This window comes from Mycobacterium lehmannii, assembly GCF_001499925.1.
Classification (GTDB): Bacteria; Actinomycetota; Actinomycetes; order Mycobacteriales; family Mycobacteriaceae; genus Mycobacterium; species Mycobacterium lehmannii.
The window spans coordinates 1-44,677 of record NZ_LQIR01000024.1 but is presented as its reverse complement, the minus strand read 5'-3'; the positions used below and the strand labels follow the sequence as shown (position 1 = coordinate 44,677).

Annotated in this window: 51 protein-coding genes, 4 tRNA genes and 1 pseudogene; 31 read left to right on the top strand and 25 right to left on the bottom strand. The window is 66.8% G+C overall.

All coding sequences use genetic code 11. The features are described 5' to 3' along the window. Positions 1-212: 212 nt before the first annotated feature. The 6 genes from AU192_RS15185 to lmeA all read right to left on the bottom strand — a co-directional run bounded on the left by AU192_RS15185 (position 213) and on the right by lmeA (position 3,327). Positions 213-515: a DUF1416 domain-containing protein gene (locus AU192_RS15185; RefSeq protein WP_059098314.1), complete on the bottom strand. Its 303-nt coding sequence runs from the start codon at positions 513-515 to the stop codon at positions 213-215. Between the two features lies 1 nt (position 516). Further along, entirely contained in the window at positions 517-1,350 is an 834-nt protein-coding gene (locus AU192_RS15180; protein ID WP_064397561.1) for a sulfurtransferase, read from the bottom strand. A 36-nt stretch (positions 1,351-1,386) separates the two neighbouring features. After that, on the bottom strand, positions 1,387-1,878 hold the full coding sequence (locus AU192_RS15175) for a DUF4395 domain-containing protein (RefSeq protein WP_064397559.1): 492 nt from the start codon (positions 1,876-1,878) through the stop codon (positions 1,387-1,389). A 92-nt stretch (positions 1,879-1,970) separates the two neighbouring features. After that, on the bottom strand, positions 1,971-2,063 hold the full coding sequence (locus AU192_RS26285; protein WP_353612127.1) for an Ms5788A family Cys-rich leader peptide: 93 nt from the start codon (positions 2,061-2,063) through the stop codon (positions 1,971-1,973). 29 nt (positions 2,064-2,092) lie between these two features. Next, positions 2,093-2,515, bottom strand: a complete 423-nt coding sequence (locus AU192_RS15170; protein ID WP_064397557.1) for a thioredoxin family protein — start codon at positions 2,513-2,515, stop codon at positions 2,093-2,095. Next, complete coding sequence (gene lmeA / locus AU192_RS15165; RefSeq protein WP_233151448.1) at positions 2,512-3,327, bottom strand: mannan chain length control protein LmeA; 816 nt, start codon at positions 3,325-3,327, stop codon at positions 2,512-2,514. The genes AU192_RS15170 and lmeA overlap by 4 nt, the downstream gene beginning before the upstream one ends. A gap of 160 nt (positions 3,328-3,487) precedes the next feature. On the opposite strand from lmeA, the gene AU192_RS15160 reads away from it, so the two are divergent. The 6 genes from AU192_RS15160 to pstB all read left to right on the top strand — a co-directional run bounded on the left by AU192_RS15160 (position 3,488) and on the right by pstB (position 9,204). Next, entirely contained in the window at positions 3,488-4,267 is a 780-nt protein-coding gene (locus tag AU192_RS15160; RefSeq protein ID WP_064397570.1) for a winged helix-turn-helix transcriptional regulator, read from the top strand. Next, complete coding sequence (gene mshD / locus AU192_RS15155) at positions 4,264-5,157, top strand: mycothiol synthase (protein ID WP_064397555.1); 894 nt, start codon at positions 4,264-4,266, stop codon at positions 5,155-5,157. The genes AU192_RS15160 and mshD overlap by 4 nt, the downstream gene beginning before the upstream one ends. 124 nt (positions 5,158-5,281) lie before the next feature. Beyond that, positions 5,282-6,415: a phosphate ABC transporter substrate-binding protein PstS gene (pstS, locus tag AU192_RS15150; RefSeq protein WP_064397568.1), complete on the top strand. Its 1,134-nt coding sequence runs from the start codon at positions 5,282-5,284 to the stop codon at positions 6,413-6,415. Positions 6,416-6,463: 48 nt separating this feature from the next. Continuing rightward, a complete protein-coding gene (gene pstC / locus AU192_RS15145; RefSeq protein WP_064397553.1) occupies positions 6,464-7,507 on the top strand; it encodes a phosphate ABC transporter permease subunit PstC in 1,044 nt (347 codons plus the stop codon). Continuing rightward, positions 7,504-8,418: a phosphate ABC transporter permease PstA gene (gene pstA / locus AU192_RS25970; protein WP_064397551.1), complete on the top strand. Its 915-nt coding sequence runs from the start codon at positions 7,504-7,506 to the stop codon at positions 8,416-8,418. Before pstC ends, pstA begins: the two co-directional genes overlap by 4 nt. Positions 8,419-8,427: 9 nt before the next feature. After that, the gene (pstB, locus tag AU192_RS25965) at positions 8,428-9,204 is read left to right on the top strand and encodes a phosphate ABC transporter ATP-binding protein PstB (RefSeq protein WP_064397548.1); all 777 of its coding nucleotides are present in this window, start codon (positions 8,428-8,430) and stop codon (positions 9,202-9,204) included. Positions 9,205-9,222: 18 nt separating this feature from the next. Here pstB and phoU read toward each other — a convergent pair whose 3' ends face one another. From phoU to AU192_RS15115, 4 genes are all read right to left on the bottom strand, one after another. Continuing rightward, positions 9,223-9,891 carry a phosphate signaling complex protein PhoU gene (phoU, locus tag AU192_RS15130; RefSeq protein WP_064397546.1) on the bottom strand — a complete coding sequence of 223 codons (669 nt, stop codon included), beginning with the start codon at positions 9,889-9,891 and terminating at the stop codon, positions 9,223-9,225. A gap of 94 nt (positions 9,892-9,985) precedes the next feature. Next, entirely contained in the window at positions 9,986-12,103 is a 2,118-nt protein-coding gene (locus AU192_RS15125) for an LCP family protein (protein ID WP_064397543.1), read from the bottom strand. Positions 12,104-12,288: 185 nt separating this feature from the next. After that, entirely contained in the window at positions 12,289-13,449 is a 1,161-nt protein-coding gene (dusB, locus tag AU192_RS15120; RefSeq protein WP_064397541.1) for a tRNA dihydrouridine synthase DusB, read from the bottom strand. Then, on the bottom strand, positions 13,446-14,444 hold the full coding sequence (locus tag AU192_RS15115) for an acyl-ACP desaturase (RefSeq protein ID WP_064348081.1): 999 nt from the start codon (positions 14,442-14,444) through the stop codon (positions 13,446-13,448). The genes dusB and AU192_RS15115 overlap by 4 nt, the downstream gene beginning before the upstream one ends. Positions 14,445-14,656: 212 nt before the next feature. On the opposite strand from AU192_RS15115, the gene AU192_RS15110 reads away from it, so the two are divergent. Next, positions 14,657-15,115 carry a PASTA domain-containing protein gene (locus tag AU192_RS15110; RefSeq protein WP_233151447.1) on the top strand — a complete coding sequence of 153 codons (459 nt, stop codon included), beginning with the start codon at positions 14,657-14,659 and terminating at the stop codon, positions 15,113-15,115. An 82-nt stretch (positions 15,116-15,197) separates the two neighbouring features. On the opposite strand, the gene AU192_RS25960 is transcribed toward AU192_RS15110, so the two are convergent. Then, positions 15,198-15,344 carry a hypothetical protein gene (locus tag AU192_RS25960; RefSeq protein ID WP_235629640.1) on the bottom strand — a complete coding sequence of 49 codons (147 nt, stop codon included), beginning with the start codon at positions 15,342-15,344 and terminating at the stop codon, positions 15,198-15,200. Here AU192_RS25960 and AU192_RS15105 point away from each other — a divergent pair. Both AU192_RS15105 and AU192_RS15100 read left to right on the top strand, forming a co-directional pair. Further along, positions 15,343-15,660, top strand: coding sequence for a hypothetical protein (locus AU192_RS15105; protein ID WP_332888966.1), 318 nt, complete (start codon positions 15,343-15,345; stop codon positions 15,658-15,660). The genes AU192_RS25960 and AU192_RS15105 overlap by 2 nt on opposite strands. 157 nt (positions 15,661-15,817) lie before the next feature. Then, a complete protein-coding gene (locus tag AU192_RS15100) occupies positions 15,818-16,234 on the top strand; it encodes a hypothetical protein (RefSeq protein ID WP_120275655.1) in 417 nt (138 codons plus the stop codon). 6 nt (positions 16,235-16,240) lie between these two features. On the opposite strand, the gene AU192_RS15095 is transcribed toward AU192_RS15100, so the two are convergent. Further along, entirely contained in the window at positions 16,241-16,825 is a 585-nt protein-coding gene (locus AU192_RS15095; protein ID WP_064397536.1) for a TetR/AcrR family transcriptional regulator, read from the bottom strand. A gap of 70 nt (positions 16,826-16,895) precedes the next feature. Here AU192_RS15095 and AU192_RS15090 point away from each other — a divergent pair, with 70 nt between their 5' ends. Together AU192_RS15090 and AU192_RS15085 are read left to right on the top strand one after the other, a co-directional pair. Next, positions 16,896-17,930, top strand: coding sequence for an oxygenase MpaB family protein (locus AU192_RS15090; RefSeq protein ID WP_064397534.1), 1,035 nt, complete (start codon positions 16,896-16,898; stop codon positions 17,928-17,930). A gap of 46 nt (positions 17,931-17,976) precedes the next feature. After that, positions 17,977-18,237, top strand: coding sequence for a hypothetical protein (locus AU192_RS15085; protein WP_064397532.1), 261 nt, complete (start codon positions 17,977-17,979; stop codon positions 18,235-18,237). A 155-nt stretch (positions 18,238-18,392) separates the two neighbouring features. On the opposite strand, the gene AU192_RS15080 is transcribed toward AU192_RS15085, so the two are convergent. Beyond that, a tRNA-Lys gene (locus AU192_RS15080) sits at positions 18,393-18,465 on the bottom strand. Positions 18,466-18,587: 122 nt separating this feature from the next. On the opposite strand from AU192_RS15080, the gene AU192_RS15075 reads away from it, so the two are divergent. The 4 genes from AU192_RS15075 to AU192_RS15060 all read left to right on the top strand — a co-directional run bounded on the left by AU192_RS15075 (position 18,588) and on the right by AU192_RS15060 (position 20,450). Next, a tRNA-Glu gene (locus tag AU192_RS15075) sits at positions 18,588-18,660 on the top strand. A gap of 33 nt (positions 18,661-18,693) precedes the next feature. Further along, positions 18,694-18,770 (top strand) — tRNA-Asp (locus AU192_RS15070). A gap of 42 nt (positions 18,771-18,812) precedes the next feature. Continuing rightward, positions 18,813-18,886: transfer RNA gene (locus AU192_RS15065), tRNA-Phe, on the top strand. A gap of 724 nt (positions 18,887-19,610) precedes the next feature. Beyond that, entirely contained in the window at positions 19,611-20,450 is an 840-nt protein-coding gene (locus AU192_RS15060) for an SDR family NAD(P)-dependent oxidoreductase (protein ID WP_064397531.1), read from the top strand. Here AU192_RS15060 and AU192_RS15055 read toward each other — a convergent pair whose 3' ends face one another. From AU192_RS15055 to AU192_RS15045, 3 genes are read right to left on the bottom strand one after another with little or no spacing between them, the layout of a single operon-like run. Continuing rightward, positions 20,451-21,239, bottom strand: a complete 789-nt coding sequence (locus AU192_RS15055; protein WP_064397530.1) for an MBL fold metallo-hydrolase — start codon at positions 21,237-21,239, stop codon at positions 20,451-20,453. Further along, a complete protein-coding gene (locus AU192_RS15050; RefSeq protein WP_064397528.1) occupies positions 21,236-21,694 on the bottom strand; it encodes an ester cyclase in 459 nt (152 codons plus the stop codon). The genes AU192_RS15055 and AU192_RS15050 overlap by 4 nt, the downstream gene beginning before the upstream one ends. Before the next feature lie 25 nt (positions 21,695-21,719). Continuing rightward, positions 21,720-22,214, bottom strand: a complete 495-nt coding sequence (locus AU192_RS15045) for a DUF2834 domain-containing protein (protein WP_064397526.1) — start codon at positions 22,212-22,214, stop codon at positions 21,720-21,722. Between the two features lie 71 nt (positions 22,215-22,285). Between AU192_RS15045 and AU192_RS15040 the strand changes: the two genes are divergently transcribed. The 3 genes from AU192_RS15040 to AU192_RS15030 are packed head-to-tail and all read left to right on the top strand — an operon-like array spanning position 22,286 to position 25,519. After that, complete coding sequence (locus AU192_RS15040; protein ID WP_064397524.1) at positions 22,286-22,882, top strand: TetR/AcrR family transcriptional regulator; 597 nt, start codon at positions 22,286-22,288, stop codon at positions 22,880-22,882. A gap of 48 nt (positions 22,883-22,930) precedes the next feature. Continuing rightward, positions 22,931-24,493, top strand: coding sequence for a phytoene desaturase family protein (locus AU192_RS15035; RefSeq protein ID WP_064397521.1), 1,563 nt, complete (start codon positions 22,931-22,933; stop codon positions 24,491-24,493). A 39-nt stretch (positions 24,494-24,532) separates the two neighbouring features. Further along, positions 24,533-25,519 carry an NAD-dependent epimerase/dehydratase family protein gene (locus tag AU192_RS15030; protein ID WP_064397519.1) on the top strand — a complete coding sequence of 329 codons (987 nt, stop codon included), beginning with the start codon at positions 24,533-24,535 and terminating at the stop codon, positions 25,517-25,519. A gap of 1 nt (position 25,520) precedes the next feature. Here the strand turns inward: AU192_RS15030 and AU192_RS15025 are convergent, their stop codons facing one another. Both AU192_RS15025 and AU192_RS15020 read right to left on the bottom strand, forming a co-directional pair. Next, positions 25,521-25,709: a hypothetical protein gene (locus AU192_RS15025; RefSeq protein ID WP_064397517.1), complete on the bottom strand. Its 189-nt coding sequence runs from the start codon at positions 25,707-25,709 to the stop codon at positions 25,521-25,523. A gap of 248 nt (positions 25,710-25,957) precedes the next feature. Beyond that, positions 25,958-26,401 carry a nuclear transport factor 2 family protein gene (locus AU192_RS15020; RefSeq protein WP_064397515.1) on the bottom strand — a complete coding sequence of 148 codons (444 nt, stop codon included), beginning with the start codon at positions 26,399-26,401 and terminating at the stop codon, positions 25,958-25,960. A gap of 32 nt (positions 26,402-26,433) precedes the next feature. Here AU192_RS15020 and AU192_RS15015 point away from each other — a divergent pair, with 32 nt between their 5' ends. From AU192_RS15015 to AU192_RS15000, 4 genes are read left to right on the top strand one after another with little or no spacing between them, the layout of a single operon-like run. After that, positions 26,434-26,874: an SRPBCC family protein gene (locus tag AU192_RS15015; RefSeq protein WP_064397513.1), complete on the top strand. Its 441-nt coding sequence runs from the start codon at positions 26,434-26,436 to the stop codon at positions 26,872-26,874. Positions 26,875-26,912: 38 nt separating this feature from the next. Further along, on the top strand, positions 26,913-27,356 hold the full coding sequence (locus AU192_RS15010) for an SRPBCC family protein (RefSeq protein ID WP_064397511.1): 444 nt from the start codon (positions 26,913-26,915) through the stop codon (positions 27,354-27,356). Positions 27,357-27,366: 10 nt separating this feature from the next. Further along, the gene (locus tag AU192_RS15005) at positions 27,367-28,446 is read left to right on the top strand and encodes a CaiB/BaiF CoA transferase family protein (RefSeq protein WP_082695024.1); all 1,080 of its coding nucleotides are present in this window, start codon (positions 27,367-27,369) and stop codon (positions 28,444-28,446) included. Positions 28,447-28,504: 58 nt separating this feature from the next. Next, positions 28,505-28,945, top strand: coding sequence for an SRPBCC family protein (locus tag AU192_RS15000; RefSeq protein WP_064397507.1), 441 nt, complete (start codon positions 28,505-28,507; stop codon positions 28,943-28,945). Here the strand turns inward: AU192_RS15000 and AU192_RS14995 are convergent. Continuing rightward, positions 28,938-30,134: a pyridoxal phosphate-dependent aminotransferase gene (locus AU192_RS14995; protein ID WP_064397505.1), complete on the bottom strand. Its 1,197-nt coding sequence runs from the start codon at positions 30,132-30,134 to the stop codon at positions 28,938-28,940. The two genes, AU192_RS15000 and AU192_RS14995, sit on opposite strands and share 8 nt — an antisense overlap. Positions 30,135-30,330: 196 nt before the next feature. Between AU192_RS14995 and AU192_RS14990 the strand changes: the two genes are divergently transcribed. From AU192_RS14990 to AU192_RS14980, 3 genes are all read left to right on the top strand, one after another. Further along, positions 30,331-31,542, top strand: a complete 1,212-nt coding sequence (locus AU192_RS14990) for an acetyl-CoA C-acetyltransferase (protein WP_064397504.1) — start codon at positions 30,331-30,333, stop codon at positions 31,540-31,542. Positions 31,543-31,570: 28 nt separating this feature from the next. Then, a complete protein-coding gene (locus AU192_RS14985) occupies positions 31,571-33,715 on the top strand; it encodes a 3-hydroxyacyl-CoA dehydrogenase NAD-binding domain-containing protein (RefSeq protein ID WP_064397501.1) in 2,145 nt (714 codons plus the stop codon). A 101-nt stretch (positions 33,716-33,816) separates the two neighbouring features. Then, positions 33,817-35,298 carry a class I adenylate-forming enzyme family protein gene (locus AU192_RS14980; protein ID WP_082695025.1) on the top strand — a complete coding sequence of 494 codons (1,482 nt, stop codon included), beginning with the start codon at positions 33,817-33,819 and terminating at the stop codon, positions 35,296-35,298. On the opposite strand, the gene AU192_RS14975 is transcribed toward AU192_RS14980, so the two are convergent. After that, the gene (locus tag AU192_RS14975; RefSeq protein ID WP_064397498.1) at positions 35,295-35,720 is read right to left on the bottom strand and encodes a pyridoxamine 5'-phosphate oxidase family protein; all 426 of its coding nucleotides are present in this window, start codon (positions 35,718-35,720) and stop codon (positions 35,295-35,297) included. The two genes, AU192_RS14980 and AU192_RS14975, sit on opposite strands and share 4 nt — an antisense overlap. 45 nt (positions 35,721-35,765) lie before the next feature. Then, positions 35,766-35,975: a hypothetical protein gene (locus tag AU192_RS14970; protein WP_064417948.1), complete on the bottom strand. Its 210-nt coding sequence runs from the start codon at positions 35,973-35,975 to the stop codon at positions 35,766-35,768. A gap of 313 nt (positions 35,976-36,288) precedes the next feature. On the opposite strand from AU192_RS14970, the gene AU192_RS14965 reads away from it, so the two are divergent. After that, positions 36,289-37,281: an LLM class F420-dependent oxidoreductase gene (locus AU192_RS14965; protein ID WP_064397493.1), complete on the top strand. Its 993-nt coding sequence runs from the start codon at positions 36,289-36,291 to the stop codon at positions 37,279-37,281. Between the two features lie 18 nt (positions 37,282-37,299). Here the strand turns inward: AU192_RS14965 and AU192_RS14960 are convergent, their stop codons facing one another. Next, the gene (locus AU192_RS14960; protein ID WP_064397491.1) at positions 37,300-37,896 is read right to left on the bottom strand and encodes a hypothetical protein; all 597 of its coding nucleotides are present in this window, start codon (positions 37,894-37,896) and stop codon (positions 37,300-37,302) included. A 142-nt stretch (positions 37,897-38,038) separates the two neighbouring features. Here AU192_RS14960 and AU192_RS14955 point away from each other — a divergent pair, with 142 nt between their 5' ends. Further along, positions 38,039-38,383, top strand: coding sequence for a cupin domain-containing protein (locus AU192_RS14955; protein WP_064397489.1), 345 nt, complete (start codon positions 38,039-38,041; stop codon positions 38,381-38,383). On the opposite strand, the gene AU192_RS14950 is transcribed toward AU192_RS14955, so the two are convergent. Beyond that, positions 38,380-40,029 carry a DNA repair helicase XPB gene (locus AU192_RS14950; protein ID WP_064397487.1) on the bottom strand — a complete coding sequence of 550 codons (1,650 nt, stop codon included), beginning with the start codon at positions 40,027-40,029 and terminating at the stop codon, positions 38,380-38,382. The genes AU192_RS14955 and AU192_RS14950 overlap by 4 nt on opposite strands. A 99-nt stretch (positions 40,030-40,128) precedes the next feature. Further along, positions 40,129-42,387, bottom strand: coding sequence for a helicase-associated domain-containing protein (locus tag AU192_RS14945; RefSeq protein ID WP_064397485.1), 2,259 nt, complete (start codon positions 42,385-42,387; stop codon positions 40,129-40,131). A 65-nt stretch (positions 42,388-42,452) separates the two neighbouring features. On the opposite strand from AU192_RS14945, the gene AU192_RS14940 reads away from it, so the two are divergent. Genes AU192_RS14940 through AU192_RS14925 form a run of 4 tightly spaced genes read left to right on the top strand, consistent with a single transcriptional unit; the run spans position 42,453 to position 44,028 of the window. Further along, the gene (locus tag AU192_RS14940; protein WP_120275660.1) at positions 42,453-42,644 is read left to right on the top strand and encodes a hypothetical protein; all 192 of its coding nucleotides are present in this window, start codon (positions 42,453-42,455) and stop codon (positions 42,642-42,644) included. Then, positions 42,645-43,127, top strand: coding sequence for a cyclic pyranopterin monophosphate synthase MoaC (gene moaC / locus AU192_RS14935; protein WP_082695023.1), 483 nt, complete (start codon positions 42,645-42,647; stop codon positions 43,125-43,127). Beyond that, positions 43,124-43,603, top strand: a complete 480-nt coding sequence (locus tag AU192_RS14930; protein ID WP_064397482.1) for a MogA/MoaB family molybdenum cofactor biosynthesis protein — start codon at positions 43,124-43,126, stop codon at positions 43,601-43,603. The genes moaC and AU192_RS14930 overlap by 4 nt, the downstream gene beginning before the upstream one ends. Continuing rightward, on the top strand, positions 43,600-44,028 hold the full coding sequence (locus AU192_RS14925; RefSeq protein ID WP_064397480.1) for a molybdenum cofactor biosynthesis protein MoaE: 429 nt from the start codon (positions 43,600-43,602) through the stop codon (positions 44,026-44,028). The genes AU192_RS14930 and AU192_RS14925 overlap by 4 nt, the downstream gene beginning before the upstream one ends. An 86-nt stretch (positions 44,029-44,114) precedes the next feature. Here the strand turns inward: AU192_RS14925 and AU192_RS25720 are convergent. Then, positions 44,115-44,677: pseudogene (locus tag AU192_RS25720) on the bottom strand (transglycosylase family protein); the annotation flags it as partial.

Genomic DNA, 44,677 nt, shown 5'->3' with positions numbered 1-44,677 from the left:
TCCGGCAGAAGCCCTCGACGAACTACTGTCGAACCCGTCCAAACCACCCGCTATTGCATCGATCGCTTGAAACCGCCGCGGATCATCGCACACAAGTTCAGTTTCGAGCTGAATCGCTCAGGCGACGCCCGATTGCCTGACTCCTACTCGGCTCGTCCCTCGCCTCGCTCGTCGTCAGGCGACGCTCGGCTCGTCCCTCGCCTCGCTCGTCGTCAGGCGACCTTGACGTCGACCTCGTGGATGCCCGCGCCGGAGGGCGCGACGACGGCGTCACCGTTGCCGACCTTCGACAGTGCGCGCAGCGTCCACGTGCCGGGCGCGGCGAAGAACCGGAAGTCACCGGTGGCCGACGCAACCACCTCGGCGGTGAACTCGTCAGAGCTGTCCAGCAGGCGCACGAACGCGCCGCCGACGGCCTGTCCGGACCCGTCAACGACGCGGCCGGTGATCACCGTCTCCTTCTCCAAGTCGACGCTGGCGGGCAACGTCAGGCCTTGTTTCGGGGCAGAGCACATATCAATTTCCCAACTCGATCGGGGCCCCCACCAGGGAGCCGTATTCGGTCCAACTGCCGTCGTAGTTCTTGACGTTCTTGTGTCCGAGCAGTTCCTGCAGCACGAACCAGGTGTGCGACGAGCGCTCACCGATTCGGCAGTAAGCGATGGTCTCCTTCTCACCGTCCAGCCCAGCCTCGGCGTACAGCTTCTCCAGCGCCTCATCGGATTTGAAGGTGCCGTCGTCATTGGCCGCCTTGCTCCACGGAACGTTGATGGCGCCGGGGATATGCCCGGGCCGCTGGCTCTGCTCCTGGGGCAGGTGCGCAGGAGCCAGGATCTTGCCGGAGAACTCGTCGGGGGAGCGCACGTCGACGAGGTTCTTGTTGTCGATCGCCGCGATCACCTCGTCGCGGAAGGCCCGGATGCTGTTGTCGGGCGCCTTGGCCGTATAGCTGGTCGCGGGTCGCTTGACCACCTCGGTGGACAGCGGACGTCCGTCGAGCTCCCACTTCTTGCGGCCGCCGTCGAGCAGCTTGACGTCCTGGTGCCCGTACAGCTTGAAGTACCAGTAGGCGTACGCGGCGAACCAATTGTTGTTGCCGCCGTACAGGACCACGGTGTCGTCGTTCGAGATGCCGCGCTCGCTCAGCAGCTTCGAAAACTGTTCCTGGTCAACGAAATCGCGGCGCACCGGGTCTTGGAGGTCGGTCTTCCAGTCGATCTTGACCGCGCCCTCGATGTGGCCGTCGTCGTAGGCGCTGGTGTCTTCGTCGACCTCGACGAACACGATGTTCGGTGCGTTGAGATTGCTCTCGGCCCAGTCAGCCGTGACCAGGACGTCGGAGCGTGCCATAGAGGAGATCCTTTCGGTTGCTTCAGGTTTGAAGTTCTATGCGGGTGACGGTGCGCTCGTGTTCCTTCGAACGCGCGCGACGAGCGGGTAGAGCTGGCAGCCCAGGCAGATGCCGAAGGCCGCATTGACGAACACCGCCACCAGCGCGAGGCCGATGGCGATCAGACCGAGCAGCCCGAAACCGGTCGCGAACCCGGCGACGCCGGCCACCGCGAAGACGAGCCCGACGAACTGCGCGAACTTCAGCGGCGCCACCGACTCCTTCTCGCTGACGGGCCCCAGCCGCGGGGCGATAAGCCGGGCGAAGATCAGGCCGTACGGATGTGAACGCGGCCCGCGCCATGCCCCGAGGGCGAACACGGCCGCTTGCAGGCCCAGCACGATTGCCGACGCCGCCGGGCTCACCGGCCACAGCAGCAGGGTTGCCACGAGCACGACGGTCGTGAGCCACGCGGCGAACCGCGGTCCGCGCACGTCCACCTGGTCAGGTGTCCGGCTTCGCGTTGTCGACATATCTGTCGTTGGCATTCGTGCGCTCCTGTTGCGGTCATGGGCTGGGCTGGGCTGGGAAGGACCACAGGGGTCGCTCCCGAGTGCGGCGCGAAGAAGGGCGCGGCTACTCAGCAGCTGCAACAACAACAGCAAGAACCCGCAACGCGGCACAGATCGACTGCGCGGCGCTTGGTGAGCATCGGCTCGAGGCGGGCGGACACGCCGGACAGCTTACCAATCGACACGGTGATCAAGCCAACAGCGGTTTCAGAGCCGAGCGCAGGTCAGCGGCCTTGGGGACACCATGAGTCCGATAACGGGGCCGACCGTCCCTGTCGAACAGGATGGTGGTGGGAAGCGAGAGCACCGAAAGACGCCGCGCCGCCTCCGGGTTGGCGTCGATGTCGATCTCGAGGTGGGCGACCGCGGGTAGCTCCGCACAGACCTCGTCGACCACCTTGCGCACCGCGGCGCACGGCCCGCACCACTCGGCGGAGAAGTGCACGACGGTCGGCCCGGTCGTCGACAGGCCGAGATCGCTGGTGTCGACGTTGGCCGCGGCCTCGCTCGCCGCGCGCAAGCCCGCTCGAAGCGTGAGCAGCCGCCCGATCACGAAGGCGACACCGAGCGCCGCGATGAGCACAGTGATCGCCAAGACCCAGGAAGAGCTCATGACAGATGGAACTCCGTGAGCGCGACGGATACTCCCTCGGCGATGCCCTCGATGATGATGTCGGAGCCTCGGGCACCCTGCGCGGTCGGCGCCAGCCCGAACGGCAGCTTCTGTCCGGGCAGGCTCGCGGTGAACGCGGCCAGCACGGCGTCCTCCTTGTCGTCGGGCACCTCCTGATCGGCCGTGCCGGGACCGGTCAGCACGCCGGTGGCCGTCATCACCAACGTCGTCTGGTCCGGTCCGGCGACCTCGAGGTCCACTGCGATGCTCACCCTCTCGTGGAAGTCGGCTTTCGTCGGCGTTCCCGTGAACACCACGCCCTTGTTACTGGAGATACCCGATTCGGTGGTGCCGCCCGTGGCGTCGTTGCTCTCTCCCGTCGGCGCCTCGACCAGCAGATCCGGGATGTCCATGAACCGGCCCAGATGCGTCGAGTCGATGATGATGCGGCTCTCGGCCTTGCCGACCCGCAGCGTGGCGTCGGGTTCGACGAGCCACGAATCGCCGGGCAGATCGATGTCGTGCAGCGTCGCCTCCAACGACGCCTTGCCGACCACCCGGTTGCCGACGCCGTTCGCCCTGATCTCGACCTCGTCGTAGTGACGGTCGGCCGCCTGGGTGGTGAACGGGAACCCGAGGATCGCCACCGACGGGTCGTGTTGCAGGTCAGCGGCGGTGCGCACGCTTCTGGCCAGCCGATATTCGGCGTAGATCGCCGCGCCGAAATCGGCTCCGACGGCGCACAGGGCGACCGCCAGCACCGTCGCCAACACCCCGAGCAGCAGCTTGCGCACCCGCACATTCTGGCTCACGGCGGGCTCAACGCTCCGTTCGACGCAGCTGATAAGCGGGTTGCACGCTATCGTTAGAAAACCATCGCCCCGGTAACGGGCGCATGTCGAGCATGAATCTGGGAAGTCACCGACCGACAAAGATGTCCAGGCGAGGTCCCTATGGCTGTTGGAGGGCCAGTTGGATCTACTGCTACTGACAGTTGACCCACACCCTGAGTCTGTGCTGCCGTCGCTGTCGCTTCTCGCTCACACGGTGCGGACCGCGCCGACCGAGGTGTCGTCGCTTCTGGAGGCCGGCAGCGCCGACGTCGCGATCGTCGACGCACGCACCGACCTCGCCGCGGCTCGCGGCTTGTGCAGGCTGCTGGGCACGACCGGCACCTCGGTGCCCGTGGTGGCCGTCGTCAACGAAGGCGGTCTGGTGGCCGTCAACGTCGAATGGGGTCTTGACGAGATCCTGCTGCCCAGCACCGGGCCCGCCGAAATCGACGCGCGGCTGCGGCTGCTCGTCGGACGCCGCGGCGGAGTGGCCAACCAGGAGAACGTCGGCAAGATCAGCCTTGGCGAACTGGTGATCGATGAGGGCACCTACACCGCCCGCCTTCGCGGTCGCCCCCTCGACCTGACCTACAAGGAATTCGAGTTGCTCAAGTACCTGGCCCAGCACGCCGGCCGGGTCTTCACCCGCGCGCAGCTGTTGCAGGAGGTCTGGGGTTACGACTTCTTCGGCGGCACCCGGACGGTGGATGTGCACGTGCGACGGTTGCGCGCCAAGCTCGGCCCCGAATACGAATCGCTGATCGGCACCGTGCGCAACGTCGGCTACAAGGCGGTCCGACCCGCGCGCGGGCGCGCGTCCGCCCCCGAAGCCGCGATCCCCGACGACATCGACGGAGTGGACCTCGAGACGCCGGACGGTATCGCCGAAGCGTTGGCCGACCCGCTGCGAAGCCCGTGACGGAACTTATCTGGCGCACCGAACTCTCCGGCGACGAGCAGCGTCGCATTCATGAACTGATCGAGGCCGCCACCTCAGCGGACGGTGTCGCCCCGGTCGGCGAGCAGGTGCTGCGGGAGCTGCCGCACGATCGGACCCGCCACCTGGTGGCCCGCGACGACGAGGACATCGTCGGCTATCTGAACCTTGCCGCGGACGACGACTCCGCGATGGCAGAGGCGGTCGTGCACCCGCGCTCCCGGCGTCGCGGAATCGGCGCGGCGCTGGTGGGGGCGGGCCTGACCGAGGGCGGACACGACGCCCGCGTGTGGGCGCACGGCAACCTGGAGGCGGCACGCGCGACGGCCGCCTCGCTCGGACTGACCGTGGTCCGCGAACTCCTGCAGATGCGGCGTCCGCTGACCGACCTGCCGCTGACACCGACACCCGGCGGTGTCCGCATCACCACCTACTCGGGCCCGGCAGACGATGCCGCGCTGCTGCGCGTCAACAATGCCGCTTTCGTATGGCATCCCGAGCAGGGTGGATGGACCGAGGCCGACATCGACGAGCGCCGCGGCGAACCGTGGTTCGACCCCGAGGGTTTGTTCCTGGCCGTCGATGAGGACACCGATGAGTTGCTCGGATTTCACTGGACGAAAATCCACGGCGCCGACCTCGGCGAGGTCTATGTCGTCGGCGTCGATCCAGCGGCCCAGGGTCGCGGCCTCGGCGCAGTGCTGACCTTGACCGGTCTCCATCACCTCGCCGAGCGACTGTCGGGGAGTGCGGATTCCGCCGTGATGCTCTACGTGGAAGCAGATAACTCCGCGGCGGTGAACACCTACCGAAAGCTCGGCTTCACGGTGTTCTCCGTCGATGCCGCTTATGCGCAGCGTTCCGACCGCTAGCTGGGAAACCACGGCCAACTAACTGAACGTGTTCACCGCCCGTTCACTTCTCATCCGCGATCCGTCCACCGGCGCCGCATACGTTGCCAGGGAGTTCAAGCCGTCCAATTCGAAAGTGGGATTCGTGAAGCTCAACCTTGGCAAGACCACCTGCAGCCCGCTGCTGACCACCTTCTCGGTGGCCGCGATCGCGGCGTTGACCCTGTCCGCGTGTGGCAGCGACAACAACGCCGGCACCACCGCGACCACAGGCGGTGACGGGGCGGCGTCGTCGGCCGAGTGTGGCGGCAAGAACTCCGTCACGGCCGAGGGTTCGACGGCTCAACAGAACGCGATCGCCGAGTTCAACAAGGTCTGGGGTCAGCACTGCGCGGGTAAGAACCTGTCGTACAACCCCACCGGATCTGGCGCGGGACGCGAGCAGTTCATCGCCGGTCAGGTCGATTTCGCCGGATCGGATTCGGCTCTGTCGGGTCCTCAGGTCCAGCAGGCCGCGCAGCGCTGCGACGGCAACCCGGCATGGAACCTTCCGCTGGTCTTCGGCCCAGTCGCGTTGGCCTACAACATCGAAGGTGTCGACAAGCTGGTTCTCAACGCCGACCTGCTCGCGAAGATCTTCCAGGGACAGATCACCAAGTGGAACGATCCCGCGATCGCTGCGCTCAACGGCGGATCAAACTTGCCGGACACCGACATCACGCCGATCTACCGGTCGGACTCCTCCGGTACCACCGACAACTTCCAGAAGTACCTCGCCGCCGCCGCTCCCCAGAGTTGGACCAGGGGCGAGGGCAGCGAGTTCCAGGGCGGTGCCGGCGAAGGCGCCCAGAAGTCGGCAGGCGTCGTGCAGGCCGTGCAGGCGACCGGCGGATCGATCGGCTACGTGGAGAAGGGCTTCGCCGAACAGGGTGGTGTGCCGTTCGCCCAAATCGACAGTGGCGCAGGCGCAGTCGAGCTGACCGACGAGTCCGCGAGGAAGGCGATCGACGTTGCGACGTTCGCCGCGGAAGGCAACGACCTGACGCTCGACTTGAACTCGTTGTACGGGACGAAGGAGCCCGGCGCCTACCCGTTGGTGCTCGCCACGTACGAGATCGTCTGCTCGAAGGGCTACGACCCCGAAACCGCCGCGGCGGTCAAGTCGTTCCTCACGATCTCCGCCAACGACGGCCAGCAGAACCTCTCGCCCGCGGGCTATGTGCCGCTGCCGGACCGCTTCAAGGAACGACTCCTGACATCCATCGAAGCGATTGCCTAGTTTCGTGGCGCGCTGCCGAGGATACGGTGAGGATGGGTCCTGGGACCGATGACCGATAGGCTCGAGGTGACAATCCCTAATCCGTCCGACGCGGGATCGGGTGAAGCGCTCGCTTCACCCTTTCCCGAGCCGACCCCGATAAGCAGCAACCCGTCGAGGAACGCCAAAGAGCGTGTCGGCGACCGGATCTTCCGCGGGCTGGCGGAGGGCTCGGGCGCCTTCATCGTCGCACTGATCGCGGCCATCGGGGCGTTCCTGCTGTGGCGGGCGATCCCGGCGTTGGCGCGCAACGAGGAGAACTTCTTCCTCTACGGCGGCACCTGGAAGACCACCGACACGTCGGCGATGCATTTCGGCATCCTCGATCTGCTGCAGGTGACGGTATTCGTGTCGGTGTTCGCGCTCGTTCTGGCGATGCCTGTGGCCCTTGGCATCGCGATCTTTCTGACCCAGTACGCGCCGCGTCGGGTCGCGGGTCCGCTGGCGTACATGGTCGACCTGTTGGCCGCGGTGCCGTCGATCATCTACGGCGTGTGGGGGCTTTACGTCTTGGCCCCGGTGCTGAAACCGGTTGCGTTGTGGCTGAACGAGAACCTCGGCTGGCTGTTCCTCTTCAAGACCGGGACGGCGTCGGTGGCAGGCGGCGGGACGATCTTCACGGCGGGAATCGTGCTGGCGGTGATGATCCTTCCGATCATTACCGCGGTCACGCGCGAGGTGTTCATTCAGACGCCGCGGGGTCAGATCGAGGCCGCACTGGCGCTCGGTGCCACCCGCTGGGAAGTGGTGCGCACGACCGTACTGCCGTTCGGCATGTCCGGTTACATCAGCGGTGCCATGCTCGGCCTTGGTCGGGCGCTGGGCGAGACCATCGCGCTGTTGATCATTCTGCGCGGGACGCAGCAGGCGTTCGGGTGGTCGCTGTTCGACGGTGGCTACACCTTTGCGAGCCTGATCGCGGCCACCGCAAGCGAATTCAACGACCAGTACAAGGCGGGCGCCTACATCGCTGCCGGCCTGGTGCTGTTCGTGCTGACGTTCGTGGTGAACTCACTGGCACGTGCGGCGGTCAGCGGGAAGGGTGAAAAGTGACGTCGACGCTGGACCGGCCGGTCAAGGCGACCACCTTCCAAGGGGTCAGCCTTCGCCGCAAGATGACCAACAACGTCGCGACGATTCTGGTCACACTGAGCGTTCTGATCGCCCTGGTTCCCCTGCTGTGGGTGCTGTACTCGGTGGTCGTCAAGGGTTTCAACTCACTGACCTCGCCGCAGTGGTTCTGGCACTCACAAGCGGGTATGACGGCGTTCCAGGCGGGCGGAGGGGCGTACCACGCCATCGTGGGCACGCTGCTGCAGGGTTTGGTGTGTGCAGCCATCTCTATTCCGATCGGTGTGTTTGTCGGGATTTATCTCGTCGAGTACGGCGGCGGAACACGATTCGGCAAAGTGACCACGTTTATGGTCGACATCCTCACCGGCGTACCGTCGATCGTCGCAGCGCTGTTCATCTACGCGCTGTGGGTGGCGACGTTCGGCTTCCCGCGGTCCGGCTTCGCGGTGTCGCTGTCCCTGGTGCTGCTGATGATTCCGGTCATCGTGCGCGCGACCGAGGAGATGCTGCGCATCGTGCCGATGGACCTGCGTGAGGCTAGCTATGCCCTCGGCGTGCCGAAGTGGAAAACCATTGTCCGCATTGTGATTCCAACCGCACTATCGGGAATCGTCACGGGAGTCATGTTGGCGCTGGCGCGTGTCATGGGTGAGACCGCACCGCTGCTGGTTCTCGTCGGCTACTCGCAGGCGATGAACTTCGACATGTTCGACGGCTTCATGGGCTCGCTGCCCGGCATGATGTACGACCAGACCTCGGCGGGTGCGGGCGCGAATCCCGTTCCCACGGATCGGTTGTGGGGCGCCGCCCTGACTTTGATCCTGCTGATCGCCTTACTCAACGTCGGGGCGCGATTCCTCGCGAAGGTCTTCGCCCCCAAAAAGGTTTAGGAGATTTCGATGGCCAAGCGCTTAGATCTCAAGGACGTCAACATCTTCTACGGTGCGTTTCACGCGGTGGCCGATGTCTCGCTGGCGGTCCCGCCCCGCAACGTGACCGCCTTCATCGGCCCGTCGGGCTGCGGTAAATCCACTGTGCTGCGAACACTGAATCGCATGCACGAGGTCATCCCGGGCGCGCGCGTCGAGGGCTCGGTGTTGCTCGACGGTGAGAACATCTACGGCGCGGGAGTCGACCCGGTCGGTGTGCGCAAGACCATCGGCATGGTGTTCCAGCGACCAAACCCCTTCCCCACCATGTCGATTCGCGACAACGTGGTCGCCGGACTCAAGCTTCAAGGGGTGCGCAACAAGAAGACACTGGACGAGGTGGCCGAGCGGTCGCTGCGCGGCGCCAACCTGTGGAACGAGGTCAAGGACCGGTTGGACAAGCCCGGCGGCGGACTGTCCGGTGGGCAGCAGCAGCGGCTGTGTATCGCTCGCGCGATCGCCGTTGAGCCTGATGTGCTGCTGATGGACGAGCCGTGCTCGGCGCTCGACCCGATCTCGACGCTGGCGATCGAGGATCTGATCTCCAACCTCAAACAGGAGTTCACGATCGTCATCGTCACGCACAACATGCAACAGGCGGCACGGGTGAGCGATCAGACCGCGTTCTTCAACCTCGAGGCCACAGGTAAACCCGGCCGGCTCATCGAGATCGACGACACCGAGAAGATCTTCTCGAACCCGTCCCAGAAGGCGACCGAGGACTACATCTCGGGGCGCTTCGGCTGAGCCGCCCGAACGCCCGCTTCACCGCGACGCGGGCATATCCACCTCGGTGGGGTGCTTACCGGTGACCTGGAAGATCACCCGGCGAGCGACCTCGACGGCGTGGTCGGCGAACCGCTCATAGAAGCGGCCGAGCAGGGTCACGTCCACCGCGGCGGCAACACCGTGCTTCCATTCCTTGTCCATCAGCACGGTGAACAAATGCCGATGGAGATCGTCCATCGCGTCGTCGTCTTCGCTGATCCGGGCCGCTTTCTCCGGATCGCGGGTCACTAGCACCTCCTGGGCGCTGTTGCCCAATTCCACAGCGAGACGGCCCATTTCGGCGAAGTATCCGTTCACCTCTTCGGGCAGCGCATGCTGGGGGTGACGGCGACGGGCGATCTTGGCGACGTGCAGCGCGAGCGCACCCATACGGTCCACGTCGGCGACGATCTGGATCGAGCCGACGATGGCCCGAAGGTCGCCCGCCACCGGCGCCTGCAGCGCGAGCAGTACGAACGCCGACTCCTCGGCCCGTGCGCTCATCGCGGCGATCTGTTCGTGGTCGGTGATGACCTGTTCGGCCAGCACGAGATCGGCTTGCAGCAGGGCCTGGGTGGCGCGCTCCATCGCCGCGCCCGCCAGCCCGCACATCTCTCCGAGCTGGGTGGTCAGAGCCTCCAACTGCTCGTGATACGCAGTACGCATGTCTCCACCCTACGGGCATCGCCACCGAAACGGCATGAAGCGAGCGGTGAACGAAAGGTGAACCCCACCTGCTGAAACGCTGTGACCGGCGCGATTACTCGCAGCTGGTGTCGGCTGCGTTCGTGACTGCGAGATCCTCCGGGAGCTGGGTCGGGGTGCTCCTGGATCCGCGCACTACGTGCACCTGGACCGGGGAGCCGCTCGGTGACGGCGGGGTCACGGTGTGGAAGTCGCTGCCCAACACCACACGCACGGTGTCGCCCATCCCCGTCGTTCGCTCCACCTTGGCGTTGGCGAACGAGGACGCCACCGTCGCCGCCGCCTCTTCGTTGCCCGGTGAGAAGAACACCGTCGTCGAATCCAGCGGACCCGGGTAGTCGTCGGGGGAGGTGACGTTGAAACCGTGGGTCTGCAGTTCGCTGGCCGCGGTCGCGGCGAGACCGTTCTCCCCGGTGGAGTTCGATACCTGGACCGTGATGTCGGCCGGATCGGTGGTGATCGCGTCCACGAGCTCACCCGACGGCGCGGCGTCATGGGTCGGCGCGGCCGACTCGGGCTGGGCGATGGTCGACGACTCGGGCGTCTCGGGCACCGGGGTGTTGTCGGCGTTCTTCTCCTCAGGCAGCGGATCGTCGTTGATGATCGCGTCGAAGATCGCCCGGGTGTCTTCCTCGCGCAGGTGCTCGTTGCCGTACTCGTCCATGTAGCCCGTCGTCGGGACGGTCAGGAACGTGATCCGGCCCGCGGCGATGCCCTGGATCGATTGGCCGAGCGTGACGAGATCCTTGGTGTCCATGTTGTCGACATAGCTGTCGTTGATGAACATGTTGACCACGTTGTTGAGCTTGGACAGCGAGAAGAACACCTCTTTGGAGATCATCGAGCGCATCAGCGACGACAAGAACAGCTGCTGGCGTTTGATGCGCCCGTAGTCGCCGTTGGTCTCGGTGGTCACCTGGCGGGCGCGCACGTATTGAAGAGCCGTGTGTCCGTCGACGATCTGCCGGCCGGCGTGGGGGAGCACCGTTCCGAGTTCGTAGTCCTCGAGTGGCGTTGTGCTACACACCTCGACTCCGCCGAGGGCGTCCACCATTTTGGAGAAGCCCGCGAAATCCACTGCCATGAAACGGTTTATCGAGAGGCCGGACATCTTCTGGATGACCTTGACCAGACACTTGGGCCCGCCGACGGCGTACGCCGAGTTCAGCTTGTACTCGGTGTAAACCTCCTCGGCGCCATACATCGGCGAGTCGGGGTCGGTGATCGGACCGTAGTTGCCGGTCTTGGGATCCCACGGCTCGCACTTCATCGGCTCGATCGCGAGGTCCCGCGGAAACGACACCGCCACAACACGTTCCCGGTTCGCCGGAATGTTCACCAGCATGACGGTGTCCGAGCGCGCGCCCGCGGCGTCCTCGGTGGTGCCCGCGCCCATGCCGCTGTTCTCGCCGAGCCGGCTGTCGACGCCGACGATCAGGAAGTTCTCGTCACCGAATTGCGCGTTGGGGTCCAGGATGTCGCGGGAGTCGGGGTCCAGCGCGGAGATCCGGTTCATCATGTTGTTCTTCGCCGACTGCCACTGCCACGCCCCGCCGGTCATCGCGAGTGCGAGCACGGCGATGAGCGCGGCGATCGCGCGTCCGGCGATGAGTGTGCGGCGCCGACGCTTGCGGGGCTTCGCCGGCCTGCTCGCGGTGGCCGCATGCGCCGCGGGCACCCGGCTGGGCCTGCGAATGAGCGCCAGATCGGGCAGCTCGGCATCGGCGCGGATGACCGGCAGGATTTCGGTGTCGCAGTCGTTGTCCTCGCTGGAAGCGGGCGGCTCCGGTTCGTACGGTCCGGCTGGTTCGTCGAGGTCAGCCGGTGAGTCCTGCCCCGCCGGTGCGTCGGGCACCGCCGCGATGATCTCGGTGGGCGGTGCCGGCGGGTCGGGAGGTTCGGGTGCGCGGCGGCGCCGACGCCGCAGTTCGGGGGGCACCGCGCCGTCACCGGACAACTTGGCGATGAGGTCGGCGACGGTCACGCCGTCGGTGTGGTTACCCGTGGACTCGGGTTCGGCGGCTTCGGCCTCCGACGGCTCCTGCCTGCGAGGGAGGTCCGCACGCTCCCAGGGCGCGGCGCCCGGTGCGGGCCGTTGGCTGCGGGTCAGCCACCGGTTGTCCCCGTCGGTGGGGTCGGGAGGGCCAGGAGTGGCGTTATCGCCGTCACTCATGTCCTACCGGCCTCCGACTCTCGACATGTGCAGCTCAGGGGCGAACACGGCACCGCGCGCCATTGCAACGACACCTGGGTGACTCCGCGACGGGAGCGCATTACGAACGAGACTCATATCGTACTGAGACATCCTGAGAGATGTGATGTCAGAGTCGTCTCAGGACGGAGACGACTGGGAGACGGCTACCCACCGGAGTGCATGACCTCGGCACCGGCGGGCACCGTGCAGTCGTCGGGATCGGCCAGCCAGCCCTCGGGCAGTGCCACCGAGGCAGCAGACCCCTGGCGGCCGCGTGGACCGGTCGCGGCGTCGGGGAAGGGCACGTCGGCATCGAGCCTGCTGAGCAGTTCCTCGAGCTCGGAAAGGGATTTGACCAGCGCCAACGCCCGTCGCAGGTCGGCGCCGGCGGGAAAACCGTGCAAATACCAGGCGACATGCTTGCGGATGTCGCGCATGCCCTTGTCCTCACCGAAATGGGCTGCCAACAGTTCGCCGTGACGCACGATGATCGACGCCACCTCGCCGAGCGTGGGCGGTGCGGGCGCGGGACGCCCCGTGAACGCGGCCGACAGTTCGGCGAACAACCAGGGTCTGCCCAGACAGCCGCGACCGATCACCAAACCGTCGCATCCGGTGGCCGTCATCATCGCCAACGCGTCGGAGGCTTCGAAGATGTCCCCGTTGCCCAGCACGGGTACGCCCGTGACGTGCGCTTTGAGCGCCGCGATCTGGTCCCAGTCCGCCTTGCCGGAATAACGCTGAGCCGCGGTCCGCGCGTGCAGAGCCACCGCTGCGGCGCCCTCCTCGGCGGCGATCCTGCCTGCGTCCAGATGGGTGCGGTGCCCGTCGTCGATCCCGATGCGGAACTTCACCGTCACGGGGATCTCGGTGCCCTCGGTCGCGCGGACCGCCGCGGCGACGATCTGCCCGAACAGCCTGCGCTTGTACGGCAGGGCAGCACCCCCGCCGCGCCGGGTGACCTTGGGGACCGGGCAGCCGAAGTTCATGTCGATGTGGTCGGCCAGACCTTCGTCGACGATCATCTTCGCCGCGGCGTAGGTGTTCTGAGGGTCGACCGAGTACAGCTGCAGCGAACGCGGGGTCTCGTCGGGCGCAAACGTCACCATGTGCATGGTCCCGGGATGCCGCTCGACCAGAGCTCGCGCGGTGACCATCTCACACACGTACAAGCCGCTGACCGTGCCCGCTTTGGCCAGCTCGAGTTCGCGGCACAGGGTTCGGAACGCAACGTTGGTCACACCGGCCATCGGCGCCAGTACGACGGGGCTGCGGAGTCGAATCGGGCCGATCAGCAGTTCGCGCTCGTCGGCCAGGACCGTCATGAGGGCGAGGAGGCCAGAACCTTCTTCGCGGAGAGCTTCTCGGCCTTGCGCGCCTCGCGCTCGAGGCGACGCTGCTTGGATTCCTCGAACTTCTGCGAGGCCTCCTCCAGCTCCTCGACGAGCACACCGAGGTCGTCGCGCATGCGCGCGGCCTCACCGGTGAAGTCTTCGCGTTCGAAGATCCGCCACTTCTTGAGCACCGGCATCACCACATCGTCGAGGTGGATACGCGGATCGTAGACACCGCCGACGGCGATGATGACGGCCTTGCGGCGGAACTCGGGAACCGTGTAACCGGGCATCTTGAAGTTGCGCAGCACGCGGTGCAGACAGTGCATCGCCTGGTCGGGCGCGATGTCGAAGCCGGCTTCGCTGACGTCCCGGTAGAAGATCATGTGCAGGTTCTCATCGGCCGACACCCGAGCCAGCAGCTGGTCGGCGACGGTCTCGTTGCACGCCTTGCCGGTGTTGCGGTGCGAGACGCGGGTCGCCAGCTCCTGGAAGGTCACGTAGATGACCGAGTCGAAGAGGCTCTCCGCGAAGAGGTCGCCCTGCTGGTTCTGGCCGGGGGAGAAGCCGCGGGTGACCTGCTCGACGCGCAGCTGTTCCAGCTGCACGGGGTCGACCGAACGGGTGACGACGAGGTAGTCGCGCAGCGCGATGCCGTGCCGGTTCTCCTCGGCGGTCCACCGGTTGACCCACTGGCCCCATGCGCCGTCCATGCCCATGTTCATCGCGATCTCGCGGTGATACGACGGCAGGTTGTCCTCGGTCAGCAGGTTCTGGATCATCGCCACCTGGGCGACTTCCGACAGTTGCGACTGCTCGGGATCCCAATCCTGGCCGCCCAGTGCGTAGTAGTTCTTGCCATCCGACCACGGGATGTAGTCGTGCGGATTCCAGTCCTTGCGCATCGACAAGTGCCGGTTGAGGTACTTCTCGACGACAGGTTCGAGCTCATGCAGCAGATGTAGGTCAGTCAAATTCTCGTGCATTGATCCTTGCTCCTTCTCGCGTGCGAGAGCCCCACCCATTAAATATCTGTACCCGTTGGTTGCACTCAATATATCTGTGTCCCCCGGTGACATCAAGTTCCTGGCAACAGTGTCACAACCGCCTCTCCAGACCCATCCGTCGATGTAGTATCCCCGTCGGGCAAACACTTACGCCCTGAATGCGGCATCACAGGAGACTCGGAGGGCGGGCGTTGCTCAAGTTGCGGCATCTGTGGACAGGCGCGGCCATCGCCGCGGTAGCGGCGGGTACCGCGCTCGTCGGAGCGGGCCAGGCCCACGCGGTTCCCGACGTCGTCGACCGGCCATATAAAGACGCCAAGAAGATCATCCAGCAGTACGGCGGCAACGCCGTGGTCGCGACGCGGGTGGGGAGCAGCGCCGACGAAGGCAACTGCCTGGTGACGAACGCGTGGGATGCCGCTGTCCGCCGCCCGAACTCGCGGGGGCGCCCGGTCTCCAACAGCGATGTCATGGTGGCCCTGAACTGCAATGCCGCGGTCGCCGCGCCCGGCGCGCCGGGCAACTCCGCCATGAGCCCCGTCGGCCGCGACGCCAAGGCCGAGCAGCAACGTCAGCAGGCGAAAGCCGCGCGCGAGGCGGCGAGGCTGGAAGAGCAGGAACTGGCCGCTCCCGTCACGCCGGACAACTGAGTTCTCACCCGTCTGACCTCCACAACCGGCGCTTCGCTCCGGTGGCGGTGTATACCGAACCGCAATAGACTGCCACCAGCGTTTACACGGCGGTCATCGCCCGGACACGGAGGTTGGGGCACGTGAAGAAGATCCTCTCCATCGGCTTCATGTCGGCGATGAGCGTTGCGGCGTCGGCTGTCGTTTTGGGCTCGGGCACCGCCTCGGCCGCTCCCAGCGTCGTGGGCATGAAGTACTCCGACGCTCAGCAACAGATCGAGAACGCCGGCGGGACGGCAGTGGTCGCCTCCCGGGTCGGCGACAAGCTCGACCTCGGCGATTGCATCGTCACCAACATCTGGGACTCGTCGTTCCTGCGGATCAGCCAGGCCGACTCGAACGAGATGTCTGTCGCGTTGAACTGCGCCGGCGAATACGCGACTGCCACCAATCCCGGTGCCTCCGTTGCTAATCCGCTCGGACGCGCGGCCAAGTCCAAGGCCGAGCAGGAAGCTGCCAAGCAGGAACTGAGCGAACTGGAAGCGCCCGTCACGCCTGACGAGTAACGCGGGCTTCACAAAGCTCAACTGTTTTCACCCGCCGTCAACCTCGACGCATCGCGACGTTCACACCGCCCCGTGAGGGTGGCGTGGAATCCACGCCCCGGGGTGGACGGCACCCGTCAGCGCCGCTCCGGAGCACACTCACGGAGGCGAGCAGACGATGCGAATGCGAATGTTGGGGATCAGCGCGGTCGGTGCGGCGGTGTCGGCGATGGCGCTGTTCGGCACGGCGACGGCGGCAGCCGCCCCGGACGTCGTGGGCCAGACCTACTCCGACGCGGTTTCGGCGATCGAGGAGGAGGGCGGCACGGCGGTGGTCGCCGCCCGCGTGGGGGACAAACTCGATCAAGGCGAGTGCATCGTCACCAACGCCTGGGACGCGTCGTTTCTTCGCATCGACGCCTCGGGCAGCCAGGTTCACCTCGCGCTGAACTGCGCGGGTGGTTATGCGACGGCGACGAATCCCGGCGCGTCGGTTGCCAATCCGCTCGGTCGGGAGGCCAAGTCCAAGGCCGAAGAGGAAGCCGCCAACGAGGAGCAGGAAGAGCTGGAAGCGCCAGTCACCCCCGACGAGTAGGCCGGTCTAGTAGCTCGACACCCGGCCGAGCAGCATCTCGACGCAGTAGTCGATGAAGTGCTCTCGCGTGGCGGCCAGCCTGCCGTTGAGGTAGGCGGTGAACAGCGCGGTCAGGGCCCCGATCAGCCCGGTGGCGGTCATCGCCGCCCGTTCGGGATCGGTGATGCGGGTGAGTTTGCGCTGCAGCAGCTCGATGAAGCTGGGCATCCACTCGGCGCCCGACCGCGTCAGCACCGGTTCGCTTGCCGGCGCGAGCAGCAGCACCCGGCCCCGGGTCGGGTCGTCGACCATCAAGGCGACGAACCGCTCGACGGCGTCGCGCGGGGTTTCGGCCGAGGTCAATGTGGACATGGCCTTTGCGCAGACGTCGTCGTACACGGCGCGGACGAATTCGTCGCGGTCGGTGAAACTTTCGTAGAAGTAGCGCTCGGTCAACCCGGCCGCGCGGCATACGGCGCGGACGGTGAGGGACGGGCCCTCGGCGGCACCGAGAAGCTCCACTCCCGCGGCGATGAGTTCGTCGCGGCGAAGCACCTGACGGTCCTGCAAGGGCACGCCCGACCATCGGCCCCGTCTTTGACCCGAAGGCACATCCCTCCTAAGCTCGGTATGACAACGCCCGTAGTCAGAAATCCTGCTACCTCCGGACGGAAGTACACCAGTGACTCAAGATACGTCTGAAACGTGCCCCGTGTCCCGGGAGCGCCGCCCGTCGGGAGGGCAGGAGGGTTCTTCCTCGCTGGCTGCGGGCTGTCCGGTGACCTCCGGCGGCTACGACGCGCCACCGCTGCCACTGGGCCCCGACTCGCTGACGTGGCGGTACTTCGGTCAGTGGACCGGCCTGTTCCAGGGCACCTGGGCGGGCTCTATGCAGAACATGCACCCGCAGTTGGGCGCCGCTGTGCAGGAGCACTCGATCTTCTTCCTTGAGCGGATTCCGCGGCTGCTGCGTTCGATCTACCCCATCGGCGGCGTGGTGTTCGACGGTGATCGCGCACCGAGGACAGGCGCGGAGGTCCGCGACTACCACATCGGCATCAAGGGCACCGACGAGCGCGGCCGAAGGTACAGCGCGCTCAACCCCGACGTCTTCTACTGGGCGCACGCGACGTTCTTCAAGTCGACCCTGCTGGCCGCCGAGAAGTTCGGCGGCGGGCTGACCGAGGCCCAGAAGCGGCAGCTGTTCGACGAACACATCACCTGGTACCGGATGTACGGGATGAGCATGCGGCCCGTGCCCAAGACGTGGGAAGAATTCCAGGAGTACTGGGATCACATGTGCAACAACGTCTTGGAGAACAACTGGGCCGCCCGCGAGGTGATGGATCTCTCGACGATGCCCAAACACCCTTCGCTGGAGTGGGTTCCGGATCCGTTGTGGCGGCTGAACCTCAAAGTGATGCAGCGCTTTCTGACGTTCATGACCGTCGCCCTCTACGATCCGCCGGTTCGGGAGCTGATGGGTTACACCTGGTCACCTCGACAGGAGTGGTTGCACCGGCGCTTCTGCGATGTTGTGACGCTGGCGACCAAGGTGTTGCCCAAGCGGTGGCTGATGCATCCGCGCAAGCGTTCCGCGATGGACCGTGCCACGGGTCGGCTGCCTGCAGACGCGCCGCTGGTCGAGACGCCGGCGCGCAACCTCCCGCCAGTCGAGTACCGGGGTCAGCCGCAGTTCTATTGCCCGCCGGTCTGATTCGGCGATTAGGCGCGAGAAGTGCTGCCGATCAGGCCGGTCGGTTATGTCGACGCCGCGCGGTGATTCGTCGATGGCAATTCGCGCAGCGAACTTCACACTTCGCGATCTCGGCTTGTATGGCGGCCAGGTTCCAGCCGGCGCGCGCCATCGCTCCGACGTCACGGAGCTTGTTTCCTGTCACGTGGTCGAACTCGAGCACCACGACGTCATCTTCACCGCAATCGACGCACGGGTGGGTCAGCAAGTACTGCAGAACGTATGCCTTGGCGCCTGCGATCGCCTTCTGTTTGCCGTCGCGGCGTGACGGATTCTTTTCAGGTGTTCGCCGGTAGTACGCCCGGTTGTACTCGCGTCGGCAGTCGGGACAATACGTGCCATTGAACGCGGGGCGATCCTGGCGGCAGCGCGGACAGCGGCTGGATGTCACGCTACGGTTCTACCTTCAGTACCCGACAACAGTGCCCCCACCAGGGCTCGAACCTGGGACCTGCGGATTAAAAGTCCGTAGCTCTACCAACTGAGCTATAGGGGCGCGATGGACAGGATACTGGGTGACCCGCGTCGGCCTCGTTTGAGGATTCGGGTGCCGATAACCTAAGCTATCGAAGCTCCCAACGTCATCGCGTTGCGAGTACCCCGGAGAGATTCGGCTGGGCCCCCTTCGTCTAGCGGCCTAGGACGCCGCCCTTTCAAGGCGGTAGCGCGGGTTCGAATCCCGTAGGGGGTACACGCAGCGACCCGTACGATGGGACGCAAGCAAGGCCCTGTGGCGCAGTTGGTTAGCGCGCCGCCCTGTCACGGCGGAGGTCGCGGGTTCGAGTCCCGTCAGGGTCGCCATTGCGGCGAGGCATCTGGGTTACGCCCGAGCGGTGCCTTCCGGGCCAGGTAGCTCAGTTGGTACGAGCGTCCGCCTGAAAAGCGGAAGGTCGCCGGTTCGATCCCGGCCCTGGCCACCTCAGAGGTTATTTCTGCCTTCGATCCAATGCCTCGGCTACTTCGGTGAGCACTCGGCCACGATTCACGATCATGGGCTGAAGCCTTTAGTCAGAATCTCGCCCGGTTCCGAGCTGAGGTGTCGGGACGGATGAGAAAACGCCCCTCCCCGAGGGATTTTCTTACCCAGACGGAATCCGACGGGCTGGAACCGGCGATCATCGGCAGAGGGCTGTGTTCTCAACGCCCCGGCTGCGCCGACGACCACCTTGCGACGGGCCCCCGACGCAGCCGATCCCGTACCCGCCACCCTCGGTCGGCTACCCACAAACCCATCCCCGCCACACAAAATCTGACGTCGCCGGCAACACTCCGCTTCGACCTCGGCGCAAGGCACAGATCGAAGGCGACCCCGCGGTTTACTCGAGGCGGGGTGCCCGAGGTCAGTTCTGGCCGTCGAAATACCGCTGCAAATTGGGGTTACTCGGCTCCGGATACGCACCCGGTTGACGATCTTGCGAATGAACGGCTGAGTCGAAGGCGGCAATGTCGGTCGTGAAGCCACAACTTCCTCGCCGTCTCCACGACCTTTACCGTCGCGTCGGGGCCTCCGCGCAGCGCGTGGCCTTCCGCGTACTGCACGCCGCCCAGCATGTAGGCGCGCGGACTGAATAGCCCTTGTCATGCGCGGTACCTACGCGTACCGTATCGGTACCTTCGTGTACCACCAGAGCGGGAGTCGCCATGAGCAAGCAGCGTAGGACGATCAGCGGTCGGACCGCGGTCATCACCGGCGCGGCATCCGGCATAGGACGCGCACTGGCGCAGCGGCTCTCGTCGTACAGCTGCCCGGTGGCCATCGCCGACGTCAACGAACAGGGGCTCAAGGAGACCGAGGCGTCGCTGCGGGGCCCGGCACTGCTGAAGGTCCTGGATGTGAGCGATGCCTCGGCGCAACGCGACTTCGCCGCCGAGGTGCGCGCGTGGGCGCCCCGGCCGATCGGGGCGGTGTTCAACAACGCCGGTGTCGCGCTGGGCTCCACGGTGCTCGACGCCGCCGTCGACGATGATGACTGGTTGTGGAACATCAACTTTCACGGCGTGGTGAACGGCACCAGGGCGTTCCTGCCCATTCTCGTCGAGCAGGACGAGGGTGTGATTGTCAATACCTCGAGCGTCTTCGGCTTGGTCGGCATGCCGGGCCAAAGCGCCTACTGCTCAGCGAAATTCGCGGTCCGCGGGTTCACCGACTCGTTGCGCCAGGAGTTGCGGGGGACCGGCGTGTCCGCCGTCAACGTGCACCCCGGAGGTGTGAACACCAACATCGTGCGCAACGGTCGATTCCGCGACGAGCCGGGCGGACCCACCAAGGACCAGGTGGTCGCGGAGTTCGCGGCGATGACCAGAACCCAGCCGGACAAGGCGGCCGAGATCATCCATCGCGGCGTAGAGGCGGGCAAGTCCCGAATCCTCGTCGGCCCGGACGCTTACATGTTCGACGCCCTGGCCCGGATCGCGCCGACGCGCTACTTCGACGTGCTCGAGCGCATGGAGGCCGCGCTGCGCAGGCGCGCCGCGAAGTAGTTACGCGGTCTCCTTCGCGTACTGCAGCAGCCCCGGATCGTGCGAGCACAGCAGAAGCAGGTCCGGGTCGGCGCGGCGATACAACTCGGCGAGTCGAGCGTGGTTGTCGCGCACCTGTTTACGATCGAACGCGGCAACCTTCTCGAACGCGCCGAGCGCCGGTGGGATCCGCGGCGGGCCGCCGATGGTGTCGGGATGGTAGAAGGCGTCCCCACAGTGCAGAAGCCAGCGATGGCCCGCGTCGACGGCCACGCAGGCATGCCCGCGGGTGTGGCCGGGCAACGACATCAGCACGATGCCCGGCGAGACTTCGGTCAGCTCCTTGGCCGCGGCGAACCCGCGCCATCTCTCGCCGGTGGGAGTGTGCTCGACGATCTTGGGACCGTGCTCCCACTGGGCCGATCGGAACCGGAAGCGTTCACCCCGAGTCGGCGGGTGCATTGCTCCCAGTACTTCCGCGGCGGTGCAGTGGATTTCGGCGTGAGGGAAGTCTGAGATCCCGCCGATGTGGTCGATGTCGAAATGCGTGACCACGATGTGGCGGACGTCTTCGCGGCGAAAGCCCAGCCGTTCGACCTGCCGCACGGCGGTCTCGTCGGGGTCGAAGAACGGCCGGAAGAAGCGGCGGGTGAGGCCGGTGCGCCGCGCCGGCTCCGCACAGTCGGCCAACCCGTATCCACTGTCGACGAGCACCAGCCCGTTGTCGGTCTCAACGAGAAGCACATGGCAGACCAGGACGGGGACGCCCCACGGATGCATCGATCCGCAGTTGAGATGGTGAACCTTCATGGGGCGGCTCCGGTGAGCAACTCGGTGCGGCCGATCTGTGTCACGAGGCTCGCGGAGTCGAAGTAGATCCGCTCGTTGACGATGCGGTCGTCCTCGAAGAAGAACACCGCGGCCACCGGCACGCGGAAGGCCCTACCTGTCGGCGGCAGTCCGTAGAACTCGCCCAGATTCGTTCCCAGCAAGTCGAATTCGACGATCACGGCGTCATCGGCGACGTGGAACCGGACGTTGTCGTGGCGCTGATCGGGGAACGCGGTGCGCGTGCTCCGGTAGTAGGCCATGACCTCGTCGTCGCCGTCGAAGACTTGGCCGGTGGCCATGATCTCGTAGTGGGGCCGTCCCCCGGACTCGTTCTTGAACGTCGCGAGTGTGGCGTCGAACTCCTTGGTGACCTCGGTGTCCATGTGCACACGGATCACCTCGAGTCGGCGTTTGCGCAGCGCGTCGGTGGTCATGAACGCACTGTACGACCGGGCGTTGTCAGGCCGGTGACGTGACCTCCGCGGCGATCGACTGATGCCGGTGCTGCCGCTCGATCGTCGCGAGATAGAACGCCCAGGCGAATGCCGAACTGGCGAACAGGATGAAGCCCAGGTACAGCCAGGCGTGTTTGACGTCGCGCCTGCGGCCGTCGACGAGCAACCACGCGGGGAACAACAGCAAGCTCATGATCGTGTAGTCCTGGCTGGCGGAACTGGCGGCCGGGTTGTCGTAGCCGAGCGCGATGAACTCCGACCAGCTGCCCGGACCCCATACGAAGTTGTGCAGCCCACCTGCCGGCGCGTACTCGGCCACGAACTGGTTGTTGAAGTAGTAGCCGAGGATGACCGAGGCAATTCCGGCGACGTAGTAGAACAACTCGAGCTTCGTGACGCGCGGACCAGAGGCGTAGCGCGCGAAGATCGCAGGATTCGCCTTGACGATGACGGCCAGCGTCGCGAACCCGAGGACAAGGTGAATGATCAACGAAACCATGAACGGAGTTTCTCACCCCAAGGCGAAGTTTTGTCAATATTGACATAACTTGTTTCGGGTACTTTCAGCACATGCCCCGTCCGGCCCAGACCGCGCGCAGCGAGCGCACCCGCGAAGCGCTGCGGAAAGCGGCGGTCGTACGGTTCCTCGCGCAGGGAGTCGAGGACACGTCGGCCGAACAGATCGCGGCCGACGCCGGTGTGTCCTTGCGGACCTTCTATCGCCACTTCGCCTCCAAACACGATCTGCTGTTCGCCGACTACGCCGGACTGGACTGGTTCCGTTCGGCGCTGGCCGCCCGCGATTCCCAGGAGCCGATCGTCGATGCGGTGCACAGCGCGATCATGGCCCGCCCGTACGACGACTGGGCTGTTGCGCAAACCGCCGCGCTGCGCGCGCAGGAGCTCGAACCCGGGCGGGTGGTGCGGCACATGCGTCAGGTGGAGGCCGACTTCGCCGAGGTGATCGCCGAACACCTCGCCGAGGCCCTTCCATCCGATGCCAAGACCGACGAGCGGATGCGGATCACGGTCACCGCCCGGTGCATTGCCGCCGCGGTGTTCGGCGCGATGGAGGTGTGGATGCTCGGTGACGAGCGCTCGCTTCCCGAGCTTTCCCGGCTCACCGGCGAAGCCCTTCGCGCGCTGGCCGAAGGCATCGCCGGATGACGTTTTGTCATTATTGACAAAACTTGGGACAGCTGTCAGCCTCAGCCCATGAGCGACTTCGACGCCATCGTCATCGGTGCGGGACACAACGGATTGACCGCGGCCACCGTGCTTCAGAAGGCCGGTATGCGCACGCTCTGCCTGGACGCGAAGCTCTACGCCGGAGGCATGGCGTCCACGGTCGAGTTGTTCGACGGCTTCAAGTTCGAAATCGCGGGCTCGGTCCAGATCCCGACCTCGGCGGTGGTCAGCCGAGAACTCGGACTCGATGCGCTGCCCACAGTCGACCTCGACGTGATGTCGGTGTCGCTGCGAGGCGTGGGCGATGAACCGTTGGTCTACTACACCGACCCGGTGAAGCTTCTGACACACATCAACGAGGTGCACGGCGCAGAGGCCGTCAACGGCATGGCCGGGTTGATGGCGTGGTGTCAGGCGCCCACTCGGGCGTTGGGCCGGTTCGACGCGGGCCAGCCCCCGAAGTCACTGGACGAGATGTATGCCTGCGCGACAAACGAATTCGAGCGATCGACGATCACCGACCTGCTGTTCGGTTCGGTCACCGACGTACTCGACCGCTACCTGCCGGACAAGGAGAAGAACGGTGCGTTGCGCGGCATGCTGTCGCTGCTGGCATGCAACACCACCTACCGGGGGCCGGCCACACCGGGCACGGCTGCCGCACTCGCCTACGGCTTCGCCGTGCCCGACGAGAACGCGTTGTTGGTCAAGAAGCTGCGAGGCGGCATCGGAGCCCTCACGTCGCATCTGTGCGAGGTGTTCACTGCCAACGGCGGAGAACTCCGGTTGCGAAGCAAAGTCGCGGAGGTCACCGTCGCCGACGGCAAGGTCACCGGGGTGCGGCTCGAGGACGGCACATCGCTGTCGGCCCCGATCGTCATCTCCGGCGTCGCGCCCGATTTGACGGTCAACGGCCTCGTCGACCCCAACGCGGTCCCCACAGATGTGCGGGACCGCTTCTCACGGCTGGACCACCGGGGCAGCTATCTGCAGATGCACTTCGCGCTCGACGGCATTCCGGAGTTCGCGCCGCCCTACGAGCTGCTGAACGACCCCGCCATGCAGTCCAACATCGGAATCTTCAGCACCCCTGAGGAACTCCAACAACAGTGGGAGGACGCCAGGCGAGGCGTCGTGCCCGCGGACCCGGCGATCGCGTTGCAGATCCCGTCGGTGAACGACCCTGGGCTGGCGCCGCCGGGCAAGCATGCGGCCTCCGCGTTCTCGCTGTGGTTCCCCATCCAAGAGGGCGAACACGGCTACGGCGAGATGAAGGTCGAAATGGGCCGGCGGGTGATCGACAAGATCACTCGGCTGGCGCCGAACTTCGAGAGCCTCATCATCCGGCACACGACGTTCACGCCCAAACACATGGGCACCATGTTCGGCGCTCCGGGTGGGGACTACTGCCACGGGCTGATCCACCCCGACCAGATGGGGCCGAATCGGCCGGGCCCCAAAGGCTATGTCGATCAACCGATTCCGATCGATGGGCTGTACCTCGGCAGCGCCGGTTGCCACGGCGGCCCGGGCATCACGTTCGTCCCCGGCTACAACGCGGCCAAGCAGGCGCTGGCCGATGTGCGCTGAGCCCGTTTCTCACCGGTCCGCACCGGGAATGCGGCCTGCATGGGAATCACGGTGGCCGTCACGGGGCCCACGGGGGAAATCGGCAAGTCGGCAGTAGAAGCGCTCGAACGTGTCGCGGACGTCGACGAGATCATCGGAATGGCTCGTCGCCCCTTCGACCCGGCCGAGCACGGTTGGTCGAAGACGACCTATCTCCAGGGCGACATCCTCGACCGCGAGGCCGTCGACGCGCTCGTCGGACGCGCCGACGTCGTGGTCCATCTCGCGTTCATCATCATGGGCTCGCGGGAGGAGAGCGCCCGCATCAACCTGGCCGGCACCCGCAACGTGTTCGAGGCGACGGTCGCCGCGGCCCGCCCGCGGCGGCTGGTGTACACGTCGTCGGTCGCCGCTTACGGCTATCACAGCGACAACCCGGTACCGCTCACCGAAGACGTGCCGCCGCGGGGGTCACCCGAGCACTACTACTCCGAGCAGAAGGCCGAGTGCGAAGCGGCGCTCGCCGACATCGTCGGCGGGACATCGCTGGAGGTGTACGTGCTGCGGCCCTGCATCGTCGCCGGTCCCAAGGCGCCGGCACTGGCCGAGGCCATGCCGTGGACGCATCTGCCCCGCCCAGTCAAGCGCATGTCCGACGCGCTTCCACTGCTCAAGGTGCCGGTGCCCGATCCCGGCATACCGTTGCAGTTGGTGCATCACGACGATGTCGCGGCCGCCATCGCCGCCGCGGCCACCACCACGTCGGCGCCTCCGGGCGCTTACAACATCGCGGGCGACGGGCTGATCACGGTGTCCGACGTCGCTCGCGAACTGGGTGCCCGACCGATACCGGTGCCCAAGGTCACGGTGACCGCGGCGGCCGGTGTCGTCGCCCGGCTGCCGTTCGTGCCGTCGGCGCTGGAGTGGTTGCACATCGGCCGCACATCGGTGGTCATGGATACGAGCAAGGCGAAGGCTCAGCTCGGTTGGGAGCCGAAATACACCTCCGCGCAGACGCTCACGGAGTTGGCCGACGCGCTGCGCTGAGTCACTGCGTGTGGTCGCCGGTGTCGGCCGGGCCGGTCGGTGTCGCACCACCTTCGTCCGACCAGTCGACGCCTTCCTCGTCAGTGGCGTCGGTGCCCCGTGCCGGGTCGCTCTGCACGTCGTCGTCGGCGTTTGAGGGCCCGGCGTCGGTCTCGACGGTGCCGGGATTGTCCTTCTTGTCATCGCTCACCGGCGCTATATACCCGCCGAGCCGGTGTTTCAGTCCCTGCTTGCGCGCGGCGAGTCCCGTCGATTTCTGCGGCAGGGTCGTGATCGGCGAACTTTTACAGCCCTGTTGCAGATTTCGCGTGCTAAGGCGGTGCCGCCGGGTTGAAATTCTTAGGCACGTCGATTTCTGCGGCAGGGTCGTGATCGGCGAACTTTTACAGCCCTGTTGCAGATTTCGCGCCCCGACGGTGGGGCGGTGGTGCCGCCGGGCTAGCGCGCCATCGTGGAATTCGGTGCGCTCCAGTCGGTGGAGACGAATCGGTGGCGGATCAACCAGTCGTCGCCGACCGGAGCGAACACATCGCGGTAGCGCCCATAGTGGTCGAGGCCGATCTCGGTGAACACCGTGAAATAACAGGAGACCCGCGCCTCTTCGCGCGTCGCTTCGGTGAAGCGGATGTTTGTCACGTTGTGGCGCACGATGCGCTTGACGTCCGACTTGGATGCCGCCGCGTTCGGCGCCGCGACGGCACCGCCCAGATAGTCCACGATCGCGTTACGGCCCCGCGCAGGCTCGGTGCCCCGCACCTCGAGGACACCGTCATCGCAGAAGGCGGCGGCAAGTTCGGGCAGACGCAGTGCGTCGCCCGACCAGTTGTACCGGGCCAGGGTGTCCCTGATGCGTTCCCGTGCGCAAAGCTCCCAAAGTTCCATGCGGTCAACCGTAACGGGGCTAATCTCGCGCCATGGCTACCAGCGATTCCCGTGAGGTCGTGATCGACGCGAGCCCGGCCGAAATTCTCGACGTCATCGCCGACGTCGAGTCCGCGCCGGACTGGTCTCCCCAGCACCAGGGCGCCGAGGTTCTCGACAGGGACGCCGACGGGCGGCCCGGCCGCGTACGGCTGAAGTTGAAGACCATGGGCATCTCCGACGAGCAGGTCGTGCAGTACACGTGGGGTGAGAACACGGCGGGCTGGACACTGCTGGAATCCAGCCAGCTGAAAACGCAAAGCGCGACGTACACGCTCACACCCGACGGCGACAAGACGAAGGTCCGCTTCGAAATCACCGTCGACCCCGCGGTGCCGATTCCCGGGTTCGTTCTGAAGCGTGCGATGAAGGGCGGTCTGGAGGCTGCGACCGACGGTCTGCGCAAGCAGGTCCTCAAGCTCAAGCGGAGCTGACCGGTTTCGACGCCGGCCGGGTTGGCAATGAAACCGGCATGGCTGTCACCGAAACTCGCGAGGTCGTCATCGACGCGACACCGCAGGAGATCCTCGACGTTCTGACCGACCTCGAGTCGCTGACCGAGTGGTCCTCAGCGCATCAGAAGGTCGAGATCCTCGAACGCGACGACGAGGGCCGCCCCCGCAAGTCACGTCAGGTCGTCAAGATCGTCGGCGTCTCCGATGAGCAGGTGCTCAACTACACCGTCCACGACGACGGCGTCAGCTGGAGTCTGGAGAGTTCCAAACAGCAACGCGCGCAGCAAGGTCGGTACACGCTCACCCCCGACGGCGATACGACGAAGGTTCACTTCGAGCTCATGGTCGACCCGCTGGTGCCGCTGCCCGGCTTCCTGATCAAGAAGGGCGCCAGAGGATTGATGGAGACGGCCACCGACGGGCTGCGCAAACGAGTACGTCAGGTCAAGAGTCGCGGATAGTCTGCCCCGTGTGGCGACGGCGGGACCCCTTGCGGGAGTGAAGGTCATCGAACTGGGCGGCATCGGCCCCGGACCCCACGCCGGAATGGTGCTCGCCGATCTCGGCGCCGACGTGGTGCGCGTGCGCCGACCCGGCGGGCTGCAGATGCCGCCGGAGAACGTCGACCTGTTGCACCGCGGCAAGCGTGTCGTCGACCTGGATGTGAAGGCGGACCCGGCCACGCTGCTGAAGCTCGTCGCCAAGGCCGACGTCCTCATCGATGCGTTTCGCCCCGGGACATGTGAGCGGCTCGGCATCGGACCCCACGACTGCGCAGGGGTCAACCCTCGGCTGATCTTCGCCAGGATCACGGGTTGGGGTCAGCACGGACCGCTGGCCCAGACCGCGGGTCACGACATCAATTACCTGTCGCAGAGCGGTGCGCTGTCGGCGATCGGATACCGCGACCGGCCGCCGGTCGTGCCGCTGAACCTGGTCGCCGACTTCGGCGGCGGCTCCATGCTCGCGCTGGTGGGCATCGTGGCCGCGCTGTACGAACGGGAGCACTCCGGTGTGGGTCAGGTGGTCGACGCGGCGATGGTCGACGGCGTGGCCGTGCTGACGCAGGTCGCGTGGACGATGAAGTCGACCGGCGCGCTGCACGACGAACGTGAGTCGTTCCTGCTCGATGGCAGCGCCCCGTTCTACCGCACCTACGAGACCGCCGACGGTAAGCACATGGCAGTCGGCGCGATCGAACCGCAGTTCTACGCGCAACTGTTGACCGGGCTCGGGCTCGGCGCCGACGAGCTCCCACCGCAAATGGACCGCGAGTCGTTTCCAGAAATGCACAGGCTGTTCGCTGAGCGCTTTGCGCGCAAGACCCGCGACGAATGGACGGCGATCTTTTCGGGCACCGACGCGTGCGTCACGCCGGTGCTGACGTGGACCGAGGCAGCGCGCAGCGACCATTTGCGTGCGCGGTCAACGTTGGTGCAGGCCAACGGGGTAGACCAGGCCGCGCCGGCGCCTCGGTTTTCGCGAACCCCGGCCGGTCCTGTCGGGGCACCTCCGCAGGACGCCACTGACCTAATTGATATTGACTGGTAATACTAATTTGCTGGTAAAGCCTATGCGCTAGGCAGTGGAGTTAGCTACGATTTGCCGCATGGCTGTGCAGGCATCGAGGGAAGTGGTCTTCGAGGCGCCCAAAGACGCGATCATGGACGCACTCGCCGATATCGATGCCGTGCCCACGTGGTCGCCCGTCCACAAGCACGCCGAGGTGCTCGACCGTCATCCCGACGGCCGCCCGCATCACGTCAAGGCGACGTTCAAAATCATGGGCGTCACCGACAAGGAGTTCCTCGAGTACCACTGGGGTGAGGACTGGGTGGTCTGGGACGCCAAGGCGACGATGCAGCAACGCGGGCAGCACGGGGAGTACAACCTCACACCCATCGGCGAGGACCGCACCCGGGTTCGCTTCGACATCATCATCGACCTGGCGGCGCCGATTCCGGAGTTCCTGCTTCGCCGCGCCAAAAAGATGGTGCTCGACGTCGCGACCGAGAATCTGCGGCGTCGGGTGATGGCCGCAGTTACGTAGTTTCTCGGCCGTCCGTTCGCAGCACCTCGAGCCGACGGATCGCCTCGTCGAGGGTCTCGTCGCGTTTGCAGAAGGCGAAGCGCACCAGGTGGTTCCATGCACCGGCGTGCTCGGCGCCCGGGTCGCAGAACGCCGACATCGGAATCGCCGCCACACCCGCACGATGGGGCAGGTCGGCGCAGAACGCGGCGCTGTCGCTGAATCCGAGCGGACGCGGGTCGGCGCACAGGAAGTAGGTGCCGAAGCTCTCGTGCACCTCGAAGCCGAGGTCGGACAGCGCCCCACCCAATCGGTCCCGTTTGCGCTGCAAGGACTCCCGCAGCGAATCGACCCACGCGTCCTCGTTGTTCAGGGCGTGTGCCACCGCGGGCTGGAACGGTGCGCCGCCGACGTAGGACAGATACTGCTTGGCTGCGCGCACACCGGCGATGAGATCGGCTGGGCCGCATGCCCATCCGATCTTCCAGCCGGTGACGTTGAACATTTTGGCCGCGCTCGAGATCGTGATCGTGCGCTCGGCCATGCCGGGGTGGTTGGCCAGCGGCAGATGCTGTCGGCCGGGGAAGTCGGAGTACACCAGGTGCTCGTAGACCTCGTCGGTGATCACGAGCAGGTCGGCCTCGACGGCCAGTTCGGCCAGCGCGCGCAGTTCGTTGTCGCCGGCCACCATTCCGGTGGGGTTGTGCGGCGAGTTGACGATCAGCGCTTTGGTGTTGGATGTGACGGCTTTTCGCAGCCCGTCGACATCGATGCGGAAGCCGTGGCCGTCCTGAACCATCGGCACGGCCCGTCGTTGGCAGCCCGCCATCGCGATGACGGGGGAGTAGGAGTCGTAGAACGGCTCGATCAGCAGCACCTCGGAACCAGGTTCGACGAGCCCGAGGACCGCGGCCGCGATTGCCTCGGTGGCGCCGACGGTCACCAGGACCTCGGTGTCGGGGTCGTATTCGGTTCCGTACGCGCGCTTGCGCTGGGCGGCGATCGCTTCACGCAACGGTGCGATACCGAGGCCGGGCGGATACTGGTTGGTGCCGTCGGCGATCGCGCGCTGGGCGATCTCGAGCATCGCTGGCGGGCCGTCCTCGTCGGGAAAGCCCTGCCCGAGGTTGACCGCGCCGATGCGCGCAGCGAGCGCCGACATCTCGGCGAAGATCGTCACCGCGTACGGTTGGAGGCGTTCGACGGTCACGGTTGTCGAGCGTAATGCCGGCGCGAACGTGGGTTACCGACACACAATTTTCGAGATCGGTGTGCGGGTAACCCACGTTCGGCGGATCCAGGTTGCCCAACCAACAGGTTGGCCGAGGCTGTTAGGCTGCGGGACAGAGGACTACCGTCCGGATGGACAGGCATCCCGCAACCCAATCTGAACAGGAAATATCTTCATGTCTGAAGAAGCCTTCATCTACGAGGCCATTCGTACGCCTCGCGGCAAGAACAAGAACGGCGCGCTCAACGAGGTCAAGCCCGTCAACCTGGTCGTCGGCCTGATCGAGGAGATCCGCAGCCGCCACCCCGACCTCGACGAGACGCTGATCAGCGACGTCATCCTCGGTTGTGTGTCCCCCGTCGGCGACCAGGGCGGCGACATCGCCCGGACCGCGGCGCTGGTGGCCAAGCTGCCCGAGACCACCGGCGGGTTCCAGCTCAACCGGTTCTGCGCCTCGGGTCTCGAGGCCGTCAACACCGCCGCCCAGAAGGTGCGGTCCGGCTGGGACGACCTGGTGCTCGCCGGCGGTGTCGAGTCGATGAGCCGTGTGCCGATGGGCTCCGACGGCGGCGCATGGGCTTCGGATCCGGAGACGAACTACCGCATCGGCTTCGTCCCGCAGGGCATCGGCGCCGACCTGATCGCGACGATCGAAGGCTTCTCCCGCGAGGACGTCGACCGCTACGCGCTGCGCAGCCAGGAGAAAGCCGCCGCGGCCTGGTCGGGCGGCTACTTCGCCAAGTCCGTCGTGCCGGTGCGCGACCAGAACGGCCTCGTGATTCTCGATCACGATGAGCACATGCGCCCCGACACCACGCTGGAGGGCCTCGGTCAACTCAAGACCGCGTTCGACGGCGTCGGCGCGATGGGCGGGTTCGACGACGTGGCGCTGCAGAAGTATCACTTCGTCGAGAAGATCAACCACGTCCACACCGGCGGCAACAGCTCCGGCATCGTCGACGGCGCCGCGCTGGTGCTCGTCGGCAGTGAAAAAGCGGGCCAGTCGCAGGGCCTGACCCCGCGGGCGCGCATCGTGGCCACCGCCACCAGTGGCGCCGATCCGGTCATCATGCTCACCGGTCCGACGCCGGCCACCCGCAAGGTGCTCGACCGCGCCGGTCTCACGGTCGACGACATCGACCTGTTCGAGCTGAACGAGGCGTTCGCCTCGGTGGTGCTGAAGTTCCAGAAGGACCTCGACATCCCCGACGAGAAGCTCAACGTCAACGGTGGCGCCATCGCGATGGGCCACCCGCTGGGCGCCACGGGCGCCATGATCACCGGAACCATGGTCGACGAGCTCGAGCGTCGCAACGCGCGGCGTGCCCTGATCACGCTGTGCATCGGCGGCGGCATGGGCGTGGCCACCATCATCGAGCGCGTCTAGCACGAGTCTGAGGGTTTAAGGAAACAACATGGCAGAGAACACCATTCAGTGGGACCAGGATGCCGACGGCATCGTCACCCTGACGCTCGATGATCCGACCGGTTCGGCCAACGTGATGAACGAGCACTACACCGAGTCCATGCACAATGCGGTCGAACGCCTTGTCGCCGAGAAGGATTCGATAACCGGCGTCGTCATCACCAGCGCGAAGAAGACCTTCTTCGCCGGTGGTGACCTCAAGGGAATGATCAACCTCGGCCCCGATGACGCCGCGGAGGCGTTCGCCACCCCGGAGGCGATCAAAGCCGACCTGCGCAAGCTCGAGACGCTGGGCAAGCCGGTCGTTGCCGCCATCAACGGCGCGGCGCTCGGTGGCGGCCTGGAGATCGCGCTGGCCTGCCACCACCGGATCATCGCCGATGTGAAGGGCGCCGTCGTCGGCTTCCCCGAGGTGACGCTGGGTCTGCTGCCCGGCGGCGGCGGTGTCGCCCGCAGCGTGCGGATGTTCGGCATCCAGAAGGCCTTCATGGAGGTGCTGAGCCAGGGCACCCGGTTCAAGCCGGGTAAGGCCAAGGAGGTCGGCCTAGTCGACGAGGTGCTGCCGACGGTGGAGGAGTTGGTGCCCGCAGCCAAGGCGTGGATCAAAGCCAACCCCGACGCGCACACCCAGCCCTGGGATGCCAAGGGGTACAAGATGCCCGGCGGCACGCCGACATCGCCTGGCTTGGCCAGCATCCTGCCCTCGTTCCCTGCGCTGCTGAAAAAGCAGCTCAAGGGTGCGCCGATGCCGGCGCCGCGGGCGATCCTCAACGCGGCCGTCGAGGGTGCGCAGGTCGACTTCGACACCGCCAGCCGCATCGAGAGCCGCTACTTCACCCAGCTGGTCACCGGCCAGACGGCCAAGAACATGATCCAGGCGTTCTTCTTCGACCTGCAGGCCATCAACGGCGGCGCGTCGCGGCCCGACGGTATCGAGCCCGTCAAGATCAACAAGATCGGCGTGCTGGGCGCGGGCATGATGGGCGCCGGCATCGCCTACGTATCGGCCAAGGCCGGGTTCGACGTGGTGCTCAAGGACGTCAGCCTCGAAGCCGCCCAGAAGGGCAAGGGCTATTCGGAGAAGCTCGAGGCCAAGGCGCTCGAGCGGGGCAAGACCACCCAGGAGCGCTCCGACGCGCTGCTGGCCCGCATCACGCCGACGGGCGATCCCGCGGACCTGAAGGGTGTCGACTTCGTCGTCGAGGCGGTGTTCGAGGATCAGGACCTCAAGCACAAGGTGTTCCAGGAGATCGAGGACATCGTCGAGCCCAACGCGCTGCTGGGATCGAACACCTCGACGCTGCCGATCACCGGTTTGGCGACCGGCGTGAAGCGCCAAGAGGACTTCATCGGCATCCACTTCTTCTCGCCGGTCGACAAGATGCCACTGGTGGAGATCATCAAGGGCGAGAAGACCTCTGACGAGGCGTTGGCCCGGGTGTTCGACTACACGCTGGCCATCGGCAAGACCCCGATCGTGGTGAACGACAGTCGCGGCTTCTTCACCAGCCGCGTCATCGGCACCTTCGTCAACGAGGCGCTGGCGATGCTCGGTGAGGGCATTGCGGCGGCGAGCATCGAGCAGGCCGGCTCGCAGGCGGGCTACCCGGCGCCGCCGCTGCAGCTGTCCGACGAGCTCAACCTCGAGCTGATGCACAAGATCGCCGTCGCCACCCGCAAGGGTGTCGAGAGCACGGGCGGCACGTACGAGCCGCACCCGGCCGAGGCGGTCGTCGAGAAGATGATCGAGATCGGACGGCCGTCGCGGCTGAAGGGCGCGGGCTTCTACGAGTACGCCGACGGCAAACGCGTCGGGCTGTGGCCAGGGCTGGCCGACACGTTCAACTCGGACAGCACCTCGATCCCGTTGCAGGACATGATCGATCGCATGCTCTTTGCCGAGGCGCTGGAAACCCAGAAGTGCCTCGACGAGGGCGTGCTCACCTCGACCGCCGACGCAAACATCGGCTCGATCATGGGTATCGGCTTCCCGCCCTACACCGGTGGTTCGGCGCAGTTCATCGTCGGCTACCAGGGGCCGGGTGGCGTCGGCAAGGAGGCCTTCGTGGCCCGCGCCAAGGAACTCGCGGCCAAGTACGGCGAGCGGTTCAACCCGCCGGCGTCGCTGACCTGACGCCCAACTCCATCGGGCCGAGCGCTCACCGTTGTACGGATTTCGTTCAACGGTGAGCGCTCGCCGCTTTGACGGGTCGGGTGATTCGCTACATTGACGCCGTGCCGGAAAGCTTCACCGACGAGTTCGCGGCCGGGTTGGCCCGCTACGGCGGTAATCCCTGTATCGAGTTCGAGGGGCGCTGGTACAGCGGCGACGAGGTGACGGCATACCGCCATGCCATCGCGCAGGCGCTGCGGGCTGCGGGTGTGCCCGACGATGCCCCGGTCGGTTTGGTGGTCAGGAACCGGTTGCCGCATGCCGCGGTGATCATCGGCTTCCTCGCCGAGGGCCGCACGGTGTCGATGATCTACTCGTTCCAGTCGCCCGAGGCGATCGGCCGCGACATCGAGGCGCTCGCACTCTCGGCCGTCGTCGCCGACGGTGAGGACTGGACCCCGCCGGTCATCGACGCGGCTCGGCGGGCAGGCAGCGCGGGCGTGGAGATATCGGCGCGCCAACCGGTCGTCGCTGCGGTGCCCGGGCTGGAGCGGCGAGATCCCCAGCGCGCCCATGCTGAGCCCGAACCCGGTGTCGCACTGCAGATTCTGACGAGCGGCACGACGGGACCGCCGAAGCGGCAGTCGATCAGGACCCCGGTGCTCGAGCGTACGGTGTTCAGCGTTACCAGCGGCGAGACCGCACCGGCCGACGCCCCGCCGGAGCTCGCCTACTGGCAGTTCGCCGGAATCGGTGTCTGCCAACTGATCGCCGGTGTGTACAACGGCCGGCGGATCGCGATGCTCGAGCGATTCACCGTCGAGGACTACGTGGATCTCGTCAAGCGGCACCGCATCACCCGTTCGGGCGTGCAGCCCGCCGTCATCCGGATGCTGCTGGACGCCGACGTCGCGAAGGAAGATCTGGCGTCGCTGGACTTCCTGATCAGCGCGTCCGGCCCGCTGGACCCAGAGATCCGCGACGAGTTCGAGGCGAAATACGGCATTCCAATCGTGCTGGCCTACGGCGCAACGGAATTCGCGGGGTCACTGTGCGCATGGACTCCGGAGATGCAACGCGACTTCGGTTCGGCCAAGCGCAATAGCGTCGGCAGGGCCCTGCCCGACGTCGAGTTGCGCATCGTCGACCCGGACACCGGAGGCGAGCTTGCGGCAGGCGAGCAAGGCCTGCTGGAGGCCAAGGTCGCACCGATCGGGCCGGACTGGATCCGCACCACCGACATTGCCTCGATGGACGACGACGGGTTCGTCACGCTGCATGGAAGGGCCGACGGGGCGATCAACCGCGGTGGCTTCAAGGTTCTGCCGGAAACCGTTCGGCGCGTGCTGATCTCACATCCCGCCGTCCGCGACGCCTGCGTGGTCGGCGTGCGCGACGCCCGCTTGGGCGAGGTGCCGGTCGCGGCCGTCGAGGTGTCGCCGGGAATGCCGGTGCCCTCTGACGACGAACTTGCCGACCTGGTGCGGCGCTCGCTGCCCGTGTACAACGTGCCGGTGGCGTTCACGGTCGTCGACGAACTACCGCGCAACCCGGCGCTGAAGGTGAGCCTGCCCGCCGTCGCCGCGCTGTTCGAGCCGCGCTAGAACGCCCCGAGGTCAGCCGACAACCAGTGTTGCGGCTTCATGAAGACCACCACGCTGGCGCCGTGCTCGCGGCGGGCGTATTCGAGGTACGCATCGACCTTTTCGGGCGGCAGATAGCGTTTGGTGACCTCGACGAGTCGCTCGTCGGTGCCGGGCTCGATGCGGCTGACCGGGCCGTCGACCGCCACGTACCGGACCGTCGGCTCGAGGCGCTGGACCATCAGCGTGAACTCGCCCTGGCTCTCGATGAGTCGGTGCTTGCGTGAGCCGTCCCCGGTGAGCACCCACGGTTCACCACCGGGCGCGTACTGGTACCAGACGGGAACGGTCAGCGGGCCACGCTTGTCACCCGCACCGACCGACAACGCGGCGACGTGGGGCTCAGCCAAGAATCGTTCGCGTTCGTCCTTCGACAGGGCCATGACGTCAGGCTAACGCCGGCCACCGACGAAATTCGGAATCGCGGCTCAGGCCCCGACTCTGGAGAAGAACGCCATTGTGACGATGCCGATGGCGATCGCGACTGGAGTCTGTCCCATCGCCGCCGTGCTGACGATTCCCGCCACCGCAGCGATCGCGATGACCGCCAGCAGCAGGACAGTGAACCACCGAACATGCACCGCGCCGCCGGGACGCACGGGATGCGCCTTGAACCCGTCAATCGGGTCACGACCCACGACCGCCTCCTCATTCCTGTGTCTCACATCACACGACCAGCTCCGTGTGAGCCACACCATACAACAGAAAGCGCCGGTCAGCGAAGCGAGTCGAACTTCTCGAGTGCCTCTGTCGACGCCGGCGCACCGCGCGTTCTCCGGCACGAGAGGCTAACGCCCAGTACGGGACTCATGGTGAGCGGAGCTAACTGATACCTTTCGCGCCGCGGCGGCAATGCGGTAACGACGTCGCGTCTGGGGTCCGCACGCCACGAATCGACGCGCTCTGCGACCTGCTGACCCCGGCGGCCCGGTAGGCCTAGAGTCGGGTTCCATGCGCTTCGGACTGTTCATCCCGCAGGGCTGGCGACTCGACTTGATCGACATTCCTCCCGCCGAGCAGTGGGCGGTGATGCGCGACCTCGCCGCGTATGCCGACGGCAGCGACGCGTGGGACTCGCTGTGGGTCTACGACCACTTCCACACCGTGCCGGTGCCCACCACGGAGGCCACCCACGAGGCGTGGACCTTGATGGCCGCCTACGCCGCGACGACGGCGCGCATCAAGCTTGGCCAGATGTGCACGGCGATGAGCTACCGCAACCCGGTCTATCTGGCCAAGGTCGCCGCCACCGCCGACATCATTTCCGGCGGTCGCATCCAGATGGGCATCGGTGGCGGCTGGTACGAACACGAATGGCGTGCCTACGGTTACGGATTCCCGTCGGCCGGGGCGCGACTGGGGCGCCTCGACGAGGGTGTGCAGATCATGCGCGACGCATGGCGCGACGGGAAGGTGAGTTTCGACGGCAAGCACTATCAGGTCACCGGGGCGATTGTGCAGCCGAAACCTCTGCAGGAGAACGGGATTCCACTATGGATCGCCGGCGGAGGCGAGAAGGTGACGCTGAAGATCGCGGCGAAATACGCGCAGTACACCAACTTCACCTGCGAGCCGGGAGGATTCACCCACAAGTCACAGCTACTGGCCGACCACTGCCGCGACGTCGGCACCGACTACGACGCGATCGTGCGCTCGGCCAACTTCAACGCGGTGATCGGCGAATCGGAGTCCGACGTCAAGGAACGCGTGGCGCGGCTGCGCGCACGACAGGTCGCCAAGGCCGACGAGGCGGCGGTCGACGCGATGCTGAACTCCGTGTCCGCTCCCGAAGCAGCAAGTGGCACACCCGAACAAGTCGTCGAGAAGCTGGACAAGATGCGGCAGCTGGGCTGCGAGTACGCCATCCTCTACTTCCCGGAAGCCGCGTACGACCGCTCGGGTATCGAGATGTTCGAGCAGCAGGTCATTCCCGCCCTCAGCTAGGGCGCGGCGAACACCTGATCACGGCGTCGGTGGAATCGGGCCCTCCGGGGGAATCGCCGGACCCGGCGGGGGAGCGTCGTAATACCCGGGCGGCGGGGGGCCGTCCAGCGGGTAGTACCCGGGCGGCAGCGGTGGACCGCCTTCGGCAGGCTTTGCCACCGGCGGGCCGTTGGACTCGGGGGCGTTCAACGAGGTGTATCCCGGCGGTAGCTGCGGCGCGGGTCCCGCGCCGGGCGGTGGCGGCGCCCCGACCGGTGCCTGGCCGGGCGGCAGTGCGGCGAACCCGTACGGGTCCTGGGCCTGGCGCCACGCATCGCGGAGGAAGCCCAGCGGACCCGGACTCGAACCCTGCCCGTACTGAGGGTTCGCAATCTCGGGCACCGGTGGCGCGCCGACGGGTGGAGGCGCGGGCGGCGGGTCGCCCGGGGCCGAAGGGGCAGCGTAGGGCTGGCCCGGCGCCGGCGGCGTGCCGGGAGTTCCGGGGGCGGGGAGGGGCGGGACCTCGGGATCCGCCGTCGCGAACCCTGCCGACGTCAGCGCACCCAGACCGATGGCGACGCCGACGAGTCCGACTTTGACCGCCTGAGCGGACGTGGCGCTACGGCGACTGGTCATGGGTAAGCAGGCTAGCGCCTCACCGCCTCGGACGCTCATTTACGACGGTCTCGATGCGGCCGCTTGCGGTGGATGGACCGTCACTAAGATTGGCATCTCTGCTTAATTTCCAAATCGACCAGCCCTCGACAGGAAGCCCGCGATGAACAAGACCTCGCTGACCGCGCTCGCACGTGAGCAACTCGAGACGGCCCGCGCCGCAAGTAGCGGTCGCAGCGCGCACACGGTCTACGGCGGCCACGAGCATTCCCTGCGTCAGACGCTGATCGCCCTGACCGGCGGCTCGGAACTGACCGAGCACGAGACGAACGGGGAGGCCACCCTGCAGGTCCTGCACGGCCGCGTACGGCTGACCCATGCGTCCGCCAACTGGGAGGGGTCCGAAGGCGACCACATCGTGGTGCCCAAGGACCGGCACGGACTGCAGGCGCTCGAGGACTCCGCGATCTTGCTGACGGTGTCGAACCCGGTGGGCCCGCACGTCTAGATCGCGGGTCCCAACAGGTCGTCGGCGTCCTTGATGACGTAGCCGTAGCCCTGCTCGGCGAGGAACCTTTGACGGTGCGCGGCGTATTCGGCGTCGAGGCTGTCGCGCGAGACGACGGAGTAGAAGATCGCGCCTCCGCCGTCGGCCTTGGGCCGCAGCAGCCGCCCCAGGCGTTGCGCCTCTTCCTGACGGGATCCGAAGGTGCCCGAAACCTGCACGGCGACACTGGCTTCCGGCAGGTCGATGGAGAAGTTGGCGACCTTCGACACGACCAGCGTTGAGATCTCACCGCGCCGGAACTGATCGAAAAGCACTTCGCGCTCCGCGGTCTTCGTTGAACCCTGGATGACCGGCGCGTCGAGCTCTCGGCCGAGTTCCTCGAGCTGGTCGAGGTAGGCGCCGATCACCAACGTCTGCTCGCCCTTGTGCTTGTCGAGGATCGACTTGACCACCGCGATCTTGGTGTGCGCCGTCGAGCACAGCTTGTACCGCTCGTCGGGTTCGGCGGTCGCGTACAGCATGCGCTCGTTGTCGGTCATCGTCACTCGCACCTCGATGCATTCGGCGGGCGCGATCCATCCCTGGGCCTCGATGTCCTTCCACGGCGCGTCGTAGCGCTTCGGTCCGATCAACGAGAACACGTCACCCTCGCGGCCGTCTTCACGAATCAGTGTGGCGGTCAGGCCGAGTCGACGACGCGACTGCAGATCGGCCGTCATCCGGAACACCGGTGCGGGCAACAGATGCACCTCGTCGTAGATGATCAGCCCCCAGTCGCGGCTGTCGAACAACTCGAGGTGCCGGTACTCGCCCTTGGTGCGCCGAGTGATCACCTGGTAGGTGGCGATGGTCACCGGCCGGATCTCCTTGCGTTCCCCGGAGTATTCGCCGATTTCGTTCTCCGTGAGCGAGGTCCTGTTGATCAGCTCGCGTTTCCACTGCCGTCCGGCGACGGTGTTGGTCACCAGGATCAGCGTGGTCGCCGAGGCCTTCGCCATCGCGGCCGCCCCGACGAGGGTCTTGCCCGCGCCGCAGGGCAGCACGACGACCCCGGATCCGCCCTCCCAGAACGAGTCGGTGGCCATCTGCTGGTAGTCGCGGAGGTGCCAGCCGCTCTCCGCCAGGCTGATCGGGTGCTTCTCGCCGTCGACGTAACCCGCGAGATCCTCTGCGGGCCAGCCGATTTTGAGCAGCATCTGCTTGACTCGGCCGCGCTCGCTGTTGTGCACCAGGACGGTGTCGTCGTCGATGCGCGCGCCAAGCATCGGCGCGATCTTCTTGTTGCGCAGCACCTCCTCGAGCACGGCGCGGTCCAGGCTCACCAGCATCAGGCCGTGAGCCGGATGCTTGACCAGTTGCAGCCGCCCGTAGCGAGCCATGGTGTCGACGATGTCGACCAGCAGGGGCTGGGGCACCGCGTAGCGGGAGAACGACACCAGCGCGTCGACGACCTGTTCGGCGTCGTGCCCCGCGGCGCGCGCGTTCCACAGCGCCAGCGGGGTGATCCGGTAGGTGTGGATGTGCTCGGGGGCGCGCTCGAGTTCGGCGAACGGGGCGATCGCGGCACGCGCCGCGCCCGCTTGTTCATGGTCGACCTCGAGCAGCACCGTCTTGTCGGACTGCACGATCAGGGGGCCGTCGGTCATCCCATCCATTATCCAGACCGCTCGGACGTCCCCACCCGCGAGAGACCGTGTCTGACCGCCGCCACGCCATCTGAGCTGGGCATTGCGCGGTCGCTCGCGCTACTGCTCGTCGGCGGCGACCACCGAGGTGATGCGGTGGATGGCGAAATCGCGCACCCGCCCCGACGCGGGGTCGTACGCCGTCAGCTGCCCGCCCCGCACATTGATCGGTGCGACGACACGTTGGGTGGCCACCCCCGCGGGATCGACGTACCCGATCACGACCGAGGCCTGCATGTGCGCGGCCTCCTGCAACTGGTTGATCGCCACCGCCGGGTCCAACCGCATACCGCCGGTCGGGGCCGACGCCACCTTGCGCAGCACGGCGACGATCGCACCGAGCGTCTGGCTGGTGGGCGTCGGGGCGAGTCGGTACGTGCGCCGTCGTCCCGGCGGAGCGGGCACCCGCGCGCCTCGGGCGCGGATGTCGACGATCGCTCCGGTCGAGTCTTCGGCCGCCGGCGCGAAGCCGGCCTGGCGCAGCGCCGCGAGCACGTCGGCGATCGGCGCCTGCGACACCGCGACCGTCGGCGCGAGCAGGCGCATCTCCAGCGCCTCGGTCGCCGGTGCGCCCACCGCTTGTGCGAGCAGCGCTGCGTCCTCGCACCGCACGAACGACGCCGCCATGCCGACACGCAACTGGCCGTGCCGACGGGCCACATCGTCGATGAGATACGTCAAACCCTGCGGCACAGGAGTTTTCGAGTGGCGACCGAAGAAGGCGTGCAGTTCGCCCGCGGTGCGTCCGGTGTCGAGCGCGCGGCGGATCGACGGCTCACTGATCCGGTACACCATCGCCGCGCCCGCCGACTCCACGCTCGCCACCGCGGCAAGTTGTTCGGCCAGCTCTCGCTGCAGCGGGCCGGGGACGACGACCGTGAGGTCGGCCTGCAGCAGGAAATGGTCGATCGGTGCGGGCAGCACCTTGTCCATCGCGTTGACGACGTCGTCGGCAGGAGCGTCGGTGAGCAATGTCCGAGCGGGGGTGGCGAGTGCACCGCGCCCTACAAGTCCGAGCGCGTGCGCCTCGGTCAGCAGGTCGGCGACCGGCCCAGGTTGCAACCGGACCCCCCAGCGCGGCCTGCGCCAGATCATTGCCCGCGACGCCTCATCTGCGTCGACGCCCGCGCCGGCCGGCAGGCTCGCGAGCACCTCGAGGAGCAGTCGCCTGTCCAGCGGTGCAGCAGTGGAGAACAGCGAATCCGACAGTGCCGCATAGGGTTTACCGTCAGGACCGCGGCTGCCGATCAAGCTCGGCCGGCCTGGAAGCTCCAGCCAGGTCGTCGCCAGCAGGTGCCATTTGACCGCGGTCGGGGATTCGACGAACCGGTCGGATGAGACCGTCGGCGCCCAGTACGGCCCGTCACCGGCCTCGGGTTCGGGTTCTGGCATGCCCGCCGAGATGAGGCCAGCACCCGCGGTCACTTCGAGGATCAGCCCCAGGCGGCGTTCGTCGATGCCGGTGGCCTTGGTGAGCCGTTTGACGTCGCGCACACCGAGCCCACCGCTGCGCAACTCCGGAACCGGTGTGGCGCCGAGGGTTTCGAGCACCACCTCCACCTCGCGGAGAAGGTCGAGTGCGGCGCCCGCGGCCACCGCGTCGGCGTCGGCCGCTGTCGTCGTCGCCACCACCGGGTCGGGTTCGGTCAGCTGCAGGGGTCCCGGCAGTTCACCGCGCAGCACTTGGCCCACGAGTCGCGGCAGGATCACGGTTTCCGCGTCGACCTGGCGCAGCAGACCGGCGGCCAGCAGCCGCTGCACCGGGCGATCCGACGGGGTGCCGGGTGCGGCGTCGCGAGTGCGGCCCACCGGCGAACCCTCGAGCAACTTCTGCAGCAACTCGGACTGTGCCTCGTCGAGCGTTTCCAGACGGGCGGCGATGTCCTGTGGGCTCGCGGCGGTGTCTTCGACCGTGGCCTGACCGGGGTACCACGGCAAGCCCGCGACGGCTTCTGCCGCCACCCGGACCGCCGCGTCACCCCACACCAGCCCGCGGTCGCGCAGATCGTCCACGGCCGCGGCGACGGCTGCTTCGGGTGCCCGGTCGCCGATGAGCTCCAGCAGTTTGGTGAGCGGGACGGCGGTCGTGTCGGCGTGCAGCACAAGCAGGGCGTCGAGCACGGCGAGCCGCAGGAAGTCGAGGTCGTCGGTGGCGGCCTTGACCGACTGGCGGGCCTGAGCGCGGGCCGCCAGCGCAGCGATCGACCCCGGCGGCGGTTGGGTCAGGTCGGGCCGCAGCTCCAGCAGCCGGACGAGCCGGTCGTCGGGGAGATCGGCCAACCAGGCACCCAGAGGGAGGCCTGATGCGTTCTCGGTCATTGCTGACCAGCGTAAAGGAGTGTGGCGGTGTCGCCACCGGCGAAGGCATTTGCCACAATGTGGGCGTGGCAGACAACAAGGGGAAGAAACGGTACGTCGATCCGGGCTGGCCCGAGATCGACGGTGACGACGACCACGCGGTGAGCGAACTGGCCGCCGACCGTACCGGCGCGCTGTCGCCTTTCGGCGACATCACGTTCCCGCTGCCTGCGGACGACCTGCCGTATGTGCACGCGGTGACGGTCGTCAACAAGTAGGTGTCCGAGCCGGCCCGCCTCTCACACGTCGACGAGACCGGCGCGGCGCACATGGTCGACGTCACGGCAAAGGACATCACCAAGCGCACCGCCGTCGCGGCCGGAACCCTCCGCACGACGCCCGACGTCGTCGCGATGATCGCATTGGGCGGCCTGCCCAAAGGCGACGCGCTGGCCACCGCCCGCGTCGCAGGCATCCTGGCCGCCAAGCGCACCAGCGACCTCATCCCGCTGTGCCATCAGTTGGCGCTGACGGGGGTCGACGTCGACTTCGAGAGCGACGACGCCGAAGGGCGGGTGGACGTCACCGCCACCGTGCGCAGCACGGAACGCACCGGCGTCGAGATGGAGGCGCTGACTGCGGTGAGCGTGGCCGCGCTGACGCTCTACGACATGATCAAGGCCGTCGACCCCGCCGCCCGCATCGACGACATCCGGGTGCTGCGCAAAGAGGGCGGCAAGACCGGAACCTGGACCCGATGACGCGGTCGGGTCGGGTTGTCGTCGCCTCCACGCGTGCCGCCGCCGGCGTCTACGAGGACCGCAGCGGGCCGATCGTCGTGGACTGGCTCGCCGGCCGTGACATCGACACCCCGGGTCCCGTGGTGGTGCCCGACGGCGACGCGGTGGCCGACGCCATCTCCGCCGCGGTCGCCGACGGCGTCGATGTGGTGATCACCTCCGGCGGGACGGGCATCTCGCCGACGGACCGCACCGCCGAGGCCACCGCCGCGCTGGTCGACTATCAGATTCCCGGCCTTGCCGACGCGATCCGTCGGGCCGGCGAGGACAAGGTGCCGACGTCGGTGCTGTCGCGCGGGGTATCTGGGGTCAAGGACCGCACGCTGATCGTGAACCTGCCCGGATCGCCCGGCGGCGTCAGAGACGGACTGGGCGTGCTCGACCGCGTTCTCGAGCATGCGCTCGATCAGATCCGCGGAAAGGATCACTCGCGATGACGGCGGTGGTGCTGCGTGCCGACCTCTGCGAGGAGACGATCGCGTCAGCCGACCATGAAGCCCTGGTCGCCAATGCCTCGGCTGGTGCGGTGGTGAGCTTCTCCGGTGTCGTACGCGATCACGACGGCGGGCGTTCGGTGCTGCGACTCGAGTATTCGGCGCATCCGTCGGCGCCGCAGACGCTTGCCGAGGTGGCCGCCGAGATCGCCGCGGATGCCGACGGCGTCCGGGCAATCGCGGTCAGCCACCGCATCGGGGCCCTCGAGATCGGCGATGCCGCGCTGGTTGCCGCCGTCGCGGCCGATCACCGCGCGGCCGCGTTCCAGACGTGCGCGCGGTTGGTCGACGTCGTCAAGGAGCGACTCCCGGTCTGGAAGCACCAGTTCTTCGCTGACGGCTCCGACGAATGGGTGAACTCCGCGTAGCGGTTCCTCACGCCGAGTGTGGGGTTATGGCACGGCGCAGCGCGGCAAGCGTGCGTCAACTCCACACTCGAGCGCGCGGGGTGTGATCAGGCAGGCGGCAGCGGTGCGCTCGGGACCGGCGCAGCCGGCAGGTTCGGCGCCTGGCCGCCCGGTGCGTCCGGCGTGGTGAGCGGCCGCTGGGTCAACGCGAGCAGCGCATCCTTGCCGGTGATGTCCTGCGTCTGAATCGCGTGCCAGATCTCCTTCAAGTAGGAGACGTTCGGGCTGTCGGCCCCGGCCTGGGCGCGGTCAACGGTCGTCCCGGCGGGCAGATTGTCGGGGCTCGCGATATGCGGAACACCGGCGTCGGCCGCGACCGGCTCGACGGCAGGCGCGGGCGCAGGGGGCACCTGCGGAGCGGGCTGGAGCGCCGCGTCGACGGGCAGCGACCACAGTTCCGGCTGCTGACCCGGGACCGGCACGTCGGGTGCGACGTCCCAGTTGGCGACGGTCTGCGCATCGACCGGAGGCGCCTCGGGCACCGGCGGGGCCAGCGGGTCGAACGGCGCCGGCGGTGCCTCCGGAACGGGGGCGGCCAACGCGTCGAACTCGGGCGCGGGGGGCGCTTCGGGTGCGGGTGCCGGAGCGGGCGGGGCTTCCGGAACTGGGG

What these genes read in the sequence shown, in the direction of transcription:
- AU192_RS15010 (WP_064397511.1), top strand. Translation starts at nt 26,913, where the DNA reads ATGGCTGTCACCGAAACTCGCGAGGTCGTCATCGACGCGACACCGCAG.
- pstB (WP_064397548.1), top strand. Translation starts at nt 8,428, where the DNA reads ATGGCCAAGCGCTTAGATCTCAAGGACGTCAACATCTTCTACGGTGCG.
- AU192_RS15175 (WP_064397559.1), bottom strand. Translation starts at nt 1,878, where the DNA reads ATGCCAACGACAGATATGTCGACAACGCGAAGCCGGACACCTGACCAG.
- AU192_RS25960 (WP_235629640.1), bottom strand. Translation starts at nt 15,344, where the DNA reads ATGCCCACGACGCTGGGAGCGGCCGAGGCGGTGCCCGAGCCCAAAACG.
- AU192_RS15105 (WP_332888966.1), top strand. Translation starts at nt 15,343, where the DNA reads ATGAAGTACTCCGACGCTCAGCAACAGATCGAGAACGCCGGCGGGACG.
- pstC (WP_064397553.1), top strand. Translation starts at nt 6,464, where the DNA reads ATGACCGATAGGCTCGAGGTGACAATCCCTAATCCGTCCGACGCGGGA.
- AU192_RS15020 (WP_064397515.1), bottom strand. Translation starts at nt 26,401, where the DNA reads ATGGAACTTTGGGAGCTTTGCGCACGGGAACGCATCAGGGACACCCTG.
- AU192_RS15125 (WP_064397543.1), bottom strand. Translation starts at nt 12,103, where the DNA reads ATGAGTGACGGCGATAACGCCACTCCTGGCCCTCCCGACCCCACCGAC.
- AU192_RS14975 (WP_064397498.1), bottom strand. Translation starts at nt 35,720, where the DNA reads ATGGCCCTGTCGAAGGACGAACGCGAACGATTCTTGGCTGAGCCCCAC.
- AU192_RS14955 (WP_064397489.1), top strand. Translation starts at nt 38,039, where the DNA reads ATGAACAAGACCTCGCTGACCGCGCTCGCACGTGAGCAACTCGAGACG.
- AU192_RS15015 (WP_064397513.1), top strand. Translation starts at nt 26,434, where the DNA reads ATGGCTACCAGCGATTCCCGTGAGGTCGTGATCGACGCGAGCCCGGCC.
- dusB (WP_064397541.1), bottom strand. Translation starts at nt 13,449, where the DNA reads ATGACGGTCCTGGCCGACGAGCGCGAACTGCTGATCGGCCCGATTCGA.
- AU192_RS14965 (WP_064397493.1), top strand. Translation starts at nt 36,289, where the DNA reads ATGCGCTTCGGACTGTTCATCCCGCAGGGCTGGCGACTCGACTTGATC.
- AU192_RS15040 (WP_064397524.1), top strand. Translation starts at nt 22,286, where the DNA reads ATGCCCCGTCCGGCCCAGACCGCGCGCAGCGAGCGCACCCGCGAAGCG.
- AU192_RS14985 (WP_064397501.1), top strand. Translation starts at nt 31,571, where the DNA reads ATGGCAGAGAACACCATTCAGTGGGACCAGGATGCCGACGGCATCGTC.
- AU192_RS14950 (WP_064397487.1), bottom strand. Translation starts at nt 40,029, where the DNA reads ATGACCGACGGCCCCCTGATCGTGCAGTCCGACAAGACGGTGCTGCTC.
- AU192_RS15185 (WP_059098314.1), bottom strand. Translation starts at nt 515, where the DNA reads ATGTGCTCTGCCCCGAAACAAGGCCTGACGTTGCCCGCCAGCGTCGAC.
- AU192_RS15085 (WP_064397532.1), top strand. Translation starts at nt 17,977, where the DNA reads ATGTCGACGCCGCGCGGTGATTCGTCGATGGCAATTCGCGCAGCGAAC.
- phoU (WP_064397546.1), bottom strand. Translation starts at nt 9,891, where the DNA reads ATGCGTACTGCGTATCACGAGCAGTTGGAGGCTCTGACCACCCAGCTC.
- AU192_RS15050 (WP_064397528.1), bottom strand. Translation starts at nt 21,694, where the DNA reads ATGACCACCGACGCGCTGCGCAAACGCCGACTCGAGGTGATCCGTGTG.
- AU192_RS15000 (WP_064397507.1), top strand. Translation starts at nt 28,505, where the DNA reads ATGGCTGTGCAGGCATCGAGGGAAGTGGTCTTCGAGGCGCCCAAAGAC.
- AU192_RS15035 (WP_064397521.1), top strand. Translation starts at nt 22,931, where the DNA reads ATGAGCGACTTCGACGCCATCGTCATCGGTGCGGGACACAACGGATTG.
- AU192_RS15060 (WP_064397531.1), top strand. Translation starts at nt 19,611, where the DNA reads ATGAGCAAGCAGCGTAGGACGATCAGCGGTCGGACCGCGGTCATCACC.
- AU192_RS15055 (WP_064397530.1), bottom strand. Translation starts at nt 21,239, where the DNA reads ATGAAGGTTCACCATCTCAACTGCGGATCGATGCATCCGTGGGGCGTC.
- AU192_RS15045 (WP_064397526.1), bottom strand. Translation starts at nt 22,214, where the DNA reads ATGGTTTCGTTGATCATTCACCTTGTCCTCGGGTTCGCGACGCTGGCC.
- AU192_RS15115 (WP_064348081.1), bottom strand. Translation starts at nt 14,444, where the DNA reads ATGCACGAGAATTTGACTGACCTACATCTGCTGCATGAGCTCGAACCT.
- AU192_RS15170 (WP_064397557.1), bottom strand. Translation starts at nt 2,515, where the DNA reads ATGAGCTCTTCCTGGGTCTTGGCGATCACTGTGCTCATCGCGGCGCTC.
- AU192_RS15100 (WP_120275655.1), top strand. Translation starts at nt 15,818, where the DNA reads ATGCGAATGCGAATGTTGGGGATCAGCGCGGTCGGTGCGGCGGTGTCG.
- AU192_RS14990 (WP_064397504.1), top strand. Translation starts at nt 30,331, where the DNA reads ATGTCTGAAGAAGCCTTCATCTACGAGGCCATTCGTACGCCTCGCGGC.
- AU192_RS14945 (WP_064397485.1), bottom strand. Translation starts at nt 42,387, where the DNA reads ATGACCGAGAACGCATCAGGCCTCCCTCTGGGTGCCTGGTTGGCCGAT.
- AU192_RS14960 (WP_064397491.1), bottom strand. Translation starts at nt 37,896, where the DNA reads ATGACCAGTCGCCGTAGCGCCACGTCCGCTCAGGCGGTCAAAGTCGGA.
- AU192_RS14925 (WP_064397480.1), top strand. Translation starts at nt 43,600, where the DNA reads ATGACGGCGGTGGTGCTGCGTGCCGACCTCTGCGAGGAGACGATCGCG.
- AU192_RS14930 (WP_064397482.1), top strand. Translation starts at nt 43,124, where the DNA reads ATGACGCGGTCGGGTCGGGTTGTCGTCGCCTCCACGCGTGCCGCCGCC.
- AU192_RS15030 (WP_064397519.1), top strand. Translation starts at nt 24,533, where the DNA reads ATGGGAATCACGGTGGCCGTCACGGGGCCCACGGGGGAAATCGGCAAG.
- AU192_RS15180 (WP_064397561.1), bottom strand. Translation starts at nt 1,350, where the DNA reads ATGGCACGCTCCGACGTCCTGGTCACGGCTGACTGGGCCGAGAGCAAT.